This window comes from Streptomyces sp. NPDC015345, from assembly GCF_043078805.1.
In the GTDB taxonomy this organism is placed as follows: domain Bacteria; phylum Actinomycetota; class Actinomycetes; order Streptomycetales; family Streptomycetaceae; genus Streptomyces.
The window spans coordinates 396499-454169 of sequence record NZ_JBIBTX010000005.1; the positions used below are offsets into that span (position 1 = coordinate 396499).

The 57671-nt window shown below is 71.2% G+C and carries 42 protein-coding genes and 1 tRNA gene (2 of these 43 only partly in view); 28 read left to right on the forward strand and 15 right to left on the reverse strand.

Annotated features, from left to right (window positions below; genetic code table 11):
• On the reverse strand, positions 1-182 hold the start of the coding sequence (locus tag ACF062_RS23070; protein ID WP_392140801.1) for an HTTM domain-containing protein. Its footprint begins 1096 nt before the window's first position; the window shows 182 of its 1278 coding nt (coding positions 1-182); it begins with the start codon at positions 180-182; the stop codon falls past the left edge of the window.
• The gene (locus tag ACF062_RS23075) at positions 179-1087 is read right to left on the reverse strand and encodes a DUF5819 family protein (protein WP_392140803.1); all 909 of its coding nucleotides are present in this window, start codon (positions 1085-1087) and stop codon (positions 179-181) included. Before ACF062_RS23075 ends, ACF062_RS23070 begins: the two co-directional genes overlap by 4 nt.
• A gap of 197 nt (positions 1088-1284) precedes the next feature.
• Between ACF062_RS23075 and paaA the strand changes: the two genes are divergently transcribed.
• The 6 genes from paaA (at position 1285) to ACF062_RS23105 (ending at position 6211) form a co-directional block, all read left to right on the forward strand.
• Positions 1285-2340 carry a 1,2-phenylacetyl-CoA epoxidase subunit PaaA gene (gene paaA, locus ACF062_RS23080; protein WP_392140805.1) on the forward strand — a complete coding sequence of 352 codons (1056 nt, stop codon included), beginning with the start codon at positions 1285-1287 and terminating at the stop codon, positions 2338-2340.
• A complete protein-coding gene (gene paaB / locus ACF062_RS23085; RefSeq protein ID WP_223775731.1) occupies positions 2337-2627 on the forward strand; it encodes a 1,2-phenylacetyl-CoA epoxidase subunit PaaB in 291 nt (96 codons plus the stop codon). Before paaA ends, paaB begins: the two co-directional genes overlap by 4 nt.
• Entirely contained in the window at positions 2624-3364 is a 741-nt protein-coding gene (gene paaC, locus ACF062_RS23090; protein WP_392140808.1) for a 1,2-phenylacetyl-CoA epoxidase subunit PaaC, read from the forward strand. The genes paaB and paaC overlap by 4 nt, the downstream gene beginning before the upstream one ends.
• Positions 3358-3858 (forward strand): 1,2-phenylacetyl-CoA epoxidase subunit PaaD, encoded by a 501-nt coding sequence (gene paaD, locus ACF062_RS23095; RefSeq protein ID WP_392140809.1) that lies wholly within the window; start codon positions 3358-3360, stop codon positions 3856-3858. The genes paaC and paaD overlap by 7 nt, the downstream gene beginning before the upstream one ends.
• Positions 3858-4937 (forward strand): 2Fe-2S iron-sulfur cluster-binding protein, encoded by a 1080-nt coding sequence (locus ACF062_RS23100; RefSeq protein ID WP_392140811.1) that lies wholly within the window; start codon positions 3858-3860, stop codon positions 4935-4937. The genes paaD and ACF062_RS23100 overlap by 1 nt, the downstream gene beginning before the upstream one ends.
• Positions 4938-5077: 140 nt before the next feature.
• The gene (locus tag ACF062_RS23105) at positions 5078-6211 is read left to right on the forward strand and encodes an acyl-CoA dehydrogenase family protein (protein WP_392140813.1); all 1134 of its coding nucleotides are present in this window, start codon (positions 5078-5080) and stop codon (positions 6209-6211) included.
• Between the two features lie 55 nt (positions 6212-6266).
• On the opposite strand, the gene ACF062_RS23110 is transcribed toward ACF062_RS23105, so the two are convergent.
• The 4 genes from ACF062_RS23110 to ACF062_RS23125 form a co-directional block, all read right to left on the reverse strand.
• A complete protein-coding gene (locus tag ACF062_RS23110) occupies positions 6267-6596 on the reverse strand; it encodes a rhodanese-like domain-containing protein (protein ID WP_320591960.1) in 330 nt (109 codons plus the stop codon).
• Between the two features lie 68 nt (positions 6597-6664).
• Positions 6665-7642, reverse strand: coding sequence for a hypothetical protein (locus tag ACF062_RS23115; protein ID WP_392140815.1), 978 nt, complete (start codon positions 7640-7642; stop codon positions 6665-6667).
• Positions 7643-7699: 57 nt separating this feature from the next.
• Positions 7700-9178, reverse strand: a complete 1479-nt coding sequence (locus tag ACF062_RS23120) for a DUF2252 domain-containing protein (protein WP_392140816.1) — start codon at positions 9176-9178, stop codon at positions 7700-7702.
• Positions 9179-9391: 213 nt separating this feature from the next.
• Positions 9392-9478, reverse strand: a tRNA-Leu gene (locus ACF062_RS23125).
• Between the two features lie 606 nt (positions 9479-10084).
• Between ACF062_RS23125 and ACF062_RS23130 the strand changes: the two genes are divergently transcribed.
• The 6 genes from ACF062_RS23130 to pknB all read left to right on the forward strand — a co-directional run bounded on the left by ACF062_RS23130 (position 10085) and on the right by pknB (position 18331).
• Complete coding sequence (locus ACF062_RS23130) at positions 10085-10981, forward strand: DUF3662 and FHA domain-containing protein (RefSeq protein WP_356575660.1); 897 nt, start codon at positions 10085-10087, stop codon at positions 10979-10981.
• Between the two features lie 10 nt (positions 10982-10991).
• Positions 10992-11507, forward strand: coding sequence for an FHA domain-containing protein (locus ACF062_RS23135; RefSeq protein ID WP_127909422.1), 516 nt, complete (start codon positions 10992-10994; stop codon positions 11505-11507).
• Between the two features lie 131 nt (positions 11508-11638).
• The gene (locus tag ACF062_RS23140) at positions 11639-13207 is read left to right on the forward strand and encodes a Stp1/IreP family PP2C-type Ser/Thr phosphatase (protein WP_392140819.1); all 1569 of its coding nucleotides are present in this window, start codon (positions 11639-11641) and stop codon (positions 13205-13207) included.
• A 26-nt stretch (positions 13208-13233) separates the two neighbouring features.
• Entirely contained in the window at positions 13234-14637 is a 1404-nt protein-coding gene (locus ACF062_RS23145; protein ID WP_392140821.1) for an FtsW/RodA/SpoVE family cell cycle protein, read from the forward strand.
• Positions 14634-16097, forward strand: coding sequence for a peptidoglycan D,D-transpeptidase FtsI family protein (locus ACF062_RS23150; protein ID WP_392140823.1), 1464 nt, complete (start codon positions 14634-14636; stop codon positions 16095-16097). The genes ACF062_RS23145 and ACF062_RS23150 overlap by 4 nt, the downstream gene beginning before the upstream one ends.
• Before the next feature lie 167 nt (positions 16098-16264).
• Positions 16265-18331 carry a Stk1 family PASTA domain-containing Ser/Thr kinase gene (gene pknB, locus ACF062_RS23155; RefSeq protein ID WP_392140824.1) on the forward strand — a complete coding sequence of 689 codons (2067 nt, stop codon included), beginning with the start codon at positions 16265-16267 and terminating at the stop codon, positions 18329-18331.
• A gap of 100 nt (positions 18332-18431) precedes the next feature.
• Here the strand turns inward: pknB and ACF062_RS23160 are convergent, their stop codons facing one another.
• The 6 genes from ACF062_RS23160 to ACF062_RS23185 are packed head-to-tail and all read right to left on the reverse strand — an operon-like array spanning position 18432 to position 22933.
• Positions 18432-19178, reverse strand: coding sequence for a class E sortase (locus ACF062_RS23160; RefSeq protein WP_392140826.1), 747 nt, complete (start codon positions 19176-19178; stop codon positions 18432-18434).
• Positions 19179-19203: 25 nt separating this feature from the next.
• Complete coding sequence (locus ACF062_RS23165) at positions 19204-20556, reverse strand: class E sortase (RefSeq protein WP_392140828.1); 1353 nt, start codon at positions 20554-20556, stop codon at positions 19204-19206.
• Positions 20553-21209, reverse strand: a complete 657-nt coding sequence (locus ACF062_RS23170) for an aminodeoxychorismate/anthranilate synthase component II (RefSeq protein WP_392140830.1) — start codon at positions 21207-21209, stop codon at positions 20553-20555. Before ACF062_RS23170 ends, ACF062_RS23165 begins: the two co-directional genes overlap by 4 nt.
• Positions 21206-21367: a hypothetical protein gene (locus ACF062_RS23175; RefSeq protein WP_107097924.1), complete on the reverse strand. Its 162-nt coding sequence runs from the start codon at positions 21365-21367 to the stop codon at positions 21206-21208. Before ACF062_RS23175 ends, ACF062_RS23170 begins: the two co-directional genes overlap by 4 nt.
• A 54-nt stretch (positions 21368-21421) precedes the next feature.
• Positions 21422-22111, reverse strand: coding sequence for a class E sortase (locus ACF062_RS23180; protein WP_392141204.1), 690 nt, complete (start codon positions 22109-22111; stop codon positions 21422-21424).
• 51 nt (positions 22112-22162) lie between these two features.
• Complete coding sequence (locus tag ACF062_RS23185; protein ID WP_392140831.1) at positions 22163-22933, reverse strand: DUF881 domain-containing protein; 771 nt, start codon at positions 22931-22933, stop codon at positions 22163-22165.
• A 138-nt stretch (positions 22934-23071) separates the two neighbouring features.
• Between ACF062_RS23185 and crgA the strand changes: the two genes are divergently transcribed.
• Positions 23072-23329, forward strand: coding sequence for a cell division protein CrgA (gene crgA, locus ACF062_RS23190; RefSeq protein ID WP_223775717.1), 258 nt, complete (start codon positions 23072-23074; stop codon positions 23327-23329).
• 247 nt (positions 23330-23576) lie between these two features.
• Here the strand turns inward: crgA and ACF062_RS23195 are convergent, their stop codons facing one another.
• Positions 23577-24473: a rhomboid family intramembrane serine protease gene (locus ACF062_RS23195; protein ID WP_392140833.1), complete on the reverse strand. Its 897-nt coding sequence runs from the start codon at positions 24471-24473 to the stop codon at positions 23577-23579.
• 145 nt (positions 24474-24618) lie between these two features.
• Positions 24619-25152: a peptidylprolyl isomerase gene (locus tag ACF062_RS23200; RefSeq protein ID WP_392140835.1), complete on the reverse strand. Its 534-nt coding sequence runs from the start codon at positions 25150-25152 to the stop codon at positions 24619-24621.
• Positions 25153-25424: 272 nt separating this feature from the next.
• Here ACF062_RS23200 and ACF062_RS23205 point away from each other — a divergent pair, with 272 nt between their 5' ends.
• The 12 genes from ACF062_RS23205 to ACF062_RS23260 all read left to right on the forward strand — a co-directional run bounded on the left by ACF062_RS23205 (position 25425) and on the right by ACF062_RS23260 (position 37668).
• Positions 25425-26132, forward strand: a complete 708-nt coding sequence (locus tag ACF062_RS23205) for a DUF5324 family protein (protein WP_392141206.1) — start codon at positions 25425-25427, stop codon at positions 26130-26132.
• A gap of 175 nt (positions 26133-26307) precedes the next feature.
• On the forward strand, positions 26308-27240 hold the full coding sequence (locus ACF062_RS23210) for a 3-oxoacyl-[acyl-carrier-protein] synthase III C-terminal domain-containing protein (RefSeq protein ID WP_392140837.1): 933 nt from the start codon (positions 26308-26310) through the stop codon (positions 27238-27240).
• Positions 27241-27303: 63 nt separating this feature from the next.
• Positions 27304-28701, forward strand: a complete 1398-nt coding sequence (locus tag ACF062_RS23215) for an ATP-grasp domain-containing protein (protein WP_392140839.1) — start codon at positions 27304-27306, stop codon at positions 28699-28701.
• 2 nt (positions 28702-28703) lie between these two features.
• A complete protein-coding gene (locus ACF062_RS23220; RefSeq protein ID WP_392140841.1) occupies positions 28704-29990 on the forward strand; it encodes a type III PLP-dependent enzyme in 1287 nt (428 codons plus the stop codon).
• Positions 29991-30072: 82 nt separating this feature from the next.
• The gene (locus tag ACF062_RS23225) at positions 30073-30357 is read left to right on the forward strand and encodes an acyl carrier protein (RefSeq protein ID WP_223775711.1); all 285 of its coding nucleotides are present in this window, start codon (positions 30073-30075) and stop codon (positions 30355-30357) included.
• Between the two features lie 2 nt (positions 30358-30359).
• A complete protein-coding gene (locus ACF062_RS23230; protein ID WP_392140843.1) occupies positions 30360-31274 on the forward strand; it encodes a hypothetical protein in 915 nt (304 codons plus the stop codon).
• A complete protein-coding gene (locus ACF062_RS23235) occupies positions 31252-32034 on the forward strand; it encodes a hypothetical protein (protein WP_392140845.1) in 783 nt (260 codons plus the stop codon). Before ACF062_RS23230 ends, ACF062_RS23235 begins: the two co-directional genes overlap by 23 nt.
• Positions 32031-33191, forward strand: a complete 1161-nt coding sequence (locus tag ACF062_RS23240) for an acyl-CoA dehydrogenase family protein (protein WP_392140847.1) — start codon at positions 32031-32033, stop codon at positions 33189-33191. Before ACF062_RS23235 ends, ACF062_RS23240 begins: the two co-directional genes overlap by 4 nt.
• 386 nt (positions 33192-33577) lie before the next feature.
• Positions 33578-33958 carry a 4'-phosphopantetheinyl transferase superfamily protein gene (locus ACF062_RS23245; RefSeq protein WP_392141208.1) on the forward strand — a complete coding sequence of 127 codons (381 nt, stop codon included), beginning with the start codon at positions 33578-33580 and terminating at the stop codon, positions 33956-33958.
• 99 nt (positions 33959-34057) lie between these two features.
• On the forward strand, positions 34058-36253 hold the full coding sequence (locus tag ACF062_RS23250) for an MMPL family transporter (protein WP_392140848.1): 2196 nt from the start codon (positions 34058-34060) through the stop codon (positions 36251-36253).
• A gap of 226 nt (positions 36254-36479) precedes the next feature.
• Complete coding sequence (locus ACF062_RS23255) at positions 36480-36770, forward strand: response regulator transcription factor (RefSeq protein WP_223775705.1); 291 nt, start codon at positions 36480-36482, stop codon at positions 36768-36770.
• A gap of 196 nt (positions 36771-36966) precedes the next feature.
• On the forward strand, positions 36967-37668 hold the full coding sequence (locus ACF062_RS23260) for an AfsR/SARP family transcriptional regulator (RefSeq protein WP_223775704.1): 702 nt from the start codon (positions 36967-36969) through the stop codon (positions 37666-37668).
• A gap of 71 nt (positions 37669-37739) precedes the next feature.
• Here ACF062_RS23260 and ACF062_RS23265 read toward each other — a convergent pair whose 3' ends face one another.
• A complete protein-coding gene (locus ACF062_RS23265; protein WP_392140851.1) occupies positions 37740-44993 on the reverse strand; it encodes an amino acid adenylation domain-containing protein in 7254 nt (2417 codons plus the stop codon).
• Between the two features lie 219 nt (positions 44994-45212).
• Here ACF062_RS23265 and sbnA point away from each other — a divergent pair, with 219 nt between their 5' ends.
• The 3 genes from sbnA to ACF062_RS23280 all read left to right on the forward strand — a co-directional run.
• The gene (sbnA, locus tag ACF062_RS23270; RefSeq protein ID WP_392140852.1) at positions 45213-46298 is read left to right on the forward strand and encodes a 2,3-diaminopropionate biosynthesis protein SbnA; all 1086 of its coding nucleotides are present in this window, start codon (positions 45213-45215) and stop codon (positions 46296-46298) included.
• Between the two features lie 66 nt (positions 46299-46364).
• Positions 46365-54536 (forward strand): amino acid adenylation domain-containing protein, encoded by an 8172-nt coding sequence (locus ACF062_RS23275; RefSeq protein ID WP_392140854.1) that lies wholly within the window; start codon positions 46365-46367, stop codon positions 54534-54536.
• Positions 54533-57671: the beginning of an amino acid adenylation domain-containing protein gene (locus ACF062_RS23280; RefSeq protein WP_392140856.1), read on the forward strand. 4307 nt of this gene lie beyond the right edge of the window; 3139 of the gene's 7446 nt are visible here — the first part of the coding sequence; it begins with the start codon at positions 54533-54535; the stop codon falls past the right edge of the window. Before ACF062_RS23275 ends, ACF062_RS23280 begins: the two co-directional genes overlap by 4 nt.

Here is a 57671-nt window from a genome sequence, read left to right on the forward strand (position 1 = left end):
ATGTCCCAGCCCCAAGGGCCGTCCGGCCCGTACATCTCGTGGCGGTGGGGGAATTCCCGCAGCAGGAAGAAGAGCCAGGTGGCGGCGGAACCTATGCGGACCACCGCGGTCTGGTACGGGCCGAGGGCGGCTCCCGTGACCTTGTTGACCCCCCGCACCAGCGGGCGTTCGATACGGGTCACCGGGCAGTCCCCTCGGCGTTCGGACGCGGACCGCTTCCCGAACCGTCTGACGAGGTGCTTCCCGAACCGTTCTCCGAGCCGTCTTGCGAGGTGCCTCCTGAGGCGAGCGGCAGGTCGTCGGGCGTCACGGGCCACCAGGGGAGCAGCCGGTGGACCGGCTTGGGGGAGACCTTCTCCTCGCTCCACTTGGGCGGCCGCACATTCGTGGTCCTGGAGCGCAGCTGTACGCGCACGATCTCGTCGCCCTTGCCGCCGGGCCGCTCCCGGTCGAGCCGCATGTACGCGATGCGGCGGATGTAGCGCTCGGACAGCTGGCCCCGCAGGCCGACGGGACGATTCTGCGCGTCGTGCGAGCCGGCGTAGAAGTCCCAGGCGCGCCGCAGCTCGTTCTGCTGCGTGTGGCTGGGCAGCAGGTTGCCGTCGATGTCGGCGCCGTCCCGCGCGGAGAGGTCGTACCAGTCGGTGGTCCGCACCCCTCCGTCGGCCGTGCGGAGCTCCGCCCGGGCCTGCACCGCGATGTTCTGCTGGAGGGGGTTGGGCGCGAAGAGCTTCCAGTTCTGCTCGAACTCGGGGTAGATCCACGCGTCGACCGCGTCGCCGTGCTGCTTGGTCAGGGTGTTCGAGGGAGCCACATGGAGGAAGAGCATCCCCACGTGGACGCATGCGGCCACTGCGACGAGCACGAGGGCACAGGCCGCGGCGATCTGGTGGCCGAGCTTCAGTCCGGCGATGCCGGGGGGCGGGGCGGTGGGCGCGACTGCCGGGGCGGGCGGCGCGGCAGTCGGGGTGTCGGGCGCGGCTGCCGGGTCGGGCGGCGGCAGGGCGGGCCCGGGCCCTGGGGCCTGCGGGCGGGGCCCGGCAGGCTTCCCGGGCTCCCCGCTCGTGCCCTTGTCGTTCCCGTCCATTCCGCCCCGTTCCCCGATCCCGCTCGAACCCTGCCGCCGGAACGGTACTCAGGCCCGCCCGCCGCGCACAGCGTTCGCGAAGTTATCCACAGGGTTGACACCTTATGGCGCCGCGCCGCACCATTGAATCCAATGAACCGAACGATCGGTCGGTCGGTTCGTTCGGAACGAGTTCGCTCAGGTCGAGGGGGACCGAGATGGCGACAGCAGCCGCACACGGAGCGGCGAGGACGGAGCCGGTCGACGCGACGTCCTCGGCCGAGCAGCAGGCCGCCTTCGACAAGGCGGTCGCCGCCGATGAGCGCATCGAGCCGCGCGACTGGATGCCGGATGCCTATCGCGCGTCCTTGGTCCGGCAGATCGCGCAGCACGCCCACTCCGAGATCATCGGCATGCAGCCGGAGGCGAACTGGATCACGCGCGCCCCCTCCCTGCGGCGCAAGGCGATCCTCATGGCCAAGGTGCAGGACGAGGCGGGCCACGGCCTGTATCTCTACAGCGCCGCCGAGACGCTCGGCACCAGCCGCGACGAGCTGCTCGACAAGCTGCACTCGGGCCGCCAGAAGTACTCGTCGATCTTCAATTACCCCACGCTGACCTGGGCGGACGTCGGTGCGATCGGCTGGCTCGTGGACGGCGCCGCGATCACCAACCAGGTCCCCCTCTGCCGCTGTTCATACGGCCCCTACGCCCGCGCGATGGTCCGCGTCTGCAAGGAGGAGTCCTTCCACCAGCGCCAGGGGTACGAGTCCTTGCTCGCCCTCAGCCGCGGCACCCAGGCACAGCACGAGATGGCGCAGGACGCGGTGAACCGCTGGTGGTGGCCCTCGCTGATGATGTTCGGGCCGCCCGACGACGAGTCCTCGCACTCCGAGCAGTCGATGACGTGGAAGATCAAGCGCCACTCGAACGACGAGCTGCGCCAGCGCTTCGTGGACATCTGCGTCCCCCAGGCCGAGTCGCTCGGCCTGACACTCCCCGACCCGGACCTGGTGTGGAACGAGGCGCGGGGCCACTACGACTTCGGCCCCATCGACTGGACGGAGTTCTGGGACGTCCTCAAGGGGAACGGCCCCTGCAACGACCAGCGCATCACCCAGCGCAGGCGCGCCCATGAGGAGGGCGCCTGGGTCCGACAGGCCGCGGCGGCCTACGCCGAGAAGCAAGCGGCCGCCCCCCGCACGGACAGCCCGCACGCCGGCGACACCGCACGACAGGGCACCGCCGCACAGCACGGAGAGGCGACAGCATGAGCAGCTCGACCGACTGGCCGCTGTGGGAGGTCTTCGTCCGCTCCCGCCGCGGGCTCTCCCACACCCACGCCGGCAGCCTGCACGCGCCCGACGCGGAGATGGCCCTGCGCAACGCCCGCGACCTGTACACCCGCAGGAGCGAAGGCGTCTCCCTCTGGGTCGTGCCCTCCGCCGCGATCACCGCCTCCTCGCCGGACGAGAAGGACTCCTTCTTCGAACCGGCCGGCGACAAGCCCTACCGCCACCCGACGTTCTACGAGATCCCGGAGGGGGTGAAGCACCTGTGACCGCCACACCCACCCCTGCCGCCACGTCGACGCGGGCCCAGCCCGCCCTCGCCCTGGGGGACGACGCCCTGGTGCTCTCGCACCGCCTGGGGGAGTGGGCGGGACACGCCCCTGTCCTCGAAGAGGAGGTCGCCCTCGCGAACATCGCCCTCGACCTGCTCGGCCAGGCCCGCGTCCTGCTCTCCCTGGCCGGCGACGAGGACGAGCTGGCATACCTCCGCGAGGAGCGCGCCTTCCGCAACCTCCAACTGGTCGAGCAGCCGAACGGCGACTTCGCGCACACCATCGCCCGCCAGCTCTACTTCTCCACCTACCAGACCTTGCTGTACGGCCAGTTGGCCGCCGGAGACGGCGAGTTCGCGCCCCTGGCGGGGAAGGCCGTCAAGGAGGTCGCCTACCACCAGGACCACGCCGAGCAGTGGACGCTGCGGCTCGGCGACGGGACGGCAGAGAGCCACGAGCGCATGCAGCGCGGACTCGACGCGCTGTGGCGCTTCACCGGCGAGATGTTCCAGCCGGTGGACGGCCTGGACGTCGACTGCCGGGCATTGCGGGACGGTTGGACGGCCTCGGTGACCGCCGTCATCGAGCGGGCCACCCTGACCGTGCCGGACGGGCCGCAGGTCGGTGCGTGGACGGCGGGCGCAGGGCGCCAGGGCCTGCACACCGAACCGTTCGGACGCATGCTCGCCGAGATGCAGCATCTGCACCGCAGCCATCCGGGGGCGTCATGGTGACGACCACGCCCAGCGCCCTGGAGGCGGAGCTCCTTGCCCTCGCGGGCTCGGTCCCCGACCCGGAGCTGCCGGTGCTCACCCTGGCCGACCTCGGTGTGGTGCGCGGCGTGCGGCTCCTCGCCCCCGGCAAGGTCGACGTCGAGCTGACCCCCACGTACACCGGCTGCCCGGCGATCGAGGCCATGACCTCAGACATAGAGCAGGTGCTGCACGAGCACGGCATGGGCGAGGTCTCCGTGCGCACGGTGCTCTCCCCCGCCTGGTCGACGGACGACATCAGCGCCGAAGGCCGCCGCAAGCTCGCCGAGTTCGGCATCGCGCCGCCGCGCTCCCACCCGGCGGACGGCCCGGTCCCCCTGAGTCTGTCGATCCGCTGTCCGCACTGCGGCTCGACCGACACGGAGCTGCTGAGCCGCTTCTCCTCCACGGCCTGCAAGGCGTTGCGCCGCTGCGCCTCCTGCCGTGAACCCTTCGATCACTTCAAGGAGTTGTGATGGCCCGCTTCCACCCGCTCCGGGTAGCGGCGGTCGACCGGCTCACCGACGACTCCGTGACGCTGACCTTCGACGTGCCGCCCGCCCTGCGCGAGGAGTACCGCTTCGCCCCGGGCCAGCACCTGGCCATACGCCGCTTCGTCGACGGCACCGAGATCCGGCGTACGTACTCGATCTGCTCCCCCGCCCCGCGCCCCGACGCCCCGGACGAGCCGCGGACGCTGCGGGTCGGGGTGCGCCTCGTCGAGGACGGCGCCTTCTCGACGTACGCCTTCAAGGAGCTCGCCACAGGCGACGAGCTGGAGGTGATGACTCCGGCCGGCCGTTTCACCCTGGAACCCGCTCCCGGACGCTACGCGGCGGTGGTCGGCGGCAGCGGGATCACCCCGGTGCTCTCCATCGTCACGACGCTCCTGGAGCGCGAGCCGCTGGCGGACTTCTGCCTCATCCGCAGCGACCGCACCGCCGCCTCGACGATGTTCCTGGAGGAGGTAGCCGACCTCAAGGACCGCTGGCCGGACCGGTTCCAGCTGGTGACGGTCCTCTCCCGCGAGGAGCAGCAGGCGGGCCTCGACTCCGGACGTCTCGACGAGGAGCGGCTCACGCGGCTCCTGCCGGCGTTGCTGCCCGTGGCGGAGGTCGACGGCTGGTTCCTGTGCGGCCCGTTCGGGCTTGTGCAGGGCGCGGAGCGGACCCTGCGCGCCCTGGGGGTGCCCCGTGGGCGCATCCATGAGGAGATCTTCCACGTGGACGGCGGTGTGGCCACCGCGGCCCAGGCTCCGGCCCCGACGGCCACGGTCTCGGACAGCACGGTGACGGCCACCCTCGACGGCCGCTCGGGCACCTGGCCCGTCCTGGACGGTGAGACGCTGCTGGAGACGGTCCTGCGCAACCGCGCGGACGCGCCCTACGCCTGCAAGGGCGGGGTGTGCGGGACCTGCCGCGCCTTCCGGGTCTCGGGCGAGGTCCGGATGGACCGGAACTTCGCGCTGGAACCGGAGGAGACGGAAGCCGGCTATGTACTGGCGTGCCAGTCACGTCCGGTCACGGCCACGGTGGAGCTGGACTTCGACCGCTGACCGCACGTCCCCAACCGCCGGACGCCAGGCCCCCGCCTCACCCGCGCCTCTCCCTGCCCCTCCCTGTTCCCTTCCTCTAGAACCTGTTCTATCTTGACGCCCCGTCAGGTATGCGGGACCGGTGCGCGGGAGGACAGGCAGTGGACTTCACCTTCACCGAGGAACAGCAGGCCGTGGTCGAGACGGCCAAGGCGCTCTTCGCCGACGTCGCGCCGGACGGGGTGCCGAGCCCGGCCCTCACGCCCGGGGCCGTCGCCGAGGACTTCGACCGCGCCCTGTGGTCCAGGCTGGCCGACGCCGACCTTCTCGGCCTGCTCGTCGGCGCCGAGCACGACGGCGTGGGCCTCGACGCCATCGCCCTGTGCCTGGTGCTCCGCGAGTCCGCGAAGGTCCTCGCACGGGTCCCGCTGCTGGAGAACAGCGCCGCCGTGTGGGCCGTACAGACGTACGGCGGCGATGATGTGAAGCGGCGGGTTCTCCCCCGAGCCGTGCGCGGAGAACTCGTCCTGACCGTCGCCGCCACCGGCCGCACCGGCCACGACCCGGCCGAACTGGCCGTCACCGCGCGGCGCGACGGCGGCGCCTGGCTCTTCGACGGACTGCACACGGCCGTCCCCTGGGCGCAGAACGCCGACCTGGTCGTCATCCCCGCCCACACACCCGACGGGCGCACCATCCTCGCCCTCGTCCCGCGCGACCACGACGGCCTCACCCTCGCCGAGCAGTACTCCACCAGCGGAGAGCGTCTCGCCGAGCTGCGCCTGGAGGGCGTCCGCGTCGCCGCGTCCGACGTCCTGGAGGCCGACGACGCCTGGGAACGGCTCCGCGACCTGCTCACCACCGGCGCCTGCGCGCTCGCCCTGGGCCTCGGCGAGGGTGTCCTGCGTATGACCGCTGAATACACCGGCAAGCGCGAGCAGTTCGGGCACCCCGTGGCCACGTTCCAGGCCGTGGCCGTGCAGGCCGCCGACCGCTATATCGACCTGCGCGCCATGGAGGTCACCCTCTGGCAGGCCGCCTGGCGCGTCAGCACCGGCGCGGACGGCGCCCTGCCCACCACCGCGGACGTGTCCGTCGCCAAGATCTGGGCGTCCGACGGCGTACGAAGGGTCGTGCAGACGGCCCAGCACCTGCACGGCGGCTTCGGCGCCGACACCGACTACCCCCTGCACCGCTACCACGCCTGGGCCAAGCAGCTGGAGCTCTCCCTCGGCCCGGCGGCGGCACACGAGGAGACCCTGGGCGATCTGCTGGCCACCCACGCGCTCGGCTGAAGCGGCTCAGGCAGCTCGGCGCGGGCGGGTGAGCCCATACGCCGCGGGCGCGGCCTCAGATGACGGAGCCCGGCTCGCCCTTGTCGTCGACGACGGGGCGACCCGCGGCGGCCCAGGCCTCCATGCCACCGGCGACGTTCACCGCGTCGATGCCCTGCTGCCCGAGGTACATCGCGACCTGGGCGGAGCGACCGCCGGACCGGCAGATGACGTTGACCTTGCCGTCCTGCGGCGCGGCCTCGGTCAACTCGCCGTACCGGGAGACGAATTCACTCATCGGAATGTGCAGCGCGCCCGCCGCGTGGCCCGCCTGCCACTCGTCGTCCTCCCGGACGTCCAGCAGAAAGTCGCCGCTCGTGAGGTCTTCGACGCCGACCGTGGGCACATGAGTTCCGAAAGCCATGTCCCCGACGCTACCCGACCCGCGCCCGCCCGCGGACGCGACCGGCGCGACTAGGCGGTCAGCCGCTCCAGCTCGGCCTCGCGCTCGGCGACCTGCGCGAGCAGCTGCTCGGCGATCTCGTCGAGGAGCGTGTCCGGGTCGTCGGGCGCGAGGCGCAGCATGCCGCCGATCGCGCTCTCCTCCAGCTCCTTGGCGAGGACCGTGAGGAGTTCCTTGCGCTGGGCGAGCCATTCGAGCCTCGCGTACAGCTCCTCGCTGCGGGTGAGCCGCTGCTCCTCGGGCGCCGGCCCCGCGGCCCACTCCTCGGAGAGCTCTCGCAGCAGCGCCTCGTCCCCGCGGGCGTACGCGGCGTTGACACGCGTGATGAACTCCTCGCGCCGCTGCCGCTCACCCTCTTCCTGCGCCAGGTCCGGGTGGGCCTTGCGGGCCAGCTCGCGGTAGAGCTTGCGGGCCTCCTCGCCGGGCCGCACCCGCTGCGGGGGCCGCACCGACTGATCGGTCAGCATCGCGGCGGCCTCCGGGTAGAGCCCCTCGTCGTCCATCCAGCCGTGGAACAGTTCCTCGACGCCCGGCATCGGCATCACCCGCGCCCGCGCCTCTTCCGCCTTGCGCACGTCCTCGGGGTCGCCGGTGCGGGCCGCGGTGGCCTCGGCGATCCGCGCGTCCAGTTCGTCGAGGCGCGCGTACATCGGGCCGAGCTTCTGGTGGTGCAGCCGGGAGAAGTTCTCGACCTCCACCCGGAAGGTCTCCAACGCGATCTCGTACTCGATCAGTGCCTGCTCGGCGGCGCGCACGGCCCTCTCGAGTCGCTCCTCGGGCCGCGCGACCGGCTCCTCACGAGGCGCTTCGCCCTCGCCCGCGCCTTGTGACCGCGCCCTGAGCCGCTCCTTCAGCTGGTCCTTGAGCCGCCCCTCGGAGCCCGGCCGCCGCGCCCCCTCGCCGGGGGTCTCAGGAGACGCGGAGGCCTCAGAAGACACGGGGGTCTCAGGGGACTCGGGCTGCGTCGGCTCGGCTTCCGGGATCGTCACTCGTCCAGCGTAGGGCACCCGGCGCCCCGCCCCGGAAGCACACCGCGAGCACGTCCGTCACACCCCCGCCTCGGCGGCTATCCGCCCCTCCTTGACCGCCCGCACCAGCAGCGCGTGATCCGCCTCCGTACGGTCCGCGTACGCCGTCGCGAACCGTGCCATCGCCTCGTCCAGCTGGTCGCTCTTGCCGCAGTACCCCGCTATGAGGCGTGGGTCGGCGCTGTGCGCGTGGGCGCGGGCCAGCAGGGCGCCGGTCATGCGGCCGTAGTCGTCGAGCTGGTCGGGGCTCAGCGCCGCCGGATCCACGCTGCCCTTGCGGTTCCTGAACTGGCGTACCTGGAAGGGCCGTCCGTCCACCGTCGTCCACCCGAGGAGGAAGTCGCTGACGACCTGCATCCGCTTCTGACCGGACACCACCCGCCGCCCCTCGTGCTCGGTGTCGGGCACCTTGAAGCCCGCCCCGGGCAGATGCGGCAGCAGGGCGGAGGGCCGCACCTCCTTGACCTGGAGCACCAGCGGCTCGCCCCGGTGGTCGAGCAGCAGCACCACATAGGACCGCAGGCCGACGCTGCCCGTGCCCACCACGCGGAATGCCACGTCCTGGATCGCGTACCGCCCGAGGAGCGGCAGCCGGTCCTCGGTGAGCGTCTGCCGGTACTCCCCGAGGGAAGCGGCCACGGCGGCCGCTTCCGCGTCCGGTACGCGGCGCAGCACGGGCGGAGTGTCGACGAAGCGCCGCCCCTCGGAACCGTCACCGCCCTCGACCCGCTCCGTCGACTTCGCGGCGAACCGGGCGCTCGTGTTATGCCGGGCCTTCTCGGAGACGCGCTCCAGCGTGCCGAGGAGGTCACGCGCGTCCGTGTGCGAGACCAGTTCCTCGTCCGCGATGGCGTTCCACGCGTCCAGCGCCGGGAGCTTCGCGAGCAGCCGCATGGTGCGGCGATAGGCCCCGGCGGCGTCCAGCGCGGCGGCCGCGCAGACGTCCTCGCCGGCCCCCGCCTCGCGCCCCGCGAGGACCAGGGAGGTGGCCAGCCGCTTGAGGTCCCACTCCCAGGGGCCGTGCACCGTCTCGTCGAAGTCGTTGAGGTCGATGACGAGGCCGCCGCGCGCGTCCCCGTAGAGCCCGAAGTTCGCCGCGTGCGCGTCCCCGCAGATCTGCGCGCCGATACCGGTCAGCGGGGCGCGCGCGAGGTCGTACGCCATGAGTCCCGCGGAACCCCGCAGGAACGCGAAGGGAGAGGCGGCCATCCTGCCCACCCGGATCGGCGCGAGCTCTGGAAGCCTGCTGCGGTTCGACTGCTCGACGGCGGCCAGGGGGTCAGGGCGTCCGACGCCCTCTTCGAACTGTGCGTGCGCGGAGCGGGCGACCCGCTTACGCAGCGCCTTGCCCTCGTCCTTGGGAGATCCCTGCGCGGGCCAGGACGCGAACCCCGGCACCCTCGGCAGCCGCCCGTCCGGCGCCGCATTCCGCCCCCGGCCGCCTCGCTGCCCGGGAACCGCGCCCCCGAACCCCTCGCTCCTGCTCAGCTCCGCCATGCCCATCGCCCCCCGCCGAAACCCGCCCGACCAACGGCCCTGGCCTCGAAGGTACCGCCGCTCGTCGACACCCGTCAGAGCCTGTGGATAACTTCGGTGACATACATCACTGCCCCGCCCCGGGCAGCGGACGAGTCGATCTCGGACCGGCGACGGACACAAAGAGAAGCGGCCCCCCTTCGGACTTTCGTCCGGAGGAGGACCGCTTCCTCATGGTGCGCGAGGGGGGAGTTGAACCCCCACGCCCTTTCGGGCACTGGAACCTGAATCCAGCGCGTCTGCCTATTCCGCCACCCGCGCATGGGTGTTGTCTTTGGGTCTCTCACTGTGTGGTGCGAGCGCCTGCCGACATCCAGAAGATTAGCACGCTGCGGAGGGTGGATTCACATCCGTATTCGGCGGGCACCTGCCAAGGGATCCGCCCCTCATCGGCACGCGCCACCGTCCCCGCTCCCACCCCCCCCCCGCGTCCGAACCCCGCGCTCCCGCCCCCGCTCACACCCCCAGGCTCCACACCACGCCCGACCCGCACTCGACTCCCGCCCGCTCCCGAACACCCCGAACACCCGTCCACGCCCCACCCGCGACCCACCCGCGCCGCCCCGCTCCCCACCGAGCCGCCGAGGTCGGCAGCCAGGTGCGGGACACTGGATTGGGACCCCCTCTACGATCCCTGGTAAGAGGAGTCTTGAGCAGGCATTCCGAGCATCCACCCGGAAGGGTTTCCGGAACCGGAAGTCAGGGGCTCGTCAGGGGTCCTGGGAGGATCCCTGGGGCCTGGTGCGGGCATGCCTTGTGAGAGGCGACACTCGTCGACTGGGCGGACAGGGGGAACCAGCCGATTTCCCGGCGCGTGGATACGATCAGTAAGCAGTACCAGGATGACTACGACGGAGGAGGTGCCCCATGGGAGTCCTGAAGAAGTTCGAGCAGCGACTCGAAGGTCTGGTCAACGGCACCTTCGCCAAGGTGTTCAAGTCCGAGGTTCAGCCTGTCGAGATCGCCGGCGCCCTCCAGCGTGAGTGCGACAACAACGCGACGATCTGGAACCGCGAGCGGACCGTCGTCCCCAACGATTTCATCGTGGAGCTCAGCGCGCCCGACTTCGAGCGTCTGAGCCCCTACTCCGGGCAGCTCGGCGACGAGCTCTCCGGCATGGTGCGCGACTACGCCAAGCAGCAGCGCTACAGCTTCATGGGCCCCATCAAGGTCCACCTGGAGAAGGCCGAGGACCTCGACACCGGCCTGTACCGCGTCCGCAGCCGCACGCTCGCCTCCAGCAGTTCCCAGGCTCCCGAGCGGGCCGCGACGGGCCCCGGCCCCAGCGGCCCCGCGGCTCCCGGCCGCGGAGCGGGCGGCGGCTATGGCTATCCGCAGCCGCCTTCCTCCGGTTCCTCCGGGGCTCCCGGTGGCGCACCTCCCATGCCGGCGGCACCACCGCCCGGCGCCGGCCGCCCCGGCGGCCAGTCCCCGGCGGCGGCGAGGCCTTCGGGCCCCGGCGCCGGTCCGCTTCCGGGCGCCCAGGTGCGGCGCTGGATCGAGATCAACGGCAACCGCCATCAGATCTCCCGCCCGACGCTGGTGCTGGGACGCAGCACCGACGCCGATGTGCGGATCGACGACCCCGGCGTCTCCCGCCGGCACTGTGAGATCCGGACCGGAACGCCCTCGACGATCCAGGATCTCGGGTCTACCAACGGCATCGTGGTAGACGGGCAGCACACCACCCGCGCTACGCTCCGCGACGGCTCGCGGATCGTCGTGGGCCAAACCACCATCGTTTACCGGCAAGCCGAAGGGTGAAGCGGGGGCAATGTCAGAGCTGACCCTGACGGTCATGCGGCTAGGTTTCCTAGCTGTTCTGTGGCTGTTCGTGATCGTGGCCGTCCAGGTCATCCGCAGCGACCTGTTCGGAACGCGCGTCACACAGCGCGGTTCGCGCCGCGAGCGGCCGCAACAGGCCGCCCGACAGCAGCAGGCCGCGCCTCCCCAGCAGCGCCAGCAGCAGGGCGGCGGTGGCCGCCAGCGCCGCGGCGCCCCCACCAAGCTGGTCGTCTCCGAGGGCATCCTCGCGGGCACGACGGTCGCGTTGCAGGGCCAGACCATCACGCTGGGCCGTGCGCACGATTCGACGATCGTGCTGGACGACGACTACGCCTCCAGCAGGCATGCCAGGATCTACCCGGACCGTGACGGCCAGTGGATCGTCGAGGATCTCGGGTCCACCAACGGCACGTATCTCGACCGGACCCGACTCACCACCCCGACGCCCGTTCCGCTGGGCGCGCCGATCCGCATCGGCAAGACCGTCATTGAGCTGCGGAAGTAGTGCTACATCATGAATGAGCGCGAGCGGAGCGAGCGAGCCGAAGCGGCTGTCCAGGCACTGGACGCCGGCGCGCTCCCGACCGGAGGGTGGGCACCGTGCGGATGTACCCGGAGCCGACGGGCGAGGTGCGCATGAGTCTCTCTCTGCGTTTCGCCGCCGGATCGCACAAGGGCATGATCCGGGAGGGGAACGAGGACTCCGGTTACGCCGGCCCCCGTCTCCTCGCCATCGCCGACGGCATGGGGGGCCAGGCGGCGGGCGAGGTGGCGAGTTCCGAGGTCATCTCGACGCTCGTCACGCTCGACGACGACGTTCCGGGCTCGGACATCCTGACGTCACTCGGCACGGCCGTGCAGCGGGCCAACGACCAGCTGCGGCTGATGGTCGAGGAGGACCCCCAGCTGGAGGGCATGGGGACGACCCTGACCGCCCTCCTGTGGACGGGGCAGCGCCTCGGTCTCGTACACGTCGGTGACTCGCGCGCGTACCTCCTGCGGGACGGCGTGCTCACGCAGATCACTCAGGACCACACCTGGGTGCAGCGCCTCGTCGACGAGGGCCGCATCACCGAGGAAGAGGCCACCACCCACCCGCAGCGCTCCCTGCTGATGCGCGCGCTGGGCAGCGGTGACCATGTGGAGCCGGACCTCTCCATCCGCGAGGTCCGCGCCGGCGACCGGTATCTGATCTGCTCGGACGGCCTCTCCGGAGTCGTGTCGCACCAGACCATGGAGGACGCCCTCGCGTCCTACCAGGGCCCGCAGGAGACCGTGCAGGAGCTGATCCAGCTCGCCCTGCGCGGCGGCGGCCCCGACAACATCACGGTGATCGTCGCCGACGTCCTGGACATCGACAGCGGCGACACCCTCGCCGGTCAGCTGTCCGACACCCCCGTGGTGGTCGGCGCGGTCGCCGAGAACCAGCTCCAGTCGCAGGACGACGGCGCCATGCAGACGCCCGCGGGCCGCGCGTCGGGCCTCGGCCGTCCGGTGCCGCCGCAGAGCCCCCATGGGCAGGGCGGCGGCTTCGGGCCCCCCGGAAGCGGCGACACCAGGGGGTACGCCCCCGAGGGCAGCTTCGGGGCGTACGACGACGATGACTTCGTGAAGCCCGGCGGCGGCCGCAAGTGGGTCAAGAGATCCCTCTACGCGGTGCTCGCGCTCGCCGTCATCGGCGGCGGTCTCTACGGCGGTTACCGCTGGACGCAGACCCAGTACTACGTGGGCACGAAGGACGAACACATCGCCCTCTACCGCGGCATCGACCAGGATCTCGCCTGGGTCAGCCTGTCGAAGGTGGAGAAGGACCACCCCGAGATCGAACTCAAGTACCTGCCGCCGTACCAGCGCAAGCAGGTCGAGGCCACCATCGCCGAGGGCAACCTCGACGAGGCCAGGAGCAAGATCCAGGAGTTGGGTCTCCAGGCCTCCGCGTGCAAGAAGGACGCCGAGCGCCGCGAGGTGGAGCGCGAGAACCGCAAGGAGAACGCCAAGCCCGGTGAGGGCGAGGCGGGCGGCACGACCGGCTTGACCAAGGCTCCGGGCGACGACCCCACCACGAACCCGTCGGACCCGGCCGACAAGAACGACAAGAACAGCACGACCGACAAGAACAAGTCCAAGACCGCACCGACTCCCACACCCGGCCCCAGCCTCTCCGAGGATGAGCAGAAGCTGGTCCCGCTGTGCGGTAAGCAGTAAGCAGCCGTTGGGGGCCTCTGCACGCCATGAGCAGTACTACACAAACGTCGACGATCGGCGCGATCGGAGCGCCGAGCCGGCGCAACACCGAACTCGCGCTGCTCGCTTTCGCGGTCGTCATCCCGTTGTTCGCCTACATGAATGTGGGACTCGCACTGACGGGCGAGGTGCCCACCGGCATGCTCGGGTACGGGATGGGACTCGGCCTGCTCGCAGGCGTCGGGCACATCGTCGTACGCAAGTTCGCCGCGTACGCGGACCCGCTGTTGCTGCCGTTGGCGACGTTGCTCAACGGCCTGGGGCTGGTGGTGATCTGGCGGCTCGACCAGTCGGAGAAGCTCCAGCAGAGCAAGACCTTCGTCGAAGCCGCGCCCAACCAGCTGATGTACTCGGCGATCGGCGTCGCACTCTTCGTCGCCGTACTGCTCCTGCTCAAGGACCACCGCGTCCTGCAGCGCTATACGTACATCTCGATGGTCGGCGCGCTGATCCTGCTGCTCCTGCCGCTGGTGCCCGGCCTCGGCAGGAACGTCTTCGGCGCCAAGATCTGGATCAGCGTCGGCGGTTTCTCCATCCAGCCCGGTGAGTTCGCGAAGATCGTCATCGCGATCTTCTTCGCCGGCTATCTGATGGTGAAGCGCGACGCGCTCGCGCTCGCCAGCCGCCGCTTCATGGGGCTGTACCTGCCGCGCGGCCGCGACCTCGGTCCGATCCTCGTCGTCTGGGCCATGTCGATCCTCATCCTGGTCTTCGAGACCGACCTCGGTACGTCGCTGCTGTTCTTCGGCATGTTCGTCGTGATGCTGTACGTCGCCACCGAGCGCACCAGCTGGATCGTGTTCGGTCTGCTGATGTCCGGGGCGGGCGCGGTCGGCGTGGCCTCTTTCGAGCCCCACGTGCAGCAGCGTGTGGACGCCTGGCTGAATCCGTTCGCCCCCGAGACCCTCCAGCAGACCGAGCAGATCGCCCAGTCCCTGATGGCCTTCGGCTCCGGCGGTGTCCTCGGCACCGGGCTCGGCCAGGGCAACTCCGACCTCATCGGCTTCGCCGCCAACTCCGACTTCATCCTCGCCACCTTCGGCGAGGAGATGGGTCTGGCCGGCGTCATGGCGATCCTGCTCATCTACGGCCTGATCGTGGAGCGCGGCGTCCGTACGGCGCTCGCCGCCCGCGACCCGTTCGGCAAGCTCCTCGCGATCGGCCTCTCCGGGGCCTTCGCCATCCAGGTCTTCGTCGTCGCCGGCGGCGTCATGGGCCTGATCCCGCTGACGGGTATGACCATGCCCTTCCTGGCGTACGGCGGTTCCTCCGTCATCGCCAACTGGGCCCTGGTGGGCATCCTCATCCGGATCAGCGACACCGCGCGCCGTCCCGCCCCGTCCCCCGCCCCGAACCCCGACGCCGAAATGACCCAGGTGGTCCGACCGTGAACAAGCCCCTGCGCCGGATCGCGATCTTCTGCGGGCTGCTCGTCCTCGCCCTGCTCGCCCGGGACAACTGGCTCCAGTACGTCCAGGCCGACACCCTGGCCAAGCACGAGAAGAACCGCCGCGTCACCATCGAGCGCTACTCCCAGCCGCGCGGCGACATCATCGTGGACGGCAAGCCCATCACCGGCTCCAAGGCCACCCCGGGCAGCGACCTGAAGTACAAGCGGACCTGGAAGGACGGGCCCATGTGGGCCCCCGTCACCGGCTACTCCTCGCAGCGCATCGGTGCCAACCAGCTGGAGTACATCGACGACGGCATTCTCACCGGCAACGACGACCGGCTCTTCTTCCGCCGCACGCTCGACATGCTGACCGGCGAGAAGAAGGAGGGCGGCAATGTCGTCACCACTCTCAACGGCGCCGCGCAGAAGGCCGCGTACGAGGGTCTGAAGGGCCGCGGCAAGGGTGCCGTCGCCGCGATCGACCCGTCCACGGGCGCGATCCTGGCCCTCGCCTCCACCCCTTCGTACGACCCCGGTGACTTCGCGGGCAACACGAACGAAGAGGCCGAGAAGTTCATCGAACTCGACAAGGACAAGGACAAGCCGCTGGTCAACCGCGCGCTGCGCGAGACCTACCCGCCCGGCTCCACCTTCAAGGTGGTCACGGCGGCGGCCGCCCTCGAGCACGGCCTGTACGACGACATCGACGGCAAGACGCGCTCGCCGCTGCCGTGGGTCATGCCGAACACCACCACCCCGCTGAAGAACGAGGGCGACCTCCCCTGCAAGAACGCCTCGCTGCGTGAGGCGCTGCGGGTCTCCTGCAACACCGTCTTCGGCAAGATCGGCTCCGATCTCGGCAAGGACAAGATGCTGGAGACGGCGAAGAAGTTCGGGTTCAACTCCGAGCAGTTCGTCCCGGTGCGCTCCAACGCCTCCAACTTCCCCGAGGAGATGGACAAGCCGCAGACGGCGCTGTCCTCCATCGGCCAGTTCGAGACCGCCGCGACGCCGCTTCAGATGGCCATGGTCGCCTCCGCGATCGCCAATGACGGCACGCTCATGGAGCCGTACATGGTCAGCGAGCTCCAGGCGCGCAACCTCGACGTCGTCGAGAAGCACTCGCCCAAGGAGATGAGCGAGCCGCTCTCGAAGGAGAACGCCCAGAAGCTCCAGGAAATGATGGAGACGGTCGTCAAGACGGGTACGGGCACCCGGGCGCAGATCCCCGGCGTCACTGTCGGCGGCAAGACGGGTACGGCGCAGCACGGCGTCGCGAACAGCAAGAACCCGTACGCCTGGTTCATCTCGTATGCCAAGACGGACTCCGGGTCGCCGGTAGCCGTCGCCGTGGTCGTCGAGGACAGCGCCGCCGACCGGGGCGACATCTCCGGTGGCGGGCTCGCGGCGCCCATCGCCAAGGACGTCATGAAGGCAGTCATCGCCAGCAAGAAGTGACCCCTGTCACGGCCCCTCCACATCGGTGCACGTTGCGGTACCGGTCCGGTATCGGGTGACGGTCGAGGCCGGGTCACGCAAGTCGAGCCGGGTACGGTATGCCCGGACAGCACACCGCCGGACCACACAAGGTGCGGTCGGGACCGACGGAGAGGGCTGGATTAGCTATGGAAGAGCCGCGTCGCCTCGGCGGCCGGTACGAGTTGGGCCAGGTGCTCGGCCGTGGTGGGATGGCAGAGGTCTACCTCGCGCACGACACCCGCCTCGGCCGGACCGTGGCGGTGAAGACGCTGCGGGTGGATCTCGCCCGCGACCCGTCGTTCCAGGCCCGGTTCCGCCGTGAGGCCCAGTCGGCCGCCTCGCTCAACCACCCGGCGATCGTCGCGGTCTACGACACCGGTGAGGATTACGTCGACGGGGTCTCCATCCCGTACATCGTGATGGAGTACGTCGACGGCTCCACGCTGCGTGAGCTCCTGCACTCCGGCCGCAAGCTGCTGCCGGAGCGCGCCATGGAGATGACGATCGGCATCCTCCAGGCCCTGGAGTACTCCCACCGGAACGGCATCGTCCACCGCGACATCAAGCCCGCGAACGTCATGCTGACGCGCAACGGCCAGGTCAAGGTGATGGACTTCGGCATCGCCCGCGCCATGGGCGAGTCCGGCATGACGATGACGCAGACGGCCGCGGTCATCGGCACCGCCCAGTACCTCTCGCCCGAGCAGGCCAAGGGCGAGCAGGTCGACGCGCGCTCCGACCTGTACTCGACCGGCTGTCTGCTCTATGAGCTCCTGACGGTCCGGCCGCCCTTCGTGGGCGACTCACCGGTCGCGGTGGCCTATCAGCACGTACGTGAGGAGCCGCAGGCCCCGAGCGTCTTCGACGGAGAGATCACTCCGGAGATGGACGCCATCGTCCTGAAGGCCCTCACCAAGGACCCCGACTACCGCTACCAGTCGGCCGACGAGATGCGCGCCGACATCGAGGCGTGCCTGGACGGCCAGCCGGTCGCGGCCACCGCCGCCATGGGCGCGGTCGGCTACGGCGGGACCGACGGCTACGGCGCCGACCAGCAGACCGCGATGCTGCACCCGCAGAACGGCGGCGGCCAGACGTCCATGATGCCGCCGGTCAACCCTGACGACGGGTACGGCTACGACGAGGGCGGCCACGGCCGCCGCCAGAAGAAGAACAACACGTCGACGTGGCTGCTCATCCTCGCGGGCGTCCTGGTCCTGGTGGGGGCGATCCTCATCGGCAAGTTCGCGTTCAGCGGGGACGGTGGCGGCGACGGCACGATCAAGGCGCCGAACTTCGTCGGCGACACGCTCGCCGAGGGCAAGGAGTCGGCCACCAACGCCGGCGTCGAGCTCAAGGTGGGCAAGCGCGAGCCGTGCGAGAAGTACCCCAAGGGCGAGATCTGCGCGCAGACCCCGGCCGCGGACACGGACATCGAGAAGGGCGACACGGTCACGGTGACCGTCTCGTCGGGCACCCCGAAGATCGCTGTGCCGGATGTGCAGGGTCTGACCTACGCGAAGGCCAAGGAACAACTCACCGACAAGGGCTTCAAGAACGTCGAGAAGACGACACAGGAGTCCGACCAGACCCCGGGCATCGTCATCGCCCAGGACCCCAAGGGCGACACGGAGGCGGAGAAGAGCGAGACCATCACGCTCACCGTCGCCCAGGAGAAGAAGCAGGTCAGCGTCCCCGACGTGACCGGCCTCGACTACTCGGCCGCGGAGAAGCGGCTCAAGGAGAGCGGCTTCACCGCCACGCGGTCGGACGTCGCCTCCGATGAGGTCGACGAGGGCAAGGTCATCAAGACCACGCCCGCCGCCGGCACGCCGGCCGACCCGGGCTCCACGGTCACCGTCCAGGTCGCCAAGGCGCCCGAGGAATCCACCGTCCCGCCGCTGACCGGGCAGAAGCTGAAGGACGCCCGCAAGGCCATCGAGGACGCGGGGCTGTCCGTCGGGTCCATCACGGGGCCGCAGGACGACGACGCGCTCGTGGTCTTCTCCGATCCCACCGCGGGCACGAAGGCCGTCCCCGGTACGGCGGTCAACCTCACCACCGCGGGCGGCAACGGCAACGGCGGGAACGGCGGCGGCAACGGCAACGGCGGTAACGGCGGCGGAGACGACGGCGGTGGCTTCATCGGCGGCCTGTCGCAGCGTGACTCCCACCGCGACTCGCACTGGGGCTCGAACCGCGGCGACGACTGATCCGGCTCGGCACACCGCATGAAGCAGAGCCCCGGTACCGCTGAGCGGTACCGGGGCTCTGTCATGTCGACCCGCAGGGCGCCGGCGGATCGTCAGCGGATCACTTCAGCTCCGCCGGCGGCGTCCGCTCGTTGTCGACCTTCTCGATCCGCTCCAGCTTGCCCCACACCACGTAGCGGTAGTTCGAGGTGAAGACGGGCGTGCAGGTCGTCAGCGTGATGTAGCGGCCCGGCTTCTTCACGCCGGACTCCTTGGGGATCGGGTCCAGAACCTTCACGTTGTACTTCGAGGTCGACGGCAGCGTCGCGTACACCTTGTAGACGTACCACTTGTCCCGCGACTCGTAGACGATCGCGTCGCCCTTCTTGATCTTGTCGATCTTGTGGAACTTCGCGCCGTGTCCGTCGCGGTGGGCGGCCAGCGTGAAATTGCCCTTCTTGTCCTGGGGCAGGGCGGACTTGACGGGCTTCTTGTAGTAGCCGGCGACGCCGTCGTTGAGGAGCTTGCTGTCGGTGCCGGGCTTGACCAGGATCTCGCCGTTGCCCATCGCGGGTACGTGGAGGAAGCCGATGCCGCCCTTGGTGTCGACGCTGCCCGGACCGCCCGCCCAGCGGTCGCGCACCTTCTCGCCCTGCTTGTGCGCCTCGCGGTCGGCGACGACGTTCGTCCACCACAGGGAGTAGACGACGAACAGCCCGAGGACGAGGCCGGCTGTGATCAGGAGTTCGCCGAAGACGCTGACCGCCGTGGCGATGGGGCCGCGGGCCCGGCGTCGTGGTGCGGGCGCAGGCGGGGCGGGCGCCTCGGCCTGCTCCTGCTTCTCGTCGTCCTCGGTCGTCGCTGCCACTGTGTTCTGCCCCGTTCTCACACTTCTAGTTGACCAGCGCGCTCGGCTTGCCCTTGCTGCGCGGCCGTTCCTCGGCCATCTTGCCCCAGACGATCATTCGGTACTTGCTCGTGAACTCCGGGGTACAGGTGGTCAGTGTGATGTAGCGGCCGGGTTTCGTGAAGCCGGAGCCCGGCGGGACCGGGCCGATGACGCTCGTGTTGCCGGGGTCCGTCTGCGGCAGGATGCTCGCCATCTTGTAGACGTAGTACTTGTCCCGCGTCTCCACGACGATGGGGTCGCCCGGCTCCAGGCGGTTGATGTAGCGGAACGGCTCACCGTGGGTGTTGCGGTGGCCGGCCACCGCGAAGTTGCCGGTCCTGGCGTCCGGCATGGCGGTCTTGGTCGCGCCCTCGTTGTAGTGGCCGACCATGCCGCGGTCGAGGACCTTCTGCTTGTCGATGCCCTCGGCGACCGGCACGACGACGTCCAGCTTCGGGATGTGCAGGAGCGCGAAGCCCTGGCCGGGTTCGAAGGTCCCGGGCTTGCCCTTGCCCTTCGCCCACTCCTCCTGGAGGTCGTGGGCGGCGCCGTCCGCCTGCTGCTGGGCCCGGATGTTCGTCCACCACAGCTGGTAGGTGACGAACAGCAGCATCAAGACGCCCACGGTGATGAAGAGTTCGCCGAGCCCTCTGCTGATCACCGCACCGGGCGAGGGCCTGCGGGCGCGCTCGGCACGGCGGGCCTCCAGCCGGGAGAGCGGAGTGCCGTCCGGCCGGGTCCGTGGGGTCTGGGTCTGTGCGGGCTGCCGGGTCTGCGCGGGGCGCGTGCCGCCCTTCTTTGCTGCCTTGCGGCGGGCGGCCCTGCCCCCGGTGGGACGGGGTTCCGCCGCACGGCGGGTGTCGGCGGTCCGCAGACCCACCGTCTCGTCGTCGGTTATCGGCCCGGGGGCATAGGCACCGTACAGCTGCTCGTACGTGGGTTCAGGCGCCCCCTGCGGCCTCGCTTGCTGCCGCGGCTGCTGCTGTCGCTGCTGCGGGAGGCCCTGGGGCTGCGGCGCCTGCTGCCGCTCCTGCGGGAGGCCCTGGGGCTGCGGCGCCTGCTGCCGCTGCTGCGGGAGGCCCTGGGGCTGCGGCGCCTGCTGTCGCTCCTGTGGGGGGCTCTGCGGCTGTTGCGGCAGCTGCGGCCCCGCCGATGTGCTGCGGAACCACGGCGAGGGGTGTCGGCCCGGCAGCGGATCGGTCAGCGGGTCGGCCAGGTGATCGACCGCTTCCTCCAGAGCCGCGGTCTCGTCCAGGCCCCCGGCGCCTCCGTGCGCGTAACCGCCACCGTCCCCGTGCGCGCCGCTCGCGCCGTACGGGGCTCCGGAGGAGTCGTGCTCGGGGCGCAAGGCCGTCACGCCGTGGCCCTGCCCACCACCGGGGCCAGCCCACTCGATCGCTCGACGGCGCCGGTGTCGCCGCACTCCGCCAGCCAGTTGGCGAGCATCAGGTGACCGTGCTCGGTCAGTACGGACTCCGGATGGAACTGCACGCCCTCGACCGGCAGTTCCCGATGGCGCAGGCCCATGATGATGCCGTCCTCCGTGCGCGCGGTGACCTCAAGCTCGGCGGGGACCGTGGCGGGCTCGGCGGCGAGCGAGTGGTAGCGGGTCGCGGTGAAGGGCGAGGGCAGGCCCGCGAAGACTCCCTTGCCCTCGTGGCTCACGAGCGAGGTCTTTCCGTGCAGGAGCTCAGGGGCGCGGTCCACCACGCCGCCGTACGCCACCGCCATCGACTGCATGCCGAGGCAGACGCCGAAGACGGGCACGCCGGTCGTGGCGCAGTGCCGCACCATCTCGACGCAGACGCCCGCCTGCTCAGGGGTGCCGGGGCCCGGCGAGAGCAGAACGCCGTCGAAGCCGTCCTGCGCGTGCCGGAGCTCCACCTCGTCGTTGCGCAGCACCTCGCACTCGGCACCCAGTTGGTACAGGTACTGGACGAGGTTGAAGACGAAGCTGTCGTAGTTGTCCACGACCAGGACGCGGCTGCGGCGGCCGCCGGCGGCACTCACTGGCCGTCCACGGTGACGTCGTTGAAGGGCAGCAGCGGCTCGGCCCACGGGAAGACGTATTGGAACAGCACATAGACCACCGCGAAGACGAGCACCAGAGAAATCAGCGCCCTTACCCATGCGTTTCCCGGCAGATGCCGCCAGATCCAGCCGTACATGCCGTCCCTTCCGTCGCGTACGGCAACGGGCCTCCCTCGCCGTACGGCAACAGACTAACGGCGCAGTGCCTCCGGTTTCCCGGCCTCCACGGGCTGAGTGGCGTCCAGATGGGCCCAGACGATCAGCCGGTGGCTGTGCCCCCACTCCGGTTCACAGGTCGTAAGGGTGAGGTAACGGCCCGGCCCGTCGAAGCCGGACTTGCGCGGGACGGGGTCGATGACGCCGATGTCGCCGGGGAGGGTCCGGTAGGGCTTCTTGTCGATGCGGTACGTGAACCAGGTCGCGCCGTCAGTCAGGACGACGGGGTCGCCGGGGCGCAGCTTCGGGAAGTCCTTGAAGGGGTCGCCGTAGGTGCGGCGGTGGCCGGCCACGGAGAAGTTGCCCTTCTGTCCCAGCTGGGCGGTGGAGGCGTAGTGACCGAGGCCCTTCTTCAGTACGTCGGTGCCCGTGCCCTGGAGCACGGGCTTGTTCCACGTGAAACCGAACCGGGGGATGTACATGACGGCGAAGGGCTTGCCGTCCTTGTAGGGGGCGGGCTTCGCGGGTGATGTCCCGGCCGGCTCGGCGCCCGCCCCCGAGGAGACCGCGCCCCGCGCCCACTGGTCGTGCAACGCGTCGATCTGGCCGTCCATGGCGTTGTCGGCCTTCACACCGGTCCAGAACAGGATGTACACGACAAAGAGCACGATCAGCGCGCCGACGGTGATGCAGAGTTCGCTGAACGTCCTGACGAGCACACGCACGGACATACGCACGGACACAGGACGGTCCCTCCCCGGGGCTCGCTCTCCGTCTCACTCCACAGGCTTCGCGTAGTGGAGATCCACTGTGCCCGAGTAGCCGGGAAGAGTCACCGCCCCGTCGTCGTCCACTTTCCAGCCGAGACCGTACGCGTTGACGTACAGCATGTAGTTCTGGATCTCGGGGGACGCGGCGAGGGCGTCCTTGAGCTTGTCGGGGTCGCCCACGGCGGTCACCTTGTAGGGCGGCGAGTAGACCCGGCCCTGGAGGATCAGGGTGTTGCCGACGCAGCGCACGGCGCTCGTGGAGATCAGCCGCTGGTCCATGACCCTGATGCCCTTGGCGCCGCCCTGCCACAGCGCGTTGACCACGGCCTGGAGGTCCTGCTGGTGGATGACCAGGTCGTTCGGCTGGGGCTCGGGGTAGCCGGGGAGCTTGGCGGTGGCGTCGGGCGGGGCGTCGGCGAGGGTGACCGTGACCGCCTTGCCGCTCAGCTCCTTGGTGCCCGCGTTGGCTTCCAGTGCCTTGAGCCGGGCGTCGTCGGCCTTGGTGTTGCCGTTGTCGCGCTGGGCGAGGGCTTCCACGTCGTCCCGCAGGGAGCCGTTGGACTCGTCCAGCGTGCCGTTCTTGTGGCTGCGCTCCTGAATCAGGTCCGAAAGTTTCAGCAGCGAGGCATCGGTGCGAATGTTGGTGCCCTTGGCCGTGTTGAAACTGGTGAAGAAAATCAGGCCCGCGAGCGCGAAAACGGCGCCCGTAAGCACGCGAACCGGACGCCATCGGGGGCGGCGCCCGGCACCTTCGGGGGAGTCGGCAGAATTGCTCAACGTACCCTTATCTCCTTCAGCGCCGCGGAAGCACTACGCTAACGGACGCCCGGGGGAGGCTCAGCTCCCGGTGAAGCCCGCCCGGCCAGACCACAGTTACCTGCGCGGCCACGCAGCGCATCGACAGGAGAGACCCTCGTGCCGAAGTCACGTATCCGCAAGAAGGCAGACGACTACACGCCGCCGCCGTCCAAGAAGGCGACGGCCATCAAGCTGACCAACCGCAGCTGGGTGGCCCCGGTGATGCTGGCGCTCTTCCTCATCGGACTCGCCTGGATCGTCGTCTTCTACGTCACGGACGGCAAGCTGCCGATCGACACGCTCGGCAACTGGAACATCGTGGTCGGCTTCGGCTTCATCGCGGCCGGGTTCGGCGTCTCGACGCAGTGGAAGTAGCCCCTTCCGGGCCCTCCGCGCAAGCCCTGCCCTGAGTTATCCACAGCGCTATCCACACGAGTGGAAAAGGTCTGAAGATCTGTGGATAACTCTCCGCCGGTTGACACCGGTGTGACTGGCTCCTGGCGCTGCCTCCCCGGCTCGCCCCTTGTCCTTCCTGGGGAAACCCAGGTCAGCGACGAGGGGCACAGCTGTTCCCCACAGCGTGCACAGGGTCGAGTACACGCTGTGGACAACGTGCGTCACCTCATGTGAGCTGCCCGGTCCTGACGACGACCATCACCACGGCCGCGAGCAGCACCAGCGCGCAGCTGCCGAACTGGATGAGGCTCCGCCGCTCGCGGGGCGCGTGCACCATCGCGTAGCCGACGATGACACCTCCGACGAGCCCTCCGACATGGGCCTGCCACGCGATGTTGGGCCAGAACGCCGTGATGAGCAGGTTGATCGCCAGCAGGGCGATGACCGGCCGCATGTCGTAGTTCAGCCGCCGCATCAGGATGGCGGTCGCGCCGAAGAGACCGAAGATCGCGCCGGACGCGCCGAGCGAGGGCTGGTTCTGCTCGTCGAGGAGGTAGGTCAGCGCGCTTCCCGCGATGCCGGACGCCAGATACAGGGCGATGTAGCGGACCCGTCCGAGCGCCGCTTCGAGCGGACCGCCGATCCACCACAGGCTCAGCATGTTGAAGGCGATGTGCATGATGCTGCCGTGCAGGAACATCGCGGTGACCAGGCGGTACCACTGCCCCTCGGCGACACCCTCGAACGACCCGAGCTCCGGCACGAGCGCCTGACCGAGCATGAAGTACTGAGCGGTGAAGCGATCCCCCACCACCTGCTGCACCAGGAACAGGGCGAGGTTCACCCCGACCAGGATCTTGGTGACCAGGCGCGGGTCCGCGGTGACCGCGCCGCCCGCGACCGTGCGCGGCTGGTTGGCCGCCGGCGCGTGGCCGGTGCCCGAGCCCTCGCGGACGCACTCCGGGCACTGGAAACCGACCGAGGCGCTGATCATGCACTCGGGGCAGATGGGCCGCTCGCAGCGCGTGCAGCTGATGCCGGTCTCACGGTCCGGATGCCGGTAGCAGCCGGGCAGGCCCGACGCTCCTTGCGGGTCCTGCGGGCTGCCTGGCACCTGGTCCATGGGGTCCCCTCAATCTCCGTACGAAGAACACTGTGCGGCGCTGCCTGCGCCGGCGCGGCGCACATGGCAGCACGCCGCCCCGCCCTTCCTTACGGATGGGCGGGGCGGTTCGGTTCCCTCGCCGATGGGCTCGGGTACGCGCTGATCAGGCGTCGCGGGTCTCGATGACCACGGACTGGATGACCACGTCGTTGACCGGACGGTCGGTGCGCGGGTTGGTCTTGGTGGCCGCGATGGCGTCCACGACCTTCTGGCTGGCCGGGTCGGTGACCTCACCGAAGATCGTGTGCTTGCGGGTCAGCCACGCGGTCGGCGACACAGTCACGAAGAACTGCGAGCCGTTCGTGCCCGGACCGGCGTTGGCCATCGCCAGCAGGTACGGCTTGTCGAAGGAGAGGTCCGGGTGGAACTCGTCCTCGAACTCGTAACCCGGGCCGCCCGTGCCGTTGCCCAGCGGGTCACCGCCCTGGATCATGAAACCGCTGATCACCCGGTGGAAGACCGTGCCGTCGTACAGGCGGTCCGTCGTCTTCTTGCCGGTCTCCGGGTGGACCCACTCGCGCTCGCCCTGGGCGAGCTCCACAAAGTTCTTGACCGTCTTCGGCGCGTGATTCGGCAGCAGCCGCACCTCGATGTCGCCTTGGTTGGTCTTCAGGGTGGCGTAAAGCTGCTCAGCCACGATCTGCCTTCCGTTGTCTTCTGTGACACCCCGATCCTCGCACGGACCGGATCGGGACGAGTAGCCACCGAGTGGGCGCGTGCCGGAGCGATCCGTGGCATTGTCGGCGAAGAGGTCTTCTCGCACCGATTTTCCGCCTGATCAAGGGCCGGCCGGGTACACGTGACTGAGCCGGATGCCCGTCCTCTCATACCTGGGGGCGATCCGGAAGGCATGATCCTTGAAAGGGTGGAAAGGTGACATACGTATACGCCACCGAGGAGGAGGATCACGTGACCCGCATCGACAGCGTGCGCGCCGCGACCGGCTCGGCCAAGGACAGCGTGCGGCACGCCGCGGACGCGGTGGCGCCATACGCCGACACGGCCAAGGACCGGGCCGCACAGTACGCCCAGGAGGCGCGTGCGCGGCTGGCGCCCAAGGTGTCGCAGGCGGCCGAACAGGCCCGTGTCCAGTACGGCGCCCACGTCGCCCCCCGTGTCGAGCAGGCGCGTGCGCACGTGCCGCCGAAGGTCGACCATGCCGCGCAGGAGGCCGCCGCACGCACCCGCAAGGCCGCCCGACAGGCGGCCGACTACTCCAAGCCCCGCATCGAGCACGCGGTGGCCGCCGCGCAGCCCGTCCGCGAGGAAGCCGCCTCCCGCAGCACGGCGGCCCTCGCCGCACTGCGTGGTCAGGTCTCGGCCAAGGAGATCCAGCGCCTGGTCCGCAAGCACGAGCGCCGGGCCAGGAACGGTCGCATCGCCAAGAGGATCGCCGTCTTCGGCATCCTCGCGGGTGGCGCCATCGCCGCCTGGAAGTGGTGGGACAAGCAGGCCAACCCCGACTGGCTGGTCGAGCCGCCCGCGGCCACCGAGGTCCCGGACACCACGCCGCTGACCTCCGTCGACGGCAGCGACCAGACGTCCCTCGACCCCGAGGTCCAGGCCAAGCAGGCCGAGGCGGAGGCCGAGGAGGCGGACCGGGACAAGCGGAGCTGACCCAGCGGCTCACCCGCGCCACCCGGCGAAGACGCGACGCCGAGGGACGGCGGACCACACGGTCCGCCGTCCCTCGGCGTTTCGGCGTTTCACGTGAAACAGTGCCGCGCCCACCTCGCGGAACAGTCAGTCCACCGTCACCGGGTCGTCAGTGTCTCCGGCGACTGTTACCGCCATGACGTCGATCGTGGCGGTCTCCAGCTGCCTTCCCGACACCATCCCGATCTCCCGCTTCCAGAAGGAACTCCAGCTCACAGATGTCCAGCTAAGGCGTTACGAGCGCTTCTACGGGCTGTCCGAGGTCTGCCGGGACCCGCAGGCGACCGAGCCCGAGCTGCTCCTGCGGGCCGCTACGAAGCTCGTGGAGTTGCGGGGACAGGAACAGCGCGTCAAGTACGTCCTCCAGGCGCGGACCATGCCCTCACCGCTGCCGTACCCACTCACCTCGCTCCGCCCGGTGCAGGCCGAACTCGGCCTGGAGCACGCCGCCGGGTTCGTCGTCTCCCACCACGCCTGCGCCTCGGGGCTGCTCGCCGTGGACATCGCGGGGACGCTGCTCGCCGCCGACCCGGACCCGGACGCGCTCGCCCTCGTCCTCGCCGGGGAGAAGGTGTGCACGGTCCAGACGCAGTCCATCCCTGACGTCACGGTGATGGGCGAGGGCACGGTCGGCGTTCTGGTGAGCGCGAACCCTGCCGGGGGCGACCGGATGCTCGGGTACGCGGCGCGCACCCACACGCGGTTCGGCGACGAGTTCATCATGGGCGCCGAGGCGGCCAAGGAGTTCCAGGACCTGTACGGGCCCGGCCTGTGCGAGGTGATCGGCGCGGCCCTGGAGGAAGCGGGGTGCGGCCTCGACGACCTGGCACTCGTGCTGCCGCACAACGTCAACCGGCTGTCGTGGATCGGCGTCTGCAAGACGCTCGGGCTGCCCCTCGACCGGGTCTTCCTCGACCTCGTGCCGGAAACCGGCCACTGCTTCTGCGCCGATCCCTTCATCAATCTGCAGCGGGCCGGGGAGCTGGGACGGCTACGGCCCGGCGACCGCTACCTCATGACCAGCGTGGGGCTCGGGGCGACCTTCGCCGCCATGGTCTTCGAGCACTGAGTACCCGTCAGCCGTACACCGCGCACCCGAGCGGGCGCGCACAGAGAAATGAACGAGGTCGACATGCATCTTCCGTCCGCCGGCTTCAGCGGGCGCCTCAAGCACGCCGTCACCGGGGCCGACGACACGCCCCTGGTGTTCCTGGGCAACTTCGAGGTGGAGAACCAGTGGGCGCTCGGCGAACCGGCGCTGCCCCGGGTCGCCTCCCACGCGGGGAGCGCCGTCGTGAACCGCATGGACGAGTTCGCGTTGCTGCTCGGCGGCAAGGACGACCACGTCGTCCTCAAGACGCCACTGGACGACGGCTACCGCGCCTACTTGGAGGGGCTCGGCCTCACCCTGCCCACCGTGCACGTGGTCGCGGACCAGGACCCGCAGCGCACGGTCAGCGAGGACGCCCTCGCCGACCCGGAGCTGCTGCGCACCCTGTCAGCGCTCGCCGACGACGGGGCCCGGCTGACGGCGCACGGTATCTCCACCGTGGAGGAAGAGCTGGCCGAGCGGACCGGGCTGCGCCTGGGCGCTCCCCCGGCCGGCGTCTGCAAGCGGGTCAACAGCAAGGTGTACAGCCGCAGGCTCGCCGATGAGCTCGGCATCCGGCAGGCGCGGGGCTGGGCCTGCGAGACGCTCGACGAACTGGCCGATGCCGTCACCGCGGCCGGGGAACTGCTCGACGCGGGGCGCAAGGTCGTCGTCAAGGACGCCTTCGGCGTGTCCGGCAAGGGCATCGTCGTCCTCGACAGCGCCAAGCGTCTCGCCCGGCTGCACCGGATGGCGGTCGCGCAGGCCGAGCGCGCGGCGGCCGCCGACGGCACGAGTCCGCGTACCGCCCTCGTGATCGAGGAGTGGGTCGCCAAGCGGGCCGACCTCAACTACCAGTTCACGGTCGGCCGCGACGGCTCCACCCACTTCGACTTCGTCAAGGAACTGCTCACCGAGAACGGCGTCCACAAGGGCCACCGCATGCCGGCCCGGCTGAACGAGGAGCAGGTCGAGGAGATCACCCGCACCGCGCACCGGCTCGGGGAGCGGCTCCACGCCGACGGCTACTTCGGAGTGGTGGGCGTCGACGCGATGGTCGACCCGGACGAGGGCCTCTACCCCGTCATCGAGATCAACGCCCGCAACAACATGTCCACGTACCAGAACGTCGTGCACGAAGGGCTCGCCGGCCCCGACGAGGTCGCCGTCGCCCGGCACTTCACGGTCCGCCTGGACCGGCCGCTCCCCTTCGCGGAGCTGCGCGAGGTCCTGTCCGGGCTGCTGCTGGAGGAGCGGGGCCCGCGTCCCCACGGCCTCTTCGTGAACAACTACGCCACGGTGAACGCCGCCGCCACCGACGGTGCGGACGGCTTCGAGGGCCGGCTGTACGGCGTGCTCGTGGCGGCCTCCGACGACCTGGTCGGCGCACTCGACGCCGACATCACCCGCCGCCTCGCGGCCCACACGGAACGGAGCTGAACGTGAGCGTCGCATTTGAGGTGCAGGGCGTCGGCATCACCGAACTCGCCGAGGAGTTCGGCACCCCCCTCTACCTGTACGACGGCGAGGAGATCACCACCCGCTTCCAGGGGCTGCGCGAACACCTGCACCCCTCCCTGGAGGTCTTCTACTCCCTCAAGGCCAACCCCAACATCTCCATCTGCTCCCTGCTGTACCGCTGCGGTGCCCGGGCCGAGGTCTCCTCGCTGACCGAGCTGGTGACGGCGCGCCGCGCGGGTGTCGCACCGCGCGACATCATCTTCCTCGGCCCCGGCAAGAGCCGCGCCGAGCTGGCGGCCTGCCTGGACGAAGGCATCTACGCGCTCGTCTGCGAGTCCCTCGGCGAACTGGCCCTCATCGACGAGGTGGCGCGTGAGCGCGGCGTCACGGCGCGCGTCGCGCTGCGCGTCAACCCGAGCTTCTCCGTGAAGGGCTCGGGCCTGACGATGGGCGGCAAGCCGCGCCAGTTCGGCATGGACGAGGAGCAGCTCCTCGCCGAGACCCCGGAGCTTGCCGCCCGCTACCCCGCCGTGCGGCTCATGGGCGTACAGGTCTACCTGGGCACGCGCATCCTCGGCGAGGAGACGGTCGTCGAGAACACCCGCCGCATCCTGGACCTGGCCGAACGCGTCTCGGCCCACCTGGACTTCCCCCTGGAGATGGTCGACATCGGGGGCGGCCTCGGCATCGCCTACTTCGACAACGAGAAGGACCTGGACCTCGCGGAGCTCTCCGCGCACCTCAACCCCCTCATCGAGGGGTTCACGGCCCGGCACCCCGACACCCGCATGATCATGGAGTTGGGCCGCTTCCTCGTCGCCGCGTCCGGCACCTATGTGACGCGCGTGCGCTACACCAAGACGTCGATGGGGGAGAACTTCGCCGTCACCGACGGCGGCACGAACCACCACATGGCGGCGGTCGGCATCGGCTCGTACGTGAAGCGGAACTTCCCGATGGCCGCCCTGGAGCGCATGGACGAGCCGGCCACCGAGCCGTGGCACATCACGGGACCGCTGTGCACCCCGAACGACGTCATCGGCAAGAAGGTGCCGATGCCGGCGCTGCGGGCCGGCGAGCTGGTGGGAGTGCAGCGCTCCGGCGCCTACGGCCCGACGGCCTCGCCGGTGCACTTCCTGAGCCACGGATACCCGGCGGAGGTCCTGGTCCTGGACGGCCGGGCGCGGCTGATCCGCGAGCGGGACGACGTCGAGGTGATGCTCGGGCGGCAGCGGCTGTACGACGCCACGGGCACCGACAAGAACTGAGCCCGCCCGCCGCACCGTGCCCTCGCCGAACCACGCACCCGCTGAACCGCCGAACAACCCACCCCTGAACAAGGAGATCGACATGACCGAGAACACCGCAGTCGCCCTGAGCACCGCGGACCGCGAGCGGTATGTGAACGCTGTCCGTGAAGGCCTTTCGGAGGTCCTGAACAAGGACGTGACCGGGGCCGAGGAGAGTGTGCGGCTCTTCGACGAGCTGGGCCTGGACTCCAGCAGCGCGCTCGAACTGCTCATCACCATCGAGGAGATCCTCGGCGTCCAGTTCGACGCCGATGAGCTGGAGATGACGCACTTCGAGACGGTGGGCTCCCTCGCCGGCTTCGTCGCGGCGGAAACGAGCGGCTGAGCATGTTCCGCACGACTGCGCCCGTGCGGCGTCCCCCCGCCGGGGCCGACACCCCGGCGGCCGTGCCCCGGATCATCCGGGCGGCGCGGCATACCGCGCCGGAGCCGGGCGGGGTCTACGAGCCCGATCCCGTGCGGGAGGGCTTCTTCCGCGAGATGGGCGCCCCCTACGGGGCGTCCTTCGACCGTGAGCGGTACGCCGCCTCGGGCCGGCGCACCTCCGTGGAGCTGGCGTACGGCGCACTCGACGCGTTGGGGCCGCTGTCCGCGCAGGAGTGCCCCGAGGTGGTGGTGGTCGCCTACGCCACCCCGGATTTCGAGCACGCCGAGCTGGTCGCGTCCTGCCTGAAGCGGCGGCTGCCGGGCGAGCCCCTGTCGTTCGCCCTCTCCGACCAGGGTGTCCTCGCGCCGTTCAGCGCGCTGCGGGTGGCGGTGGAGTACGCCCGACGCTGTGGCTTCCGCCGACTCCTTCTGATGATCGTCGATCAGGGCACGCAGCCGTACGCCGTGCCGGACTCGGGCCAGGCAGCCGTCCGTGCCGACGCGGCGGTGGCGCTGCTCGTGGAGTGGCCGGGGGGCGAGGGCGCCGTGCGGGGCATGGCGCAGGGCAAACCGTCGGCCGAGGTCTTCACGCAGTGGGACGAGCGGGCGGCGGTCGTGGCCGGGGCGGGTCTCCCCGCTCGCGGAGCCGATGAGGAAGGCGCGGCGGGGCCCACGCTCCCGCCGCGCGGCGAAGTGGTGGCGAGGGGTGCGCTCGGGCAGCCGTGCACGGGCGTGTGGACCGCGCTCCTGGAGGCCGCGGCCCCGGCCCGGCACATGGTCGTGGCCGACTACGACCGCGAGCGGGACTTCTTGGCCTACTGCACGCTCGACACGGGGGAATGGGGGACTGCTGATGGTCTCGGCCGAGGTGCGTGAGCACGGACACGAGGCACGGGTGAACGCGCGCGCGGACGGATTGGTGCCCGCGCTGACGCTGCTGGCCCGGGCCCTGTCCCCCGGGGTGCCGCCACGCGGGCCGCGTGGCCATGCCGTCCTGCCGAAGGAGCTGCTCGACGAGTTCGCCGCCATGGAGGACTCGCGGGACGCCCGGAGCGGGCGGGACGGAGGCCGGAGCGCGAGCGAGGACGAGGAACCGCTGCCGGGCCTCGCCGTCCTGCGGCCCGATGCGGACGGTCAGGAACCGCGGCCCGGGGCCGGGCCCGCGCCCCTCGACTGGAACGCCAGTCTCGCCTGGCTGCGGCTCGGCATGTCCGAACGGCTGCGGGACGACTGCATCGCCTATCTGGCGGCACGGCAGGTCGAAGGGGTCTCGCTGCTGATGCAGCAGATGGTCAAGGGCGCGCTCGCCGACGTGCTGATCGAGCACCTGGAGATCGAGGGCGTCCTCGATGACCTCGCCGACGGCACCGCGGCCGACGACACGCCCCTCGGCCCCCGCCTGCCGGTGGACGAGCACACGCTCACCCGGATCCAGGCGCAGATCACCCGGACCGACCGGGCGCTGCTGCGGCTGCTCGGCGCGCACGGCTTCACCTCGGCGGGGCCCGGCACGGCCGCCCACGCCTCCGAACTCCTCGCCGACGTGTACTGCGGGCCACGGCCCGCCACTTCGTACGAGACTGGCGATACCGAACATACCGGCCATACCGGCCAGGCCGCCAAGGGGGCCGTGTGATCAGCCTGCCCGGCTCGCTCCTCACCACGCACCGGTACGTACGGGACTGGGCCGACGGCCTGCGCGCGGGCGCCCTGGAACTCGACCGGGACCCGGACGCCATCCACCGGTACCTGGACCTGCCCGCGGTGCGCTTCCTCGCCGGGCACGAGGTCCCGCCCGGCTGGGAGCGGTCGAGCCGGGACGCGGGCAGCGGTCCCGCGCACGGACTGGCCACGCTCGAACGGGTCCTGGTGAGCGAGGAACTGGCGCGCGGTGACGCCGGGATGATGCTGGCCTCGCCCGGCCCCTCGATGTGCGGGGTGCTGCTGGGCGTCCTCGGCAGCCAGGAGCAGCGGGACTGGGTGTACGGCAGGCTCGCCGAGCGCCCCACCTGGACCTGCTTCGCCCTGACCGAGCCCGAACGGGGCTCCGCCATCGGGGAGATGACCGTCACGCTGACCCCGACGGGCGACGGCTCCTACGTCCTCGACGGCCAGAAGCGGTACGTCGGCAACGCCGCGCGCGCCGACATCGCCGCCGTCTTCGCGCGCGTCGCCGGTACCGAGCGGCTCGGCGTGACGGCCGTCCTCGTGGACACCTCCGACCCCGGCTTCCGTGCGGAGCCGCTGCCCACGGTCGGGCTGCGCGGCGTCCAGCTCACCCACATCACGCTCGACTCGGTACGGGTCCCGGCCGGGCGGGTGCTCGGCACGCACCTCCCGCCGACGCGCCGCGGCATGTGGAGCATCGTCAACGTCTTCAACCAGCTGCGCCCCAGCGTCGCGGCGATCGCCCTCGGCATCGCCCGCGCGGCCCACGAGTACGTGGCCGAGCACCGGCAGCTGCTGCGGGGCGCGGAGCGCGAGCTCTTCGACGAGCTGGGCCGGCGCATCGACGCCGCCCGGCAGCTGACCTACCGCGCCGCTCTCGCCGTGGACGCCCGGCCGTCCGCGGGGCATCTCGCGTCGGCGGCGAAGGCCCGCGCGTGCGAGCTCGCGGAGGACGTGACGATCCAGGCCCTCGGCTTCTTCGGGCCCGGCGCCCGCCTCGACCACCCGCTCCTGGACAAGCTCGCCAGGGACGCGCGGGGCGTGGAGTTCATGGAGGGGACGCGCACCATCCAGAAGCTCAACCTCTTCCAGGGGCTCCACACGGGGAAGGTGGGGAGACGCTGAACCGGGCACCCCTTCGCCGAGAGACGGACCAGGTGGTGGTGTGGCACATACCGCTCGGTGCGGGGAGCGGCCCGGACGGGTATCCGCCCGCTCTAGAAGACCTCCTCGACGAGGAGGAGACGGCGCGCGCACGCCTCGGACTGCGTCCCGGCATGCGGCGCCGTTTCGTGATCGCGCACGCCGCCGCACGGATCATCATCGGCGAGCACGTGGGCCGGGCGCCGGACACCCTGCGCTTCGAGCGGGGCCGCTGGGGCAAGCCGCGCCTCGCGGGGGCGGGGCGAGTGCACTTCAACCTGTCGCACTCGGGTGACCTGGCTTTGCTCGCCCTGGCTCCCCGGCCGGTCGGCGTGGACGTGGAAGAGGCCCGCGCGGACTTGGACGGCATGCGTCTCGCCCAGCGCTTCTTCCCGGAAACGGAACGGCAGTTGGTGGCATCCGGCGGCCGCGAGGCCTTCACGCGCCTGTGGGTCAGGAAAGAGGCATGTGTGAAGGCCGCGGGCGCCCGGCTCACTCAAGGTATGGGACTCCCTGTCGCCCACGCCGACGGGCACGTTATTGTGCGGCCCTCCACCGGGCCGCTCACCGGGCCCTGGAGAGTCGCCGACCTGTCACTCCCCGAAGGGCATGCCGGAGCCGTTGCATTGGTGGGCGAAAGGCCTTTTCATGTGTCGCTGAGGATGTGGTGTCCCACCGTGTCAAGTGGAAGAAACTCCCCCTCGAATCAACGTACTTGTACCCGTGGTCCGGCATCGGGGCGTCACTAGATTGAAAGCGTAAGAGCGCGCGGTAAAGACCGGCCGGAACGTGAAGCCAGGCCTGCGTCCCGCGATCCCGTGTTTTCGTTCGAGGAGGGGAAAGTAATCGTGGGAGGCAGGAACCTGATCACCAGGTCCGCCCGGTGGAGCGCCGTCCATCCGTGGTGGGCGATGACGCTCTGGGTGGTGTTCGTCCTGGGCGCGCTGGTGGTCGGCGGCATGACCGGTACCCGGTCGGCCACCGACTCGGACCTGGCCATAGGCCAGTCCGGCCGGTCGGCCGCCATCGCCAAGAGCGGCGGCCTGGAAGACCATGCGGTGGAGAACATCCTGGTCACTCCGTACGGGGACAGACTCGACCCGGGCGTGGCGCGGGCGGCGGCCGACGACGCGGCAGCCGCGTTGAAGGGCGCCAAGGGCGTCGACTCGATCGGCAGGCCCGTCCGGGCGCCGGACGGCTCGGCGCTGCTGGTGCCGGTGACGCTCAAGGGCGATCCGGAGACGGCCGCCGACCGGGTGCAGCCGCTGCTCGACAGGCTGGACGAGACCCGCCGGTCCCACACAGACGTACGCGTCGAGCTGGTCGGCGCCGGGACCATCAAGGCCGGCCTCGACGACATGCTGGCGAAGGACCTCACGAAGGCGACCGGGCTGAGCCTGCCGGTGACCCTGATCGTCATGGTCTTCGTCTTCGGCGCGATCGTCGCCGCGAGCGTGCCCGTCGTCCTCGGCATCTCGTCGGTCCTCACCGGCCTCGGCCTGTGGGGGGTCGCCTCCCAACTCGTGCCGGACCCGGGCCCGGTGACCCACATCATCGTCCTGATGGGGATGGCCATCGGCGTCGACTACTCGCTCTTCTACCTCAAACGGCAGCGCGAGGAACGCGCTCTCGGCGCCCGCAACATCGACGCCATCGAGATCGCCGCGGCCACCTCAGGCCACTCCGTGATGGTGTCGGGCCTGGTCGTCATGGTCTCCATGGGCGCGCTCTACCTGGCCGGGCACATCGCCTTCGAGTCGATGGCGACCGGAGCGGTGCTGGTCGTCGCCATCGCGATGCTCGCCTCGCTGACCGTGCTGCCGGCCATGCTGTCCAAGTTCGGCCCCTACCTGGACAAGCCGCGGGTGCCCCTGGTGTGGCGACTCACGCAGAAGGGCGGCCTCAAGCCCCGTCTGTGGTCGACGATGCTCAAGCCGTCCCTGCGCCACCCGGTCATCGCCCTGGTGCTCTCCGTCGGCGTACTGCTGGCCCTCGCGCTGCCGGCCCTCGACCTGAAGCTGAAGGCCACCGGCATCGACGACCTGCCCAAGTCGATACCGGCGATGCAGGCCAACGCGCGTCTGACCCAGTCCTTCCCGAGCCAGGCGGACACCCACACCGTCGCCGTGAAGGTGCCCGAGGCGCAGCGCGGCGAGCTGCGCACCGCGGTCGCGGCGCTGGTCGAAAGCGCCGAGCGGAACAAGCTCTTCACGCACACCCCGCCGCCCGAGGTCCATACGTCGAAGGACGGCACGGTCGCCACGATCGCCGTCGGCACCCGCTTCAACAGCAGCTCCGAGAAAGCCAGGGAGTCCCTGTCCGTGCTGCGCGAGGACATCGCGCCGAACACCGTCGGCACGGTCGAGGGCGCCGAGTTCGCGGTCGGCGGCAGCGACGTGGCCTACGACGTGGACTACCGCGCGAACGTCGTCGAGAAGATGCCCTGGGTGCTCGGTGTCGCGCTGCTGCTGACCTTCCTGGTCATGGCCATCGCCTTCCGGTCGCTCATGCTCGCCCTGATCACGGTGGTCCTCAACGTCCTGTCCGCGGTGGCGTCGTTCGGCCTGCTCGCACTGATCTTCCAGCGGACCTGGGCGGAGGGCATCCTCGACTTCGAGTCCACGGGCCGGGTGGTGGCCTGGCTGCCACTGATGCTCTTCGTCATCCTGCTGGGCCTGTCGATGGACTATCACGTCTTCGTCGTCAGCCGGATCAGGGAGGCGGCGCGCGGCGGGCTGTCCATCCGGGACGCCGTCGAGCAGGGAATCACGCGGACGGCGGGGGTGGTGACGAGCGCCGCGGTGGTGATGGTCTGCGTGTTCGCCCTGCTCGCCTCGTTGAACTTCATCGAGATGAAGCAGATGGGCGTCGGCATGGCGTGCGCGGTGTTCCTGGACGCCACGCTCATCCGGATCGTCGTCCTGCCGGCCGTGGTCACGCTGCTCGGCTGGAAGACGTGGTGGCCCTCGCGGCTCGCGCACCAGGACGAGTCGAAGCCGGCGCGCCTGCCGGCCGCGGTCGAGGAGCGAACGACCGTCCACTGACCGGTATTCAACTCCGCAAAGAAACGTCCCCGGCTGCTGGGGGAGGGCAAGAGCCCTCCCCCAGCAGCCGTCTTTGCGTGCTCTTCGCCTGGCGGACCGCCTGGATGTCCTGTGTTCAACTTGTGATGGCTGTGGCTGAAAGTGGTGGGAGTTGTAGACTCGCGTGTGCGTTCGCTGGCGGCCATACGGCGTACGCACAGGGGGAGCAGACCAGGGGGAGCGAGTCATGGGCAATGACGCCGAGGTGCCCGCGGTGCGTTGGCAGATCGAGCTCGCTCGGGTGGGGTCCCTCTCCGAACGGGAGACCCAGGTATTCGGATTACTGGGGGCCGGTTATTCCAACCGCGGTATCGCGGCCCGGCTTCACGTCACGGAACGCACGGTCAAGGCCCACGTGGCGGCCATTCTCGCCAAGCTGGAAGTGGAATCCCGACTTCAAGTCGGCCTGGTGGCCCAGGCACATCAGCTCATGTACGAAGGTACAGTGCCGGATCAGCCGACTGTGACTGATAATTGACCGGTTAGGGTTTACCCCAGGCTTTCCCTCTGTCAGACCGGGCCGGACAGTCGACCGCTGTTTTGCGCCCCGGGCCCGACACCGCAAGGTGCAAGGTGGGATTCTATGGCTTCAATTCTTAGCTAGGGGACGGGAATTGGTACACATCTCCATATTGGGCCCGCTGCTGATCGGGGACGGTCATAGAACCGTCGGCATGCGGGCGAAGAAGAATCGAGTCATGCTCGCGATGCTGGCCCTGAACTCCGGGCTGGTGGTCGCATTTGATGAACTCATCGACGAGTTGTGGGGGGAGACCACACTCAAGAACGCGCGGAACGCACTGCATGCGAACGTGAAGCGCATGCGCCAGTCATTGGGGGAACTGGGCCTCGACGGCCCCGACCGGGTCCACATCCGTACGGTGGACAACGGCTACGTCCTTGAGGCCCCTGAGGGCTCCCTGGACGCGTACCGCTTCCTGCGTACGGCGGAGAAGGGCGCGAGCCTGGTCGACGAGCGGCCGCACGAGGCCATGGACCTTCTGCGCGAATCCCTTTCCATGTGGCGGGGCCCTGCCCTGCTCGACGCCAGCGACGGCCCGCGGTGCAGAGCCGTGGCGCTCCGTCTCGACGAACAGCGCAAGACCGCGAGGGAGAATCTCATCGCGGCGCAACTTCAGGCCGGCGAAGCGGGGGTCGTCGTCGCCGAGTTGAAGCAGCTGCTCGCGCAGTATCCGGAGCGCGAGCGGTTCAGCGAGCAGCTGATGATCGCCCTGTACCGCTGTGGGCGGCAGTCCGAGGCCGTCGACATCTTCCACCGCACACGCAAGTGGCTCGACGACGAGCTGGGGCTCAAGCCGAGCCGGCGGCTGCACCACCTGTACCAGGCGATCCTGATGCAGGACCCCTCGCTCTGAGATCCAGGTGACAGCCATTCACCCTGTCGCGGCGCCGGCAGCTCCACAACGAGCTGCCGGCGCCGCCGCGTTCAGCGATGTCCCAGAGCCGCGTCGACCAGGGCGCCGATGTGCCGGGCAGCTCGCGGGGTGAGCATCTCCTCGTGGCCACAGGGCACTTCGCGCACGGTGAGCGGCCCCTCCAGGTGCGGGAGCCAGCGCTGCGGGAGCGCGGCGTCCGCGCCCCGCTGTTCGTCGGCGGCGACGAAGAGTGTCAGCGGTCCGGCGAACCGCCCGGGGCTGAACTCGCGGGCGATGTCGGTGTGGTGGCGCATGACGGCCATGAGACGGCGCAGGTCCTCCGCGCCGATGTCGGCGCCCTTGGCGTGGTGTTCGAGGAACGCGGCGCGGATCCCCTCATCGGAGGGGTTCGGGTCGTCGGGCGCCACGGGATAGACGTCCAGCGCCGCCAGAAAGGCGACCTCCTCGCCCGCCGCCTGGAGCCGGACGGCCATCTCGTGCGCGACCAGGCCACCGAACGACCAGCCCAGCAGGTGGTAAGGCCCGTGCGGCTGCACCTGCCTGACGCGTTCGACGTACGTCGCCGCGAGGGCCGGGATGTCCTTCGGCCGGTCCCAGCCGTCCGCGTCCGCCGCGATGCCGTCGGACTGGAGGGCGTACAGCGGCCGGTCCGCGTCGATGTGCGGGGCGAGTTCCGCGTACGGCAACCCGAAACCGACCCCGCCGTGGACACAGAAGAGGGGGGCCGCGGTGCCGGTGGGCCGGATGGGCAGGAGGGGTGCGAGCGGGACGGCCTCGGTGGGCGCCGAGGGGGCGGTGGTGCGGGCGGCAGCGGCGAGGGCCGCCACCGTCTTGTGGGCGAAGACATCGGCCAGCGAGAGCGTGAGTCCCGCCTTCGCGGCGCGGCTGACGATCTGTACCGACCGCAGGCTGTCGCCGCCCAGGGCGAAGAAGTCGCCGTCGGCGTCCACCTCTTCCAGGCCGAGCAGCTCGCAGAAGACGCCGGCCAGGATCTCCTCGGCGGCCGTCCGCGGTGGGCGCCCGGGGGCGACCGCCTCGGTGGCGCCGGCCGCCGTGGGGTCGGGCAGGGCACGGGTGTCGAGCTTGCCGTTCGCCGTCAGGGGCAGCGCGGGCAGGGTCACCAGGGCCGCGGGCACCATGTGCGCGGGCAGGGACTCGGCGACGTACGCGCGCAGGACGGGCACGTCGACGGCGGCGACGCCGGAGACGGGCACGACGTACCCGGTCAGCTGCGGGGTGCCGGTCCGTGACGGCGTGAGGGTGACGGCGGCCTGGTCGACCACCGGGTGGCGGGTGAGGGTGGCCTCGATCTCGCCCGGCTCGATGCGGAAGCCGCGGAGCTTGACCTGGTGGTCGGCGCGGCCGAGGAAGTCGAGGGTGCCGTCGGGCCGCCAGCGCACGAGGTCGCCGGTGCGGTACATGCGCGCTCCGGGCGGTCCGAACGGGTCCGCGACGAAGCGGTCGGCCGTGGTGGCGGGGCGGCCCAGATATCCGTGGGCGAGGCCGTCCCCGGCGACGTAGAGCTCACCGGTGACACCGACGGGTGTCGGTGAGAGGGCCGGGTCGAGGACGTACACCCGGACGTTGTCCAGGGGGCGCCCGATCGGCGGCTTGCCGCCCGTGGCCAGCGGCTCGCTCCAGGTGGCGCAGACCGAGGTCTCGGTCGGCCCGTAGGCGTTGCGCAGCGGGGTGCCGAGCCGGGCGAGACGCTCGGCCACGGCGGGGGGACATGCCTCGCCGCCGACGAGCAGGCACAGATCATCGGGGAGCTCGGCGGCCTCCGGGAACGAGGCGACCACGGTGGGCGGCAGGACCACGTGGTTGATGCCGTGCTCCATGAGCAGGTCGACCAGGATCTCCGGGGAGAGTCTGCTGTCGGCGGTGGCGAGGACGAGTGTGCCGCCGGAGAAGAGCGAGGCGCACAGCTCCCACACGCTGGCGTCGAAGCTGAACGAGGCGAACTGAAGGACGCGCGTGCCGGGCCCGGTGCCCAGGCGTGCCCGCTGGTTGGCGGCCAGGTTGGCCGCGCCCGCGTGGGGCACGACGACGCCCTTGGGGCGACCCGTCGAGCCCGAGGTGTAGATCACGTACGCGGAATCCCGCGGCGCCAGCGGGCGGGTGCGGTCGGCGTCGGTGGGGGCGGTGCCGGGCCGGTCGGCGAGCCGGGCAAGGGTGTCCGGGTCGTCGAGGACGAGGCGGGCGGCTCCGGCGGGCAGCGCGGGAAGGCCTTCGGCGGCCACCGCGTCGGTCAGGACCTCGGCGGGCGCCGCGTCCCCGAGCATGTACGCGATGCGCTCGGCCGGGTAGTCCGGGTCGACCGGCAGATAGGCCGCGCCGGTCTTGAGGACGGCGAGCAGCGCGACCACCAGCCGGGCGGAGCGCGGCAGGGCCAGGGCGACGAGGTCACCGGGTCCGACACCGCGCCGCAGGAGGAGGTGGGCGAGCTGGTTGGCCCGGGTGTCGAGTTCGGCGTAGGTGAGGTGGGCGGGCCCGGCGTGGCCCGGGTCAGGTGCGATCAGTGCCGGCTGGTCCGGGGTGCGGGCCGCGTTCGCCTCGAAGAGGGAGACGAGGGTGGCCGGCGGCTGCGGGTGGGGGTGACCGTTCCACACCGTGAGGAGCGTGTGGCGCTCCTCGGGAGTGAGCAGGCCCAGCGAGCTGAGCGGGGCGTCGGGGGTGTGCGCCGCGGCGTCGAGCAGGGTGGCGAGGGCCTGCGCGATACGGGCCGCCGTCGCCTCGGTGAACAGGTCCTCGCTGTACTCGAGGAGGATGTCCAGGCCGTCGGGGGTGCCGTCCGCGGCCGTCCGCTCCGTCACCTGGAAGGAGAGGTCGAACTTCGCCGTGACCGTGCCGACCGGCTCGACCTCGGCCGTGAGGCCCGGCAGTTCGGGCAGCGGGTCCGCGCTGTTCTGGAAGGCCAGCATGACCTGGAAGAGGGGGTGCCTGGCCAGTGAGCGGGCCGGGTTGAGCTCCTCGACGAGGTGCTCGAAGGGCAGCTCGGCGTGGGCGTACGCCGTCAGGTCGCTCTCCCGCACCCGGGAGAGCAGCTGGGTGAACGTGGGGTCGCCGCTGGTGTCGGCGCGCAGGACGAGCGTGTTGACGAAGAAGCCGACCAGATCGCGGACCGCCTCGTCGGTACGCCCCGCCACGGGGCTGCCCAGCGGGATGTCGGTGCCCGCGCCCAGCCTGGTCAGCAGGGCGGCGAGCCCGGCGTGGACGGTCATGAAGAGACTTGCCGTGTTGCGCCGCGCGAGATCCGCCAGGCGGGCGTGGGCTTGGGCGGGGACCGTGCACGCGACGCTTCTGCCCCGGTGTCCGGCCCGCGCGGGGCGCGGGAAGTCGGTGGGCAGGTCGAGCTCCTCGGGGAGGCCGGCCAGCGCCTCGCGCCAGTGCGCGAGTTCCTTCGCGAGCAGGCTGTCCGGGTCGCTCTTGGCGCCGAGCAGCTCCCGCTGCCACAGGGCGTGGTCCGCGTACTGCACGGGCAACGGCTCCCACCGCGGTGCCGCGCCCGTGAGCCGGGCCCGGTAGGCGGACGTCAGATCGCGGGCGAGCGGCCCGAGGGACCAGCCGTCGGCGGCGATGTGGTGCACCGTCAGGGCGAGGACGTGGGAGTCGGCGCCCAGGGTGAGGAGCCGGGCGCGCACGGGTGCCTGGGACGACAGGTCGAAGGGGTGGGCTGCCTCGGCGGCGAGGGCCGCGGCGAGAGCTGATTCGCCGGGCAGGTGCACGTGCTCCAGGCGGGCGCCCGCCTCGTCGGCCTCCTCGCGGGAGAGGAGAAGCTGGGCGGGGAGTCCGTCGGCCTCCGCGAAGACGGTGCGCAGGCTCTCGTGGCGGGCGACCACATCACGTACCGCCTCCGTCATCGCCGCGGGGTCGAGCGGGCCGCGGAGGCGGACGACCAGGGGGATGTTGTACGTGCCGGACGCGCCGTCCATCCGGTTCAGGAACCACAGGCGTTCCTGTGCGTACGAGAGGGGGACGGCGGTCGGCCGGTGCGGGAGGGCGCGCAGGGGCGGGCGGCGGGTGCCGGACCCGGCGGGCGGCCCCGAGGGGGCGCCGGAGGCCTCGGGCAGCGTGCGGGCCAGGGCCTGCGCGGTACGGGCGTCGAACAGGGCGCGCACCGGGACGTCCACGCCGAGGGCCGAGCGCAGCCGGTTGGCGACCCGGATCGCGGACAGCGAGTGACCGCCGAGGGCGAAGAAGTCGTCGTCGGCGCCGATCCGCTCCAGGCCGAGCACCTCCGCGAAGACCGCGCACAGCAGTTCCTCCTGTGCCCCCACCGGCGCCCTGCCCGCCCCGGCGCGCTCGCCGGGGGGCGCGGGCAGCGCCTTCCGGTCGACCTTGCCGTTCGGGGTCAGGGGCAGGGCGTCCAGGGGAACGTACACGGCAGGGACCATGTGCTTGGGCAGCACCACGGACGCGCGCTCCCGCAGCCGGTCGTGGTCGGTCCCTGCCGGTACGACATAGGCGACCAGGCGGGTCTCCCCGCCGTGGTCGGTGCGGGCCGTGACGACGGCCTGCTGGACCCCGGGCTGCGCGCCGAGCACGGACTCGATCTCGCCGAGCTCGATCCGGTAGCCGCGGATCTTGACCTGGTGGTCGCTGCGGCCCGCGTACTCGAGGGCCGTACCGGCGGGGTCCCAGCGCACGATGTCCCCGGTGCGGTACATGCGCGCCCCGGGCGGCCCGAACGGGTCGGCGATGAAACGCTCCGCCGTCAGGCCCGGACGGCCCAGGTATCCGCGGGCGAGCCCGGACCCGGCGATGTACAGCTCGCCGAAGGCTCCGTCGGGAACGGGGCGCAGGGCGCGGTCGAGGACGTACACGCGGGTGTTGGCGAGAGGGCCGCCGATGGGGGGCGGGCCCGGCTCGGCCGGCGCCTCGTCCGTCGTACGCGGGGTGGGCGGCGCGGTGGCCACGGGGGCTGTCAGGGCCGCGGCCGTCGACCAGATCGTCGTCTCCGTCGGGCCGTACACATTGGTCACGGACGCGCAATGCGCGGTGAGTGCCCGGGCGAGCGGCCCGGACAGCGCCTCGCCGCCCACCAGGGCACGGACCCCGGCCAGCCGGGACCCGTGGTCGGTGGCGAGGGTCTGCCAGAGGCTGGGTGTGGCCTGCATCAGGGTGGCACCGAGCGACGTGACGGCGGTGGCCAGGGCGGCCGGGTCGCGCACGGTCTCCCGGTCGGCGACGAGCAGCTCGGCGCCCGCCGCGAGCGGCACGAACAGCTCCAGGTTGGCGATGTCGAAGCCGAACGTCGTGACCGCGAGGAACCGGTCGGCCGAGGTCACGCCGGAGCGCCCGCACATGTCGTGGACCAGGTTGGTGAGGGCGCCGTGCGGCACGACGACGCCCTTGGGGCGGCCGGTCGAGCCCGAGGTGTAGATGACGTAGGCCGGATGGTCGGCGCGCGGAGGCGGGAAGGGCCCCGGCAGGCCGAGGTCCCCGGCGGCCGGCGGACCGGCGGAGGCGTCCGGCCCGTCGAGGACCCACAGCTCGCCCGTGCTCGCCCCGTCCTCCTCGGCGAGGAGGGCCCGGACGCGGCGGTGGGTGAGCGTCACCACGGGCGCGGCGTCCGCCAGCATGTAGTGGAGGCGGTCGACGGGGTAGTCGGGGTCGAGCGGGAGGTAGGCCGCGCCGGACTTGAGTACGGCCAGGGCGGCGACGACCAGGTCGCAGGACCGGTCGAGCGCGATGGCCACCACCCGCTCCGGTCCCGCGCCCGCCGCGCACAGGGCGTGGGCCAGCCGGTCGGCCCGCGCGTGCAGCTCCCGGTGGCTGAGCCGCTCGTCGCCGCAGGTGACCGCCGGGGCGTCGGGGCTCCGGACGGCCCACTCCTCCAGGAGCGGTGCCAGCCAGTGCCCGGGGAGGTCCGCGGCGGTGTCGTTGCGTACGTCGATGACGTCCGCCCGCTCGGCCCGGTCCAGGACGTCGAGGCGTCCGCACGGCACGTCGGGCCGCGTGACGGTGTCCTCCAGGAGGCGCGCGAAGCGGCGCCCGATGCGGTGGGCGGCGGCGTGCGGGAGGCGGGAGGGGATGTGGTTGACCGTCAGCCCGAGGGGCGTGCCGGGAAAGACGGTGAGGGTCACGGGGTAGTGCGTGGCGGAGCGGATGTCGACGCCCGTCACCCGAGGGCTCGCGTCCGTGGTGAGCGGCAGCTGTCCTATCGGGTAGTTCTGGAACATCAGGGCCGTGTCGAAGAGTTCGCCGCGTACGGGGGTGAGCTGCTGCACCTCCGCCAGCGTCAGGTGCTCGTGCGGGAGGAGGTCCGTCTGGGCCCGCTGCACGGCGGCGAAGAGGTCGGCCGGTGTGCGGGACGGGTCCACGTGGACGGTGACGGGAAGCGTGTTGGCGAACAGGCCCACCATGCGCTCGACGTCCGGGATCTGCGCCGGTCTGCCCGATGTCACGGCGCCGAACACCACGGTGTCCTGGCCGGTCAGCCTGGACAGGAGCAGGGCCCAGCAGCCCTGCACCACGGCGTTGACGGTCAGGCCGCGGGAGCGGGCGAACCGCACGAGCGCGGCGGAGGCCTCGGGTGTGAGGTCGACGGGGACCTGCTCGGGCAGTGCCCTGCGGTCCTCCGCACGGGCACCGCTCCCGGCCTCCGCGGGGACGAGCCGCGTCGGTTCCGACACACCCGCGAGCGCGTCCGACCAGGCCTGTCTGGCGGCCTCCTTGTCCTGCGCGTCGAGCCAGGACAGGTGGGCGCGGTAGGGGGCGGTGGCGGGCAGGCCGTGGCCGACGGGGGCGGGCACGGGGGCGGCGGCGGTGGAGACGGTGGGCGGCTCCGACGCGAATTCCTTGGCCAGTTCCGCGAGTTCGCGGATCAGCTCCGCCATCGACCACCCGTCGACCAGGATGTGGTGGACCGTCCACACCAGGCGGCAGCGCCCGCCACCCGCCCTGATCAGGGTGAAGCGGTGCAGGGGCGGGCGGGACAGGTCGAAGCGGCGCAGCCGGTCCTCCTCCGCCACGAGGTCGAGCTCCGCCGCCGTGGGCGTCCGGTCCCCGGCGCCCAGGTCCACCTCGCGCCACGGAAGTTCCACCGAGGCGGGGATCACCTGGATCGCCTCACCGCTCTTCCGGTGCCGGAAGCAGGCCTTCAGATTGGGGTGCCGTTCCAAAAGCGCGCCGGCCGCACCGCGCAGAGCCGTGACGTCGGAGCCGGTCATCTCCTCGAAATCCACCACCAGCTGAATGGTGTAGACGTCCGTTTCCTCGCGGTGGTACTCGGAAAGAAAGAGCAGACCCTGTTGCAAAGGCGAGAGCGGAAGTACTTCACTGATGGCGGACGGGCGATTCAAGCCGTGCTCCTCACGGAAGAGCCAGATATCGGAATTCGACAATTTCCGATGGCACTGACCGGCAACTGACGAGGGGCTGACGTCCCGCTGACGAAACGCGCCCGGCACCGCCTCCGGCCTGCGATGCCGGGACCGTCATCAGTCCGTCAGCCCATCGTCAGCGCGCGGAGGGAGTGTGCACGGCGAGGCTAATTCGTTACCGAAGGCCAGGAGTCGTCAGTGCCGGTTATATCCGCGTCGCATGAATTCGATGTCAGCGACCTCTTCGTGAATCTGCAGCCGTTCTTCGGACGCCGTCTCTTTCTGAAGGTCGAGGGATTCAACTTCGCCGGATCCATCAAGCTGAAGGCCGCTCGCGAGATGGTCGCGCAGGCGGAGGCCGCCGGTGTGCTCGGCGCCGGCTCGACCCTGGTGGAGTCCTCGTCGGGGAACATGGGAGTCGCCCTGAGCGTGCTCGCCGCCGCCAAGGGCTTCAAGTTCCTGTGCGTGACCGACTCCCGCTGCAACGCCGTGACCCGGCGCACCATGGAGTCCTACGGCGCCGAGGTCCACGTCATCACCGAGCCGCACGAGACCGAGGGCTTCCTCGGCGCGCGGATCCGCCACGTCAAGGCGCTGCTGGCCGCCGACGAGAAGAAGGTCTGGCTCAACCAGTACCTGAGCCCCGGGAACGCGCTGGCCCACTACCGGACCACCGCGCCGGCCATCGCCCGGCAGTTCCCCGACCTGAACGTGCTGTTCATCGGCGCGGGCACCACGGGCACCCTGATGGGCTGCGCCCGCTACTTCCGTGAGCGGCGGCCCTCGGTGCGGGTCGTCGCCGTCGACAGCGTCGGCTCCGTCACCTTCGGCGGCCCCGCGGCCACCCGGCACATCCCGGGCCTCGGCACCAGCGTGCGACCCGCCCTCCTCGACGAGTCCCTGGTCGACGACACGGTCCATGTCGCGGAGGCGGACACCGTGCGCGCCTGCCGGGAGCTGATGCGGCACGGATTCCTCTTCGGCGGCTCCACGGGCACCGTCGTGGCCGGGTCGCTGCGCTGGCTCTCCGAGCAGTACGGGGACGGAGCCGGAGGCGTTCGCGAAGAGGTGACCGCCGTGACCATTTCGCCGGACCTGGGCGAGCGCTATATGGACACCGTCTACCACGACGACTGGGTACGGAATTCGCTCGGTTCCGAAATCCTCACGAGCGGCGGAATCACGGAGGGCGGGATCGCGGGGGGCGGCCTCATGGAAGGCGCCCTCGCGGAAGGCGACCTCGCCACGGAATTCGGTGCCGGATTCGAGACGGTTTCCGGCTGAGTGGCAGTGACGGGTGGGTCCGAAGTCGGGGCAGAGCTGAGGCTGAGAATGACGGGGAAGAAAGAAATGACGACCAAGCGAGGCGCCGTCCTCCCGCTCACCGCGGCGCAGGCCGAGATCTGGTTCGACGAGCAGTTCACCACCGGACCGCTCGCCTACAACATGGCCGACTACATCGACCTGCGCGGCCCGCTCGACACCGAGCTGCTCGGACGGGCGCTCCAGCGCCTCGGTCACGAGGCCGAGGGACTGCGCGTGCAGTTCGTCGAGGAGGCGGGGGCCCCGGGCCAGATCGTCCGGCCGCTCGCGCAGCTCCCCCTGAAGTCCATGGACTTCAGCGGCGAGGACGATCCGCTCGCCGCCGCCGAACGGTGGATGCGCGCCGATCACGCCGAGCCCATGAGGGTCACCGACTTCCCGCTGTTCCGCGGCGCGCTCATCGCCCTGGGCCCCGAGCACCACCTGCTCTACCTCTGCATGCACCACATCCTCGCCGACGGCTTCAGCCGCGCGCTGCTGTACCCGAAGCTCGCCGCCCTCTACACCCGGCTCGCCGCCGGCGGTACCGAGGCGGAACTCGACGGCGATGCCATCCCGCCCTTCCACCGCCTCCTGGACGCCGAGCGCGACTACCTGGACTCGCCGAAGGTCGACCGGGACCGTGCCTACTGGACCGGGCGCCTCCTCACCGCCGGCGGCCGGGACGGACGGGCGCCCGAGCTCGTCTCCTTCTCCGCGCAGGAGCCCGCCCGGGGGCGCGGCGCCCTGCGGCACACCTGCCGCCTCGACACCGGGGCCACCGACGCGCTGCGTGCCATGGCCGCGGACGGCAAGGTCACCATGCCCGTCCTGATGGTCGCCGCGATGGCCGCCTACGCGCAGCGCGTGACCGGCGTCGCCGAGCCGCTGCTCACCCTGCCGGTGACCGGACGCGTCGGCGCCGTCAGCCGTGAGATCCCCGGCATGCTCGCCAACTACCTCCCGCTCGCCGTGCGCGTGCGGCCGGAGATGACCCGCTCACAGCTCCTGCGCCAGGCCTGGGTGGAGGTGTCGGGCGCCCTCAAGCACCAGCGTTACCGGGGCGACCGCATCCGCCGGGACATCGGCCTGCACATCGACGACCGGCGTGCTTTCGGGCCGTTCATCAACGTCCTCAACCAAGACCCGCAGCTCGGCTTCGGCGACACCTGCGGGGGCACGGTCGTCAACCTCTCCACCGGCATCGTCAACGACCTGATCATGACCGTCCTCAACACGGCCGACGGCACGATGGAGATCCACCTCGACGGCAACCCCGAGCTGTACGACTCGGCGGAGCTGGCCGCCCATCTCGCCCGCTTCGTGGCCTTCTTGGCCGACCTCGCCGCGATGCCCGCCGACCGGCCCCTCGGGCAGACCGGTCTCGGTGCGCCCGGTGAGCCCCTCGGTGTGCTCGGCGCCTGGGACCCGGCCGCCGAGCGGGAGGCGTACGAGGGACTCGTCGAACGGGTGCGGGCCGTGGCGGCGCGCACCCCCGACGCCGTGGCCGTGGCCGACGGCACGCGGAGCGTCACCTATCGCGAGCTGCTGACGCGGGCCGCGGGCGTCGCCTCCCGGCTGGGCACCGCACGGATCACCGCGGGTTCGGTGGTGGCGATGCTGGCCGATCCGGGTGTGCCGTTCGTGGCGGGTGTGCTGGGTGTCCTGGGTGCGGGCGGTGCCTACCTGCCGCTGGACCCGGCCGCTCCGGTGGCCCGCAACGCCGCTCTGCTGGGGGACAGCGGCGCCCGCTTCCTGCTCACGGGCAGCGCCTACCGGGAGGCGGCGGCCGAGCTCACGTCCGCGCTCACAGCTGCTGACGGAGACCGGACGGAACTGACCGCGCTCGCGCTCGCCGAGCCCACCGACGCCGACTGCGTCACGGAACTCCCGGCCGTGGGTGGTGGTTTGGATCTGGCGTATGTGATGTTCACATCCGGTTCGACGGGCCGTCCCAAGGGCGCGATGGTGCAGCGCTCGGGCATGGTCAACCACCTGTGGGCCAAGGTCGGCGACCTGGACCTGGCAGCAGGCGAAACCGTGGTGCAGAACGCGCCCCTGACCTTCGACGTGTCCGTATGGCAGATGCTGGCACCCCTCCTCGTGGGCGGCCAGGTACGAGTCTCCGGCACCGACATGGCCGCCGACCCCACCGCCCTGTTCACCATGGCCCACACCGAACACGTCACGGTCCTCGAAGTAGTGCCCTCACTACTGCGAGCCGCCCTGGACGCCTGGGACATACAAGACGACGCCCCCCAACTCCCCGACCTGCGCTGGCTCATGGTCACCGGCGAGGCACTCCCCGCCGACCTGTGCACACGGTGGCACACCCGCTACCCGCACATCCCCCTCATGAACGCATACGGCCCCACCGAATGCTCCGACGACGTCACCCACGCCGTCATCACAGCAACCGACACCCTCAACGGACGCGTCCCCATCGGCGCCCCCGTCCGCAACACCCGCCTGTACGTCCTCAGCGACGAACTCCAGCCCGTCCCCACCGGCACCCCCGGCGAGCTCTACGTCGGAGGCGCCGGCGTCGGCCGCGGCTACCTCCACGACCCCGCCCGCACCGCCACCACCTTCATGGCCGACCCCTTCGCCGGACCCGGCACCCGCATGTACCGCACCGGCGACCGCGTCATCCAACGCCCCGACGGCCAACTCGAATTCATCGAACGCCGCGACCACCAAGTCAAAATCCGCGGACGCCGCGTGGAGACCGGTGAGATCGAAGCCGTCATCAGGGGACTGGACACCGTGGTCGACGCCGCCGTCGCCGTCCTGCCCGACGCCTCCGGCAACCCGCGACTCATCGGCTACCTGACCGGGCCCGACGTGGACGCCGCCCGGGTCCGCGCCGAGCTCGCCCAGTTGCTGCCCGCGTACATGATCCCCGCCTCCTGGCTGGTCCTGGACGCCATGCCGCTCACCCCCAACGGCAAGCTCGACCGCAAGGCACTGCCCAAGCCCGCGGCCGTCGAGCAGGACACGACACGCGGTCCGCGCGACGAGCGCGAGAGCGTCCTGTGCGGCATCTTCGGCGAGGTGCTCGGCCAGCCCACCGTCGGCATCGACGAGGACTTCTTCGCCCTCGGCGGCGACAGCATCCGCTCCATCCAGGTCGTCAGCCGCGCCCGCAAGGCCGGACTCTCCCTCACCACCCGCGACATCTTCACCCACAAGACCGTCGCCGCCCTCGCCCGCACCGCGGGCGGGGTCGACACGGACTCCGTGAGCGGAATCGGCACGGGTGACGACGACACAGGTGTCGGCGTGTACGAACTCACGCCGATCATGGGGCAGTTGCACGAGGACACCCGGAGCCTGACCGGTCCCGTCGTCAAGTACAGCCAGCACGTCGTCGTACGCGTCCCGGCCGGCCTCGACGCCGACCACCTCGACGCCGCCCTGCACGCCGTCGTCGACCACCACGACGCGCTGCGCACCCGGGCCACCGAACCGTCCCCCGGGCTCTGGCAGACGGAGGTCCTTGCGCCCGGCGCGCTGAACGGCGTACGCCTGGTCGCGGCCGTGGACGCGGGCGGCGCGTACGGCATCAACAAGCCCGCAGACACCACAGACACCACAGACAGCACGGGCACCACAGCCAGTACGGACAGCACAGACAGCACGGACAGCACGACCGGCGCGGGCACGGAGGACGCCAAGGACATCCTCGGCCTCGCCGAGCGGCAGGCCGCGGCGGCCCGCGCACGCCTCGACCCCGCCGCCGCCGTCATGATCCAGGCCGTACTGCTCGACGCAGGACCCGGCGCCGGCACCGGCTGGCTCGTGCTCTGCGCCCACCACCTCGTCGTCGACGGCGTGTCCTGGCGCATCCTGCTGCCCGACCTGGAGGCCGCCTGCCAGGCGCTCGCCGAGGGCCGCACCCCGGCCCTCGACCCCGTGGGCACCTCGTACCGCAGCTGGTCCCGGCTGCTCATCGAGCAGGCCCGCACCCAGGTGCGCGGCGGCGAACTCGCCCTGTGGCAGGACATCCTGGAGGGCCCCGACCCGCTGGTCGGCACCCGCAGGCTCGATCCCGCCCAGGACATCTACGGCACCCGGCGCGGCCTGCGCCTCGAACTGGGCCCCGACCTCACCGGCCCGCTGCTCACCGACGTCCCCGCGGCCTTCCACGCGGAGGTCAACGACGTCCTCCTGACCGGACTCGCCCTCGCCGTCGCGGACTGGCGCAGGCGGCACGGCCACGCCCACTACGCACAGACCCTGATCGAACTGGAGGGCCACGGCCGCGAACAGCTCGTCGACGGCCTGGACCTGTCGCGCACCGTCGGCTGGTTCACCAGCGCCTTCCCGGTACGTCTCGACCCCGGCCCCCTGGACTGGGACGAGGTGTGGGCGGGCGGCCCGGCGCTGTCCGGTGCCCTGAAGCGGATCAAGGAACAACTGCGCGCCCTGCCCGACCGAGGCGTCGGCCACGGCCTGCTGCGCTATCTCAACCCCCACGCCGCCCGCACCCTGTCCGGCTACCACCGGCCGCAGATCGGCTTCAACTACATGGGCCGCTTCGACGCCCGCGAGGCCGGGCTGTGGGAGCCCGCCGGCGGTGACGGCGTCGTCGGCACCGGGGCGCACCCCGGCATGCCGCTGCCGCACCTCATCGACGTCACGCCCGCGACCGAGGACCGCCACGACGGCCCGCACCTGATCGCGAACTGGGCCTGGGCCGGACAGGCCGTGGCGGACGAGGACGCGCACGACATCGCGCAGACCTGGTTCCGCGCCCTGGAGCTGCTGTCCCGGCACGCCGCCCACCCGGACGCGGGTGGCCGCACCCCCTCCGACCTGCCGCTGGTGGAAGTGGCCCAGGAGGAGATCGAGGAGTACGAGGCCGACCTCGCGCGCTCCGGCACGGCGCTGGCCGACATCCTGCCGCTCACGCCCCTGCAACAGGGCATGCTGTTCCACGCGGAGTACGACGCCGCCGGCACCGAGGGCGGCAGTTACGGCCAGGACGGCCAGGTCGGCCGGGCCGGGCAGGACGGCCAGGAGGCCGTGGACGTATACACCCTGCAAATCGTCGCCGAGGTGGCGGGCGACCTCGACCCCGCCGTGCTGCGCGCCGCCGGGCAGGCCCTCCTCGACCGGCACCCGAACCTGCGCGCAGGCTTCCGGGCCCGCCCCGACGGCACCCCGGTGCAGATCGTCCCGCGGAGCGCCGAGCTGCCCTGGCGGGAGGCCGACCTGCGCCACCTCCCCGAGGCCGAGCGCGCCGCCGAGCTCGACCGGATCACCGAATCCGAGCGCACCCGGCGCTTCGACCTGGCGGCCCCGCCGCTGCTGCGCTTCACGCTCGTCACCCACGGCGAGGGACGGCACCGCTTCATCTGGACCAGCCACCACATCCTGGTCGACGGCTGGTCGATGCCGCTCCTCGTGAAGGAGCTGTTCGCGCTCTGCGCGCCCGGCGCGGACGTCACCGCACTGCCGGAGCCCGCCCCGTACCGCTCCTACCTGGCCTGGCTCACGGCGCAGGACCGCGACGAGGCCCGGCGGGCCTGGAGCGCGGTGCTCGGCGACGTGACCGAGCCCACGCTGCTCGTCCCGGCCGACCCCGACCGCGCGCCGGTGCTGCCCGACTCCGTACGGGCCGAGGTGTCCCCGGAGCTGACGGCGGCGCTCGCCGACTGGGCCCGCGGCCAGGGGCTCACCCTCAACTCCGTCGTCCAGGGCTGCTGGGCACTGCTGCTCGGGCGGCTCACCGGACGCCAGGACGTCGTCTTCGGCGCCGTCACCTCAGGCCGCCCCGCCGAGGTACCGGGCGTCGAGTCGATGATCGGCATGTTCCTCACCACGGTCCCGGTCCGCACCCGCCTGCATCCCGGGTCCACCCTGACGGAGCTGCTGCGCGCCCTCCAGGACCAGCAGACGGCGCTGCTCCCGCACGAGCACCTCGGCCTCGTCGAGATCCACAAGGCCGCCGGGCTCTCCGGCGAGGTCTTCGACACGGTGGTGCTCTTCGAGAACTTCCCGCTGGACGCGGGTGGTCCGGACACCGGTACCTCCGACGGGGGCCCGCGCGTGGTGAGCGCCGAGGCCAGGGACGCACGTCACCACCCGCTGAGCATGGCCGTCTTCCCCGGCGACACCCTGAACCTGCGCCTGGACTACGCACCGGACCAGTTCACCCGCGCGGACGTCGAGCGGATCGCCGTGATGTTCGAGCACCTGCTGCGCACGGTGGCCGAACACCCCGAGCTGCCCATCGCCCGGATCGACGTGACCGCTCCCGCGATCCTCGGCAGAGCCGGTGCCCCCGGTGAGCTCGGCGGCCTGCTGGGCACGTGGGATCCGTCGATCACCGAGGAGAGCCTCGGCGTCGTCGAGCGCGTACGCTCCGTCGCCGACCGGATCCCCGACGGGACCGCCGTCACGGACAACGCCGGATCCGTCACCTACCGGGAGCTGGTGGAGTCGGCCGGCGGCCTGTCCCGGTCACTCACCGGGCGCGGTGTTGCCGCGGGTTCGGTGGTGGCGATGCTGGCCGATCCGGGTGTGCCGTTCGTGGCGGGTGTGCTGGGTGTCCTGGGTGCGGGCGGTGCCTACCTGCCGTTGGACCCGGCCGCTCCGGTGGCCCGCAACGCCGCTCTGCTGGGGGACAGCGGCGCCCGCTTCCTGCTCTTCGGCGCCGGGTACGAGGTGAGCGCCCGCGAGCTGACGGCCGCACAGGACACGGCCGCTCCCGTCACCGTCATCGCTCTGGAGGACGGTCTGACCGCGCGGGCGGTGCCCCCGGCTGTGGGTGGTGGTTTGGATCTGGCGTATGTGATGTTCACATCCGGTTCGACGGGCCGCCCCAAGGGTGCAATGGTGCAGCGCTCGGGCATGGTCAACCACCTGTGGGCCAAGGTCGGCGACCTGGACCTGGCAGCAGGCGAAACCGTGGTGCAGAACGCGCCCCTGACCTTCGACGTGTCCGTATGGCAGATGCTGGCACCCCTCCTCGTGGGCGGCCAGGTACGAGTCTCCGGCACCGACATGGCCGCCGACCCCACCGCCCTGTTCACCATGGCCCACACCGAACAGGTCACGGTCCTCGAAGTAGTGCCCTCACTGCTGCGAGCCGCCCTGGACGCCTGGGACATACAAGACGACGCCCCCCAACTCCCCGACCTGCGCTGGCTCATGGTCACCGGCGAGGCACTCCCCGCCGACCTGTGCACACGGTGGCACACCCGCTACCCGCACATCCCCCTCATGAACGCCTACGGCCCCACCGAATGCTCCGACGACGTCACCCACGCCGTCATCACAGCAACCGACACCCTCAACGGACGCGTCCCCATCGGCGCCCCCGTCCGCAACACCCGCCTGTACGTCCTCAGCGACGAACTCCAGCCCGTCCCCACCGGCACCCCCGGCGAGCTCTACGTCGGAGGCGCCGGCGTCGGCCGCGGCTACCTCCACGACCCCGCCCGCACCGCCACCACCTTCATGGCCGACCCCTTCGCCGGACCCGGCACCCGCATGTACCGCACCGGCGACCGCGTCATCCAACGCCCCGACGGCCAACTCGAATTCATCGAACGCCGCGACCACCAAGTCAAAATCCGCGGACGCCGCGTGGAACTGGGCGAGATCGAGGCCGTCGTCCGAGGGCTCGACGGCGTCACGGACGCCGCCGTCGCCGTAGTGCCCGACGCCTCCGGCAACCCGCGACTCGTCGGCTACCTCTCCGGCGCGGGAGCGGCCCTTGACCCCGAACGCGTCCAGCAGCACCTGTCCGGGCTGCTGCCCGCGTACATGATCCCCGCCTCCTGGCTGGTCCTGGACGCCATGCCGCTCACCCCCAACGGCAAGCTCGACCGCAAGGCACTGCCCAAGCCCGAACACATGGACGAGGCGGAGCGGCGCGGGCCGCGCGATGAGCCCGAGAGGGTCCTGTGCGGCATCTTCGGCGAGGTCCTCGGCCAGCCCACCGTCGGCATCGACGAGGACTTCTTCGCCCTCGGCGGCGACAGCATCCGCTCCATCCAGGTCGTCAGCCGCGCCCGCAAGGCCGGACTCTCCCTCACCACCCGCGACATCTTCACCCACAAGACCGTCGCCGCCCTCGCCCGCACCGCCGCCGAGCGGGAGCGGGACGAGCCGCCCGTGCCCGCCGTGGACCCGGAGAGCAGCCTGATCGCCCTCTCCGACGAGGAACTCGCCGACCTCGAACTCGAGCTGAGTGAGGATTTGTCGTGACCGCGCCCAAGACCGGGTCGAAGATCAGTGAAGTGCTGCCGCTCTCGCCGCTCCAGCAGGGGCTGCTCTTCCTGTCCGCGTACGACCGGGCGGAAGCCGCCCTCTACACGCTCCAGTTCGTCGCGGACATCGAAGCGGACATCGAAGCGGAGGCCGAGGAGACCGGTGATCGCCTGCGCGCCGCCGCGGCCGCCCTGCTGCGCCGCCACCCGAACCTGCGGGCCTGCTTCCGCAACCGCAAGAACGGTGAACCCGTCCAGGTCGTCCTCAAGGAAGAAGGGATGGAACCGGACTGGGAGGTCCGGGACCTGACCCGGCTCCCCGAAGCCGAGCGCGCGGCGCAGGCGCGGCGGATCGCGCACGAGGACCGGCTGCACCCGTTCGACCCGGCACGGCCGCCCCTGATGAGGTTCACGCTGATCCGGCTCGGCGAGCGGCACCACCGGCTGCTGTGGTCCGTGCACCACATCCTCATGGACGGCTGGTCCTTCCCGCTCGCCGTACGCGAACTGATGCTGCTCGGCCAGGGCCGCGGCAGCGCGGAGCTGCCCGCGCCCCTGCCCTACCGCTCCTACCTGGCCTGGCTGCAGAGCCGGGACCGGGACGCGGCGCGGGCGGCGTGGGCCGAGCTGCTCGACGGTCTCGACGGCCCCGTGCGCGCCCTGCCCCACGCGGAACCCTCGCCGGAGCTGCCCGTCACCGTGCGGCACGCCCTGTCCCGCGAGCGGACGGCGGCGCTCGCCGGCTGGGCCCGCGGCCAGGGGCTCACCCTCAACTCCGTCGTCCAGGGCTGCTGGGCACTGCTGCTCGGGCGGCTCACCGGACGCCAGGACGTCGTCTTCGGCGCCGTCACCTCAGGCCGCCCCGCCGAGGTACCGGGCGTCGAGTCGATGATCGGGCTCTTCGCCAACACACTGCCCGTGCGCGCCCGCCTCCGCCCCGGCCTGCGGGCGAGTGACCTGTTCCGGGAACTGGCCCGGCAGCAGATCGCGATGATGCCGCACGAGCACCTGCCGCTCGCCGAGGTACAGGCCGCATCCGCCGTCCAGGGCGAACTCTTCGACACCGTGCTGGCCTTCCAGAACTACCCGCTGGACGAGGAGAGCCTGCGCCGGGAGTCGGCGGGCGCGGTGAGCGCGGCGCAGGTGCGCTCGGCCACGCACTACCCGCTGAGCCTCACCGTGTTCCCCGGCGAACGCCTGGAACTGCACCTCGCCCACAAGGCCTCGCAGACGGAGCCGCAGGACGCCCGGCGGCTCCTCGACCGCCTCGCCCGCGTTCTGGGTGAGGTCGCCGACGACCCGGACACCCTCCTCGCACACCTCGGCACCCTGGAACCCGCCGAACGGCACCGCATCCTCACCGAGTGGAGCGGTGGCGGCCCGGACACCTCCGGGACGCCCCCTCGCCGTACGACCATCCCCGCGCTCTTCGCCGCGCAGGCCGCGCGGACACCCGAGGCCGTCGCGGTGACGGTGCCCGCGTCCGAGGGGCCCGGCACCTCCCTCACCTACCGCGACCTCGACGCGCGCGCGAACCGGCTCGCCCACCTCCTCATCCGGCGGGGCGCGGGGCCCGAGACGTTCGTGGCGCTCGCGCTGCCGCGCGGCGCCGACCTGATCGTCGCGGTGCTCGCCGTCCTCAAGGCGGGCGCCGCCTACCTGCCTCTCGAACCCGGCCACCCCGCCGACCGCATCGCCTACACGCTGCGCGACGCGCGCCCCGCGCTCCTGCTGACCGGTGACGGACAGTTCCCCGAGCCGCCGGACGGGCTCGCCGTGGAGCGCGTCGACCTCGGCGACGAACGGACGCGGGCCGAGCTCGCCGCGGGCCCGGACACCGACCCGGGCTCCGCCGTCGGTCCCGAGCACCCCGCGTACGTCATCTACACCTCCGGGTCCACGGGCCGCCCCAAGGGCGTGGTGGTGCCACACCAGAACGTGGTGCGGCTCCTCGACTCCACCGACCCGCTCTTCGGCTTCGGCTCCGACGACGTCTGGACGCTCTTCCACTCCATCGCCTTCGACTTCACGGTGTGGGAGCTGTGGGGCGCGCTCCTGCGCGGCGGGCGCCTGGTCGTCGTGCCGTACGACGTGTCGCGCGCGCCGGACGCCTTCCTCGACCTGCTCGCCGAAGAACGGGTCACCGTCCTCAACCAGACGCCCTCCGCCTTCCACCAGCTGATGCGCGCCGACGCCGAAGCCCGCCCGCCACGGGAACTGGCCCTGCGCCACGTTGTGTTCGGCGGCGAGGCGCTCGACGTGGGCAGGCTCGGCGACTGGTACGCGCGCCACGGCGACCACGGCACCGGCGCGCCGCTCCTGGTCAACATGTACGGGATCACCGAGACCACCGTGCACGTCTCCCACCACGCCCTCGACGCGGCGACGGCGGCCGGCGGCGGCGCCAGTGTGATCGGGCGCGGCATCCCCGACCTGCGGGTGTACGTCCTCGACAGCGCGCTGCAACCCGTACCCGCGGGCGTGCCCGGTGAGCTGTACGTCGCGGGCCCCGGCCTGGCACGCGGCTACCTGGGGCGCCCCGACCTGACGGCCGTCCGCTTCGTGGCCTGCCCGTTCGGCCCCGCGGGCGCCCGCATGTACCGCACCGGCGACCTGGGGCAGTGGCGGCCGGACGGCACCCTCGACTACCTCGGACGCGCCGACGAGCAGGTGCAACTGCGCGGTTTCCGGATCGAGTTGGGTGAGATCGCGACGGTCGTCGCCAGGCACCCGCGGGTCGCCGAGGCCGCCGTGCTGGCCCGTGAGGACCGGCCGGGCGACCAGCGCCTCGTCGCGTACGTGGTGGTGGGCGACGACGGCACGGACGGCGCTGCCCTCGCCGCGGAGCTGAGGCGGTTCGCCGGTGAGCGGCTGCCCGACTACATGGTCCCGGCGGCGTTCGTCCCGCTGGCCGCCCTGCCCCTGACCGCCAACGGCAAGCTCGACCGCCGCGCCCTGCCCGCACCCGAGTACGCCACGTCGGCGCACGCACCGCGCACCCGCGAGGAAGAGGTGCTCTGTGGCGTCTTCGCCGAGGTCCTCGGGCTCGAACGTGTGGGCGTGGACGACGACTTCTTCGCCCTCGGCGGCCACTCGCTGCTCGCGACGCGCATCGTCAACCGGGTCCGCGCCG

Bases quoted from the DNA above. Each gene is read 5' to 3' on its own strand.
- ACF062_RS23075 (WP_392140803.1), bottom strand. From the start codon at position 1,087: ATGGACGGGAACGACAAGGGCACGAGCGGGGAGCCCGGGAAGCCTGCC.
- paaA (WP_392140805.1), top strand. From the start codon at position 1,285: ATGGCGACAGCAGCCGCACACGGAGCGGCGAGGACGGAGCCGGTCGAC.
- paaB (WP_223775731.1), top strand. From the start codon at position 2,337: ATGAGCAGCTCGACCGACTGGCCGCTGTGGGAGGTCTTCGTCCGCTCC.
- paaD (WP_392140809.1), top strand. From the start codon at position 3,358: ATGGTGACGACCACGCCCAGCGCCCTGGAGGCGGAGCTCCTTGCCCTC.
- ACF062_RS23100 (WP_392140811.1), top strand. From the start codon at position 3,858: ATGGCCCGCTTCCACCCGCTCCGGGTAGCGGCGGTCGACCGGCTCACC.
- ACF062_RS23120 (WP_392140816.1), bottom strand. From the start codon at position 9,178: ATGGCGGAGCTGAGCAGGAGCGAGGGGTTCGGGGGCGCGGTTCCCGGG.
- ACF062_RS23130 (WP_356575660.1), top strand. From the start codon at position 10,085: ATGGGAGTCCTGAAGAAGTTCGAGCAGCGACTCGAAGGTCTGGTCAAC.
- ACF062_RS23135 (WP_127909422.1), top strand. From the start codon at position 10,992: ATGTCAGAGCTGACCCTGACGGTCATGCGGCTAGGTTTCCTAGCTGTT.
- ACF062_RS23140 (WP_392140819.1), top strand. From the start codon at position 11,639: ATGAGTCTCTCTCTGCGTTTCGCCGCCGGATCGCACAAGGGCATGATC.
- ACF062_RS23145 (WP_392140821.1), top strand. From the start codon at position 13,234: ATGAGCAGTACTACACAAACGTCGACGATCGGCGCGATCGGAGCGCCG.
- pknB (WP_392140824.1), top strand. From the start codon at position 16,265: ATGGAAGAGCCGCGTCGCCTCGGCGGCCGGTACGAGTTGGGCCAGGTG.
- ACF062_RS23175 (WP_107097924.1), bottom strand. From the start codon at position 21,367: ATGTACGGCTGGATCTGGCGGCATCTGCCGGGAAACGCATGGGTAAGG.
- ACF062_RS23195 (WP_392140833.1), bottom strand. From the start codon at position 24,473: ATGGACCAGGTGCCAGGCAGCCCGCAGGACCCGCAAGGAGCGTCGGGC.
- ACF062_RS23210 (WP_392140837.1), top strand. From the start codon at position 26,308: ATGACGTCGATCGTGGCGGTCTCCAGCTGCCTTCCCGACACCATCCCG.
- ACF062_RS23215 (WP_392140839.1), top strand. From the start codon at position 27,304: ATGCATCTTCCGTCCGCCGGCTTCAGCGGGCGCCTCAAGCACGCCGTC.
- ACF062_RS23225 (WP_223775711.1), top strand. From the start codon at position 30,073: ATGACCGAGAACACCGCAGTCGCCCTGAGCACCGCGGACCGCGAGCGG.
- ACF062_RS23230 (WP_392140843.1), top strand. From the start codon at position 30,360: ATGTTCCGCACGACTGCGCCCGTGCGGCGTCCCCCCGCCGGGGCCGAC.
- ACF062_RS23235 (WP_392140845.1), top strand. From the start codon at position 31,252: ATGGTCTCGGCCGAGGTGCGTGAGCACGGACACGAGGCACGGGTGAAC.
- ACF062_RS23245 (WP_392141208.1), top strand. From the start codon at position 33,578: ATGCGTCTCGCCCAGCGCTTCTTCCCGGAAACGGAACGGCAGTTGGTG.
- ACF062_RS23255 (WP_223775705.1), top strand. From the start codon at position 36,480: ATGGGCAATGACGCCGAGGTGCCCGCGGTGCGTTGGCAGATCGAGCTC.
- ACF062_RS23260 (WP_223775704.1), top strand. From the start codon at position 36,967: ATGCGGGCGAAGAAGAATCGAGTCATGCTCGCGATGCTGGCCCTGAAC.
- ACF062_RS23275 (WP_392140854.1), top strand. From the start codon at position 46,365: ATGACGACCAAGCGAGGCGCCGTCCTCCCGCTCACCGCGGCGCAGGCC.